This window comes from Streptomyces vulcanius (assembly GCF_042653945.1).
In the GTDB taxonomy this organism is placed as follows: domain Bacteria; phylum Actinomycetota; class Actinomycetes; order Streptomycetales; family Streptomycetaceae; genus Streptomyces; species Streptomyces mangrovi.
Genome location: NZ_JBHSFK010000001.1, coordinates 452,603 through 510,273, shown reverse-complemented (window position 1 = coordinate 510,273; position 57,671 = coordinate 452,603). Strand labels below are relative to the sequence as shown.

The following is a 57,671-nucleotide window of genomic DNA, read 5'->3' as shown; positions in this document are numbered from 1 at the left end:
CCGTACTCATGGCGGGGATCGGTGAAGGACCCCGACTGGCCGCCTTGTTCGCAGTCCGCCACCGGGAGGCCCCGGAACGCCTGCGCGGCCAGATCTTCACCACCGGCGCCAGCTTGAAAATCACCGGATTCGCCCTGGGTGCAGCGGTTGCCGGACCGGTCGTGGCCCGGTCCCTTCCAGGCGCCCTGGCCCTCGCGGCGAGTGTGGCCGTCCTGGCGGCAGTGGCCTTCTTCGCGATCCCGGCGGTACGTCCTCGACCCCCGGACGACCGGCCCTGAACGATCGCTCACCCTTCGCTGCGAGAGATCTGCCCGGGCCCGGGCATGACCATCCTGCCCCCATGTACTAGAGTTATCTCGACATCGAGATATCTGCCGAGGCACACCACAGCCGCACACCATCAGCAGTCTGGCAGTAAGGGTTACCTAACTTAGCCTGACCTCAGCGGATCGGCCAAGCCCGCGTGACGGCAGGATGCGGTGGTACGCGCACATCAATGAAGGAGACCGTCGTGTCGGCGAACAGCTTCGACGCCCGCAGCACGCTGCAGGTGGGCGACGAGTCGTACGAGATCTTCCGCCTGGACAAGGTGGAGGGCTCGGCCCGACTCCCCTACAGCCTCAAGGTCCTGCTGGAGAACCTGCTCCGCACGGAGGACGGCGCGAACATCACCGCCGACCACATCCGCGCCCTCGGCGGCTGGGACTCGCAGGCCCAGCCCAGCCAGGAGATCCAGTTCACGCCGGCCCGCGTCATCATGCAGGACTTCACCGGCGTCCCCTGTGTCGTCGACCTCGCCACCATGCGTGAGGCCGTCAAGGAGCTCGGCGGTGACCCGGCGAAGATCAACCCGCTGGCCCCGGCCGAGCTGGTCATCGACCACTCCGTCATCGCCGACAAGTTCGGCACCAACGACGCCTTCGCGCAGAACGTCGAGCTGGAGTACGGCCGCAACAAGGAGCGCTACCAGTTCCTGCGCTGGGGCCAGACCGCGTTCGACGAGTTCAAGGTCGTCCCGCCCGGCACCGGCATCGTCCACCAGGTGAACATCGAGCACCTGGCGCGCACGGTCATGGTCCGAGGCGGCCAGGCCTACCCCGACACCCTGGTCGGCACCGACTCGCACACCACCATGGTCAACGGCCTCGGCGTCCTCGGCTGGGGCGTCGGCGGCATCGAGGCCGAGGCCGCGATGCTGGGCCAGCCGGTCTCGATGCTCATCCCGCGCGTCGTCGGCTTCAAGCTCACCGGTGAGCTGACCCCCGGCACCACCGCCACCGACCTCGTGCTCACGATCACCGAGATGCTCCGCAAGCACGGTGTCGTCGGCAAGTTCGTCGAGTTCTACGGCGAGGGCGTGGCCGCCACCTCCCTCGCGAACCGCGCCACCATCGGCAACATGTCGCCGGAGTTCGGCTCCACCGCCGCGATCTTCCCGATCGACGGCGAGACCATCAAGTACCTGAAGCTGACGGGTCGCGACGCCCAGCAGCTCGCGCTCGTCGAGGCGTACGCCAAGGAGCAGGGCCTCTGGCTCGACCCGGCCGCCGAGCCCGACTTCTCCGAGAAGCTGGAGCTGGACCTCTCGACCGTAGTCCCGTCGATCGCCGGTCCGAAGCGCCCGCAGGACCGTATCGTCCTCGCGAACGCCGCCGAGCAGTTCAAGTCCGACGTACGCAACTACGTCGCCGACGACGACGAGGCGGGCAAGGAGTCCTTCCCGGCCTCCGACTCCCCGGCCGCCAGCAACGGTGTGCCGACCAACCCGGTCACCGTGACCGCCGCCGACGGCTCGACCTACGAGATCGACCACGGCGCGGTGACGGTCGCGGCCATCACCTCCTGCACCAACACCTCGAACCCGTACGTCATGGTCGCCGCCGCGCTCGTCGCGAAGAAGGCCGTCGAGAAGGGCCTGACCCGCAAGCCCTGGGTCAAGACCACCCTCGCGCCCGGCTCCAAGGTCGTCACCGACTACTTCGACAAGGCGGGGCTCACCCCCTACCTCGACAAGGTCGGCTTCAACCTCGTCGGCTACGGCTGCACCACCTGCATCGGCAACTCCGGCCCGCTGCCGGAGGAGGTCTCCAAGGCCGTCAACGACCACGACCTCGCCGTGACCTCGGTGCTCTCCGGCAACCGGAACTTCGAGGGCCGGATCAACCCCGACGTCAAGATGAACTACCTGGCGTCCCCGCCGCTGGTCGTCGCGTACGCCCTCGCCGGTTCCATGAAGGTCGACATCACGCGCGACGCGCTGGGTGTGGACCAGGAGGGCAAGCCGGTCTTCCTGGCCGACATCTGGCCCTCCGAGGCCGAGGTCAACGACGTCGTGGCGAACGCCATCGGCGAGGACATGTTCAACAAGTCCTACCAGGACGTCTTCGCGGGCGACGCCCAGTGGCAGGCGCTGCCGATCCCGAGCGGCAACACCTTCGAGTGGGACGCGGAGTCGACGTACGTCCGCAAGCCCCCGTACTTCGAGGGCATGACGATGGAGACCACCCCGGTCTCGGACATCGCCGGCGCCCGCGTCCTCGCCAAGCTCGGCGACTCGGTCACCACCGACCACATCTCCCCGGCCGGTGCGATCAAGGCCGACACCCCCGGTGGCAAGTACCTCACCGAGCACGGTGTCGAGCGTCGTGACTTCAACAGCTACGGCTCGCGCCGTGGCAACCACGAGGTCATGATCCGCGGTACGTTCGCCAACATCCGGCTGCGCAACCAGATCGCGCCGGGCACCGAGGGCGGCTACACCCGCGACTTCACCGTCGACGGCGGGCCGGTCTCCTTCATCTACGACGCCTCGCGCAACTACATCGAGCAGGGCGTCCCGCTGGTCATCCTGGCCGGCAAGGAGTACGGCTCCGGCTCGTCCCGTGACTGGGCCGCCAAGGGCACCGCGCTCCTCGGCGTCAAGGCCGTCGTCGCCGAGTCGTACGAGCGCATCCACCGCTCGAACCTCATCGGCATGGGCGTCATCCCGCTCCAGTACCCGGCGGGCCAGTCCGCCGAGTCCCTCGGGCTGACCGGCGAGGAGACCTTCTCCATCAGCGGCATCACCGAGCTGAACGACGGCACCACCCCCGCCACGGTCAAGGTCACCACCGACACCGGTGTGGAGTTCGACGCGGTCGTCCGCATCGACACCCCCGGTGAGGCCGACTACTACCGCAACGGCGGCATCCTGCAGTACGTGCTGCGCAGCCTGATCACCAAGTAGGCGATCCGGTACGGCAGTTGGGCCGCACTCCCGGTGACGGGGGTGCGGCCCCTCGCGTACTCCTACAGCCAGCCCCGCTGTGCCGCCCGCACCCCCAGCTGGAACCGGCTCGCCGCCCCCAGCCGGTCCTGCAGCTCGCTCACGCGGCGCCGCAGGGTCCGGAGGCTCACCCCCAGATGGCGGGCCACCGCCTCGTCCTTCATCCCGGCCGCCAGCAGCCGCGTCAACGTCCGCTCGCCCTCGGAGAGTTCACCGTCACCGGTCGGCTGGCCGAGCGGAGTGGCCTGCTGCCAGGCCAGTTCGAAGAGCTTCTGCAGCGCCTCGGTCACCGCCGAGTGCCGTACGACCGCCGCGCAGTAGCCGCCCGCGTCGGACGAGGTCAGCGGAAGCATCGCCCGACGCCCGTCGACCAGCAGCAACTTGACCGGCACCGCGGGCAACACCCGGGCCTGCTCGCCGAGTTCGACCATCTTCCAGGCGTGGTAGAGGACGTCCGGGTCCTCCAGGGCGGTCGCCGCGTAGACCGTGCGATAGACGATCCCACGGCTGAGCAGATCCGACTGGAGGTCCAACTGCGGGGTGCGCGGGGCCAGATACGGGGGAGTGTCGAAGACACACACCTCGTGCTCGGCGCGTGCGTACAGCTCTTCCAGCCGTGCGGCGTTGGCGCCCTCCCCGGAGACCACCTCGACCAGCCGGGACGGCTCCTCGCGCAGCAGCCCCGCCTCGTACGCCGTCGCCATCTCCTCGGCGGTGGCGGCGAGCAGCTCGGACTCCGTCTCACGCCGCCGGATCAGCGCACGGATCGCCACGCGGGGGTCGACCGCGCGTAACCCGCCCATGGAGTCCGGCGGTTGCAGCAGACCGAGCGCGAGCAGCCGGTTGCAGGACTCGCGGACCCGGGCCGGAGTGGCACCGGTCAGCAGCGCCCAGCCGGCCGCGCCCGCGTCGGGCTGGTGGAGGATCGACTGGTACACCAGCTCGTCGAAGGCGGAGACCCCCACCGCGGACCAAGGGCTCGCGGCAGGGGCCTGTCGTGCCGTGTCGTATGCCGTGTTCACCATGTCCCGGCACGGTAGACGATCTTTGTTAAGGCTGTGCGCCGAGAATGGAGTACAGGCGGCTTCAGGCCATCTACTTCAGGCCGAACGCCCGCAGCACGGTCTGGTCGATCGCGTTGCCGTCGCGGTCGGTGGCCCGCACACGCAGCGACACCGACTCGGCGCCCTTCGCGGGCTTGAACCTCGCCTTGCCGCTCTTGACCTTCACTTCCTTCCAGGACGTGCCGTCGTCGTAGGAGACCCAGGCCTTCAGGCTGCTCGCCTTCACGCTCCCCAGCTGGTTCGCGACCGGCAGGTCGACCTTCAGCTCCTTGCCGCTCTTGGCCCGGTTGAGGAGGTCGAGGTCCTTCGGGGCGATACCGACGGTGAGGATCGGCAGCGCCGTCGAGGTGCCGGTGTGCGCCGAGGCGAAGGTCCACTCGGTGTGCGTGCTCGTGGAGTACTTGGCCCAGGCCGCCCGGCGCTGCACGTCCAGATCGAAGCGGTACGAGGCCTTGTCCGCCGACACGTCGAAGACGCCGTACCCGCCGAACGTCGAGTCACCGACCAGCTTTCCGTCCGCGTAGAGCTTGCCCTTCGCGGTGTTGTCGGTGCCGTCGATGTACCCGTAGTGACCCGGCGTGGAGTCGGTCAGCTCCGCCACCGAGAGGGTGAGCTTGTCGCCGGTGCGCTCGGAGAGACCGTACTCCTCGCTGGTTCCCGGGCGGACGACCTGGCGCAGCCAGTTCTCGGTGGGCTCTGTGCCCGGCTTGCTGAAGGTCCGCAGCGGGCTCCACTGGCCCCTGTACGCATCCCAGTTCGGATAGACGACGTGCCAGGTACGGGTGTCGGGGTCGGCGTAGTAGTACTCGTCGCGGTCCGTGCCCAGCTCCATGTAGTCGCTGTTCTCGATGGCGAAGAGCTGCCAGGGGCGGTAGGTGTACACGGTGTCCGCGCCGATCTCGCCGGCCGTGGCGCCGTAGTAACGGGCCTTTTGCTTCACCGTGTTGGAACGGTCCAGGCGGTACGTCTGGTTCGCGGTGATGGCGCCGCTCCGCGCGGCCAGCAGGGTGTAGACATACGGACTGACCGGCGTGCCGCCCAGCTTCAGCTTGACCTTCTTGCCGGTCTTCAGCAGGTCGGTGAGCTTGGCACCCTCCTCGCCGGTGGCGATCATCAGCGGGACCGTGGTCGCGTGGTCCACGGCCTCGATCCAGAAACCGGGTGTCTTGCGGTACGCGATGAGGTAACCCGCGCCGGCCTTGGTCGCGTTGTCCAGAGCGTTCTGTGCCCGCTCCGTGGCGCCGAGCGCGACCACCGCCACCTTGCCCTTGACGTCGAGCCCCGCGAAGTCGGCCTCGGTACCGCCGCCCGCGTCCACCGCCTGGACCTTGTGGTCACCGCTGATCTTCAACGGGAAGTCCTCGTAGGTCTGGCAGTAGTAGAGCGAGGACAGCTCGGTCTTCTCCGGGCTGGTGACGCTCGCCGTCAGCTCCTTCTCGTACAGCCGGAACTTGGCGGAGAACTCCAGGGTTCCCTGGGTGACCTGCTTGGTCGGCGCGACATAGACGTGGTCGGTCCAGAAGCCCTGGCTGTAGGTGAGCCCCCAGGAGCTGCCCGGCCCCTCGCGGTGCCAGTTGGTGCTGAAGCCCTGGAACTCGGAGTTCTCCTTCGTCTCCGGCTTGATCTCCACAGCCTTGCGGGCGTCGAGGACGATCTCGGTGTCCCCGTCGACCTTGATCTCGGGGTTGCCGACGATCGAGGTGCCGACGGCCGTTCCGCCCCCGTCCCGGTCCGCGATCCAGGTCGCGATGGAGTACGTTCCGGCCGGCACCTGCCAGGTCCCGCCGGTGCCGATGAAGCCGGACTCCTTGGGGTAGGCGTCGTTCAGTTCGTGAAACGAGTAGAGCGACCCCGAGGTGGGCGCCTTGCCGTCGCGGCCCAGGAGCGAGACCTTGAGGTCGTAGGTCTTCGGAGCCTTCTCGAAGCCGACGCCCGTGGTGACCTGGATGCCGTCGGCGGTCGCCGTGATGTGGCCTGTGTACCGGCCCTGGGCCTCCTGCGCGGGGTCGACGCCGACCGGGACCGACGCGGTGCCCCGCGCGGGCACGGTCAGCGTGCTGTCGCCCAGGGTGACGTCGGCGAGTGACGACGAGATCTTCAACTCCACAGCTTTGTCAGTGGTGTTGGTGTACGTGATGTCCTTGGTGGCGATGTCGGTGTCGCCGTCCTCGAACTTGCCGAAGCTCAGTGTCGGGGTCGCGAAGACGTTCTGCCCGACGGCCCGCACGGCGTCGACCCGGCCGTCGCCCTGCTCGAACACGGAGTTGTCGGCATTCGTCTTCGCCGTGCTGGCCAGGGCCTCCTTGATCTGCTCGCCCGTCCAGTCCGGATGCGCCTGAGCGACCAGCGCCGCGGCGCCCGCGACATGCGGGGTCGCCATCGACGTACCGTTCGCCGTCGTGTAGTTCTCGTCGACCGGCGTGCCCATGGTGGTGCCGGCGGCACGGGCCGCCGTGATGCTCACACCCGGCGCGGTGATCTCCGGCTTGACCGCGAAGTCGCCGGGGCGCGGGCCGCGGCTGGAGAACGACGCCAGCTGGTCCGACTTGTCGACCGCGCCCACGGTCAGCGCCGAGTCGGCGATGCCCGGGGTGCCCACGGTCTGCTCGCCCGGGCCCGCGTTGCCCGACGCGATCACGAAGAGGGTGCCGGTGGACGCGGACAGGTCGTCGACGGTCTCACTGAGCACGTCGGAGGGGCCGGTCGCCGTACCGCCCAGCGACATGGAGACGATCTTCGCACCGGAGTGCGCCGCCCACTCCATGCCGTTCAGGATCCAGGAGGTCTGGCCACGACCGTCGTTGCCCAGCACCTTGCCGATCAGCAGCTGCGCGCCCGGAGCGACACCCTTGCGCTTGCCGTCCGAGGCGGCGCCCGAGCCGACGATCGTGGACGCGACGTGGGTGCCGTGGCCGTGGCCGTCCTGCACCGTCTGGTCCGGTACGAAGCTCTGCGACTCGGCGATCTTCCCGGCCAGGTCCGGGTGCCCGGTGTCCACGCCGGTGTCCAGGACCGCGACCTTCACGCCCGTGCCGTCGTAGCCCGCCTGCCACACCTCGGGCGCGCCGATCTGCGGCACACTCACATCGAGGGACGCCTTCACCTTGGCGTCCAGCCAGATCTTCTCGAGGCCGTCGCCGAGCTGCTCCGCGGCCTTCGCGGTGGGCTCGGTGCCGAGCGCCGGGGCGATGTCCGCCCAGAAGTCGGTGGACTTCCTCGCGCTCAGCGCGGCGCCGTCGATCCCGGGCAGCACCAGGGTCCGGCGCGCGCCCTCGGGGGTCTCGGCGCCCTTGCGGAACGTCGCGATGACCGGGGTGCTGCCGGTCTTCGCGTCCGTGTACCCCTGCTCGACCAGCTGGGTGACGTTGAACAGGGCCGGGTCGAGACGGCCTGCCTGGATCAGCGGGATGGCGTCCGCCGGAAGGACGCTGATCTCGCCGTCCTTCTCACTGGACAGGAAGGTGGCGGCCTCGCGGCCCTTGCCCCGCCGGACGTCGACGGCGTTCTTGCCGTCAGGTCCGACGGTGAGCGACACGGTGTCGCCGGTGATGAGGGTGACGATCTGCGGTGGAGTGGTGCTGCGCGGGTCCGTGAGGGATGTGACCGGTGTGGTGTCCGGTGATCCGGGAGCGGCTGTCGCGGGCGTGATCGCCCCCGCGAGCAGTCCGGCCGCTCCTGCCACGGCCCACAGGGCGTGGAGTCTTCGCATGGGTGGACGTCCTCCCCTGAACGCGGAAACGCTTCCGCTCGGTAAGCGGAAGCCGAGATCAGAGTGAGTGCCGGGGCTACGGCGACTCAAGGGCATCCAGTGGCCGGAGGGTGCCAATGCCGCCTTCGGCCAAGGAAGTTGGCCGATGCCCACCGGGCGTCCGGCGGCCCGGGAAACACGGTCGCAGCCGATTGCGCACGCTTTGCACGGCTCCGGCTCAGTCGGAGCACAGCATTCCCCCAGCCAACCGGGACAGGATCAGGACATGGCTGGCATCTCCGGTACCCGAAGCGGACGGGTCCGCGTCCTGATCGTCGATGACGAACCCGCGCTCACCGAAGTGCTGTCCGTGGCCGTCGCGGAGGCGGGCTGGCGCCCCTACCCGGCGCCCGACGGGCAGAGCGCGCTGCGCGAGGCGCGCCGCTGCGCCCCGCACGCCGTCGTCCTCGACGGCATGCTGCCCGACCTGGACGGCATCCAGGTGCTGCGCCGGCTGCGCTACGAGAAGCCCGAGCTGCCCGTCCTCATGCTCACCGCCCGCGACACCGTGGAACACCGCCTCGACGGACTGGAGAACGGCGCCGACGACTACGTCACGAAACCGTTCTCACTCCAGGAGGTCGTCCTGCGGCTGCGCGGACTGCTGCGCCGCTCAGGTGCCGAACGCACCCGCACCGACGACGCCGTACGCGTCCTCGGCGGCCTGATGATGACCGCGGAGTCCCGCGAGGTGCACCGCGACGGCGCCCCGGTCACGCTCACCGCCAAGGAGTTCGACCTGCTCAGCCTGCTGATGGAACACCCCCGTCAGGTACTGAGCAAGGCGCAGATCCTCGAGCGCGTCTGGAGCACCTCCTTCGACGGCGGCGGAAACCTCGTCGAGGTGTACATCTCCAGCCTGCGCCGCAAGATCGACCGGGGCCGGGCGCCGATGATCCACACCGTGCGCGGGCTGGGGTACGCCATCAGGCCGGTGGAGGACGGGAGATGAGCATCCGCGAGGCCCGGGGCCACTCCCCGCGCGGCAACCGCAGCCGTTTCGGCGGCCGTTCCCTGCGCACCCGCCTCCTGCTGTTCATCACCGTCGTCCTGGTCGCCGTATGCGCCGCGATGGCCGTCACCACCGTCTTCGCCCAGCGCGCCTACCTGCTGGGCAACCTGGACGACCGGGTCACCAACGCGGCCGAGCGCAGCCTGGGCGGAGCCTCGCTCCACCCGGAACTCGGCGGCGACCTGACCTTCCTCAACGAGAACGGGCACCCCGCCGGAATGCTCGCCGCCCGCCTCGACGCCGACGGCAAGGTGGTCGCCGCGGCCACGGTCGGCCAGGACGCCCCGCCGCGGTCCCTCGGCAAGGCCCAGACCGCGGCTCTGTCGGGCATCGGCACCGACGGCTCCTTCCACACCAGGACCGTCCCGGGCCTGGGCGTCTACCGCATCACCACCCTCGACAACAACGGTGTCCGGGTCCTCACCGGCCTTCCGATGGGCGACGTCCAGGACATGATCAGCGGCCTGGTGGTCGTCGAGGCGGCCGTCGCGGCGGCGGGCCTGGCAGTCGCCGGCTGTGTCTGCGCGGTGGTCATACGACGGCAGCTGCGCCCCCTCGGCCGGGTCGCCGCCACCGCCGTCGAGGTCTCCCACGCGCCGCTGTGCCGCGGCGAGGTCACCGCTCTCACCCGTGTTCCCGAGCGCGACACCGACCCCGGCAGCGAGGCCGGACAGGTCGGCGCCGCCCTCAACCGCATGATCGACCACGTCGAGTCCTCACTCGCCGAACGCCAGCGCGGTGAGGAGCGGGTGCGGCGCAGCGAGGAGCGCATGCGCCGCTTCCTCGCCGACGCCAGCCACGAACTGCGCACACCGCTCGCCTCGATCGCCGGCTACGCGGAGCTGATGAACCGCGGCACCGACCGCATCGAACCCGGCCTGGCCTGGCGCCGGGTCACCGCCGAGTCCACCCGGATGACCGGCCTGGTCGAGGACCTCCTGCTGCTGGCCCGCCTGGACGAGGGACGCCCGTTGCAGTCCGCCGAGGTCGATCTGGCCGCGCTGGTCGCCGAGGCGGTGTGGGACGCGCGCGCCGCGGGCAGCGGTCACGACTGGCAGCTCGAACTCCTCCTGGACGACCTGCCGTTGGTTCTCGGCGACGAGGCCCGGCTGCACCAGGTGGTCGCCAACCTGCTGGCCAACGCGCGTGTGCACACACCCCCGGGCACGAGCGTCGTCGCCGTCGTGGAGGCCCGGCACGGTCTGGGCACGATCCGCGTCCGCGACGACGGCCCCGGCATCCCGCCCGACCTGCTCCCCACGGTCTTCGAACGCTTCACCCGGGCCGACACCTCCCGCGCCCGCGCCACCGCAGGGACCGGCTCCGGCCTGGGCCTCGCCATCGTCTCCGCGATCACCGCGGCCCACGGCGGCCGGATCGACGTACACAGCGCACCGGGCCGCACGGAGTTCACGGTCGAACTGCCCCTGGCGGGCGACCTGGGGGCGGATACCCTGACCTGGAGCCCCCGCGCGTCACTGCTGTGAGCGGGCGGCGAAGGGGGCGGAGAGGGGCTCGGGGGCATGACGACGATCGCGGTGACCGGGCACATCAACCTGTCCGCCGACAGCGTTCCGCTGGTCCGCGCCGCCCTGGACACCCTGCTGACGCGGTACGCGGACGACGGCGGACTCGTCGGGGTCTCCTGCCTCGCCGAGGGCGCCGACGCGGTCTTCGCCGAGGCAGTCCTCGCCGCCGGTGGACGCCTCACCGCGGTCGTTCCCTCCCGGCACTACCGTCGCGACGCGGTCGGCCCCGCCCACGCCCCGGTCTTCGACCGCCTCCTGGAATCCGCCGAGGAGGTCCTCGTCCTCCCGCACGAGACGGCGGACCGCCGGGCCTACGAGGCCGCCAACTCCGTACTGATCGAACGCGCCGACCGCCTGGTCGCCGTATGGAACGGCACACCCCCGAGCGGCAACGGCGGCGGCACCGCGGACACCGTTCTCGAAGCCCGAGCGGCCGGAGTCCCGGTGGACGTGGTCTGGCCGCCCGGCGCGGCACGCGGCAGTTGAGCCGCTTCGATCCCAACAGCCTTGCCTGCGTGACCCGTTCGGATAGGGTCCGGATCATGGAGTGGACAGCCCTGACGAGCACGGTCGCCGGCGCGGCGATCGCCACCGGTTCCGCGCTGTTACTCGACGGCCGACGCTCGCGCCGGGACCGGGTGGACCGTGATCTGCAGATCCGGCGCAGCCTGTACGGCGACTACCTGGCCTGTCTCTCCGAGGCCCGCCACACCTGCGGAAACGTCGCTCGGGATCCGGAACTGCCCCTCGCGACCCGCCGCAGCACGGCACGCGAGTCGTTCGGCCCGTGCATCGGCCTTCGCTACCAGATGACCATCACGGCGCCCGACGACGTCGTGGCGGCATCCGAACACGCCTTCCGCTGCCTGCGCGATCTCCGCGACCACGTGATGGAGGGTGTCCTCACCACCGACGAGGTCTATCTGGCGGGACGCCTCGGCTACGACGACGCCCTCACCGCCCTCCGGGCCTGCATGCGGCGGGACCTGGGCGCGGCGGGGACGTGAGGGCGGGAAAATCGTGAGTGCCCCGGTGGACAGAGGTGGTAAACCCTGTAGCCGGTCCACACCGTTGTGGGCGCTGACGAGCAGGCGGAGAGGCAACTGATGCGGGAAACAGGCGACTTCATCGCGGACACCTATGCGCTCGGCAGCGGACCGTGGGTGATGACGCCCGTCACCCGTGGGGCGCTGGGGCAGATCTGGAAACTGTCCGGAAGCGATTCGGCATGGGCGGTGAAGGAGCTCATCTTCAGCCGCGACGAACCGGTGGTCGACCAGGAAGCCGCCCTCCGCGACACCGCCGAGGGACTGGGAGTCTCCGCGCCCCGCCTGATGCCCAATCGCACGGGAGCACACGTCTCCCGGCTCCCCGCCGCCCTGGGCGGCTCCTATCTGAAGCTGTACGACTGGGTCGACGGGACCCCGGCGGACCCCTCCGACCCGGAACTCCTCGACTGGTGCGGCCGGACCCTGGCCCTGCTGCACCGCGCGGGGGAGGGCGCGAGCGAGCCACCGGTCGCCTGGTACGAGGAGTGCTACCCGCGGGCCGACTGGACGGAGCTGCACGAGAGGGTGCGCCGGGCCGGCCTGCCGTGGGCCGAGGAACTGGGCCGGTGCATCGCCGTCCCGCTGCCGGAACTGACCCGCTCCGTCACTCCCTCCGACCCCCGTGACCTGGTCGTCTCCCATCGCGACGTACAGCCGCAGAACGTTCTCCTCGGCCCGGCCGGCCCCGTGCTCCTCGACTGGGACAACGCCGGACCCGTCTCGGCGGAGCGCGAACTCGCGTACGTCGTCTACGTGTGGTCGGGCGGAAACAGCTTCCGCGCCGAATCCGCACGCCGGCTCGTTCGCGGATACCTGGCGGCCGGCGGCCGCGCCGCCCTCCACGACCTGGGCGCCTTCTCGCTGCTCTTCGTGACGGCCCTCAACTACGTGTACGTACAGGCCGACTGCGCGGCCGACCCGAACGCGACCCCGGAGCAACGCGAGTTCGCGAGCGGCCAGGTCGTCGCCACCCTGCGCGCCCTGCCGGACCCGGCCGCGGTCTCCCGCCTCCTGGAGGCTCTGAAGACCGAGTGGTGAGCGAACGGGACCGGAACCGGGCCCGGCCGCCGCAAGAGCGCCGTACGCAACCGTTTACAAGCGGGCCGTACGGCGCTACCTTCCGCCACAGGTGAGGTGGGAGCGCTCCCATATGACGGCCCCCCGGCGGACCGGAACCCGCCGGGACCGGGCGCCGGGAGTACTCCCGCCTCGCGCACCCGCATCGATCGACCCCTCCATCCGCGCACGGTCCGTACACGGAAGGACGGACTTCGTCATGTCGTCTGTCATGATCATGGCAAAACCGAGGTCGCGCTTACGCACGCGAGCCCTTCTCCTCGTCCTCCTGGCCCTGTTGGCCACCGTCCCCGCCCTCGGTCTGATCGTCACGGCCGGTGGCCGGGCCGAGGCGCACGGCACCCCCATGAAGCCCGGCAGCCGCACCTTCCTGTGCTGGCAGGACGGCCTGACCGACACCGGTGAGATCAAACCGGTCAACCCGGCCTGCAAGAACGCCCAACAGGTGAGCGGTACCACGCCGTTCTACAACTGGTTCTCGGTACTGCGCTCCGACGGCGCCGGCCGCACCCGCGGCTTCGTCCCGGACGGCCAGCTGTGCAGCGGCGGAAACACCAACTTCACCGGCTTCAACGCCCCGCGCAGCGACTGGCCGTTGACCCATCTCACCTCGGGCGCGACCGTCGACTTCTCCTACAACGCCTGGGCCGCGCACCCGGGTTGGTTCTACGTCTACGTCACCAAGGACGGCTTCGACCCGACGCGCACGCTCACCTGGGACGACATGGAGGCCCAGCCCTTCCTCAGCGTCGACCACCCGCCGCTCAACGGCTCCCCGGGCACGGTCGAGGCCAACTACTCCTGGACCGGGCAGCTTCCGGCCAACAAGTCGGGCCGCCACATCATCTACATGGTCTGGCAGCGCTCCGACAGCCAGGAGACGTTCTACTCCTGCTCCGACATCGTCTTCGACGGCGGGAACGGCGAGGTGACCGGTATCCACGAGCCGGGCAACCCGGGCGAGCCCGTCCCCGGCACCTGCACCGCCACCCGCCGGACGACCAACAGCTGGAGCGGCGGCTACCAGTCCGAGGTCACCGTCACCAACTCCGGTGACGTCCCGATGCTCGGCTGGATGGTCGACTGGACACTGCCGGCCGGCCAGTCGGTGGCCAGCCTCTGGAGCGGAAACGCCACCTACAACGGCCAGGCGGTGATGGTCCACAACGCCGACTGGAACGGATCGCTGAGTCCGGGGCAGAGCACGACCTTCGGGTACGTCGTCTCGGGCAGCGGTGGAGACAGCGCTACGAGCCTTCCCTGCCGGGTGGGCTGAACAGCAGAGTTGCTCCGGGCGGCGCGGTGGGGACCGCGCCGCCCGGGTGCTGGTGCTGGTGCTGGTGCTGGTGCGTGGCTTGGGGCGACGTACGGGTGTGCGACAACGCTGTCTGTTTGGTCTGTACATGACTCTACCGCCGGTGCCGACAACGATGTCAAGCGCGTCGCGAAACCCGCCCGCGCTCTTCCGTGGTACGGCTGGCGCACGTTACTGTCCCTGCGGCTTGTGCGACCCGTGGTGCGCGACCCGTCCGAAGGAGGAGGGGCCGCGTCATGCGTTTCCGTCCGATGTCCCTGCTGCTGGCCGCGGTACTCGCGGTCACCGGTGCCACCCCCGCCCTCGCGGCGTCCGCCGCCCCGCCCGGTCTCGTCGACGACCCCACCCCCTACGTCGATCCGCTCATCGGCACCAGGAACGGCGGCAACGTCTTTCCCGGCGCCGTGACCCCCTTCGGCATGTTCTCCTTCAGCCCGGAGAACACCAGGGGTGACGCCACCCGCACCGCCGCACCCGGCGGCTACCAGTACGACGCCACCCGCATCCGCGGCTTCAGCCTCACCCATATGTCCGGCACGGGCTGTGCGGGCGGCAGCGGCGACATCCCGTTCTTCCCGTACGCGGGCGAGGTCGTCTCGTCGCCCGCGAGCGACACCAAGGACGCCGTCTACGCCTCCGACTTCAGCCATGCCGACGAGAGCGCCGAGCCCGGTCACTACAGGGTCGGCCTCGCCTCCGGAGTCACCGCCGACCTCACGGCGACGGCCCGCACGGGCTCGGCCCGCTTCACCTACCCGGACGGCAAGCCCGCCTCCCTGCTGATCCGCACCGCCAACTCCGAGGTGGGCTCGACCGATTCGGCGGTCACCATCGACCCGGTGACCCGCACGGTCTCCGGCTCGGTCACCTCCGGCAACTTCTGCGGCTACCTCGACCCCGAAGGCCAACGCGCCTACTACACCCTCTACTTCACCGCCCACTTCGACCGCGCCTTCAAGGCCACCGGCACCTGGCAGGACGGCACGCTGAGCCCGGGTTCGACCTCGGCGAGCGGCGGCACCGGCGGATTCTCCAGCGGCGGGCGGCCCGTCGCGGGCAAGGGGGCCGGCGGCTACGTCGAGTTCGAGCCGGGGTCCGGTCCGGTGAACGTCAAGGTCGGTATCTCGTACGTGAGTCAGGCGGGCGCAGCCGCCAACCTCGCCGCGGAGAACCCCTCCCACCGCTCCTTCGACGCGGTCAAGGACGCCGCCCGCCGCGCCTGGCGGGAGCGGCTGGCCGCGATCCGGGTCGGTGGCGGCACGGACGACGAACGCACCACCTTCTACACCGCGCTCTACCACGCGCTCCTGCACCCGAACGTGATCAGCGACGCCGACCGCAGATACCGCGGCGGCGACGGCAGGGTCCACACCGTCTCGCGCGGCCACCAGGCCCAGTACGGCACCTTCTCCGGCTGGGACGTGTACCGGGACCAGGTGCAGCTGCTGACCCTGCTCAACCCGCGTACGGGGTCGGACATCGCGCAGTCCCTGTACGAGCTCGCCCGGCAGAACGGCGGTGTCTGGGACCGCTGGCTGCACGGCGCGAGCGGCACGCACGTCATGAACGGCGACCCCTCCCCGGCCGCGCTGGCCGGCATCCGCGCCTTCGGCGGCACGGACTTCGACCTGAAGGGCGCGCTCGCCTCACTCGTGAAGGCCGCCACCGTACCCACCGAACAGGACCTGTCGTCGGCCGGGAAGCCGGTGCTCTCCGTCGGTCAACGACCTTCCCTCGACAAGTACGTGGATCAGCACTACATGCCGTCCGTCTCCAACGCCTGGGGCGGGGCGGCCGAGACGCTGGAGATGTCCGGCGCCGACTTCGCCCTCTCCCAACTCGCCACGGCGGCCGGGGAGAAGGGGACCGCAGCCGACTTCGCCCGCCGCTCCCAGTGGTGGCAGAACAACTTCAACATCGCCGCCGACCCCGGCGGCGGGTACATCGCCAACCGCAAGGCCGACGGCAGCTGGGTCACCGGCTTCACCCCGGCCACCGGCAACGGATTCGTCGAGGGCTCGGCCGCCCAGTACACCTGGATGGTGCAGCACAACCCCGCCGGTCTGTTCGCCGCGATGGGCGGCAAGGACAAGGCGCTCGCCCGCCTCGACACCTTCTTCCACGACGCCGACGGCGACTGGGCCTTCACCGGCAGCGGCGGCGACAAGTCCGAGCTGGACAACGAGCCGTCGATCAACGTCCCCTACCTGTACGACTACGCAGGCGCTCCCTACCGGACACAGGAGACGGTCCGCGCCGCGATGAGCCGGCTGTGGTCGACGGCGCCCGGCGGCATCCCCGGCAACGACGACCTCGGCGCGATGTCGTCCTGGTACGTCTTCTCGGCGCTCGGCATGTATCCGCAGGTGCCGTCCCGAGCCGAACTCACCCTCGCCTCACCGCTGTTCCCCCGCATCGAGATCGACCGGCCGCACGGCAACGACATCTCCGTCCGCGCGCGGGGCGCCGGCGCCGACGCGCCGTACATCCACTCCCTGAAGGTCAACGGCCGTACCAGTGAGCGTCCTTGGCTCCCGGCTTCCCTCGTGCGGGACGGCGGCAGGCTCGACTTCACGCTCTCCGGCACGCCCGACAAGGCCTGGGGGAGCGACCCGTCCGACGCCCCGCCGTCCTTCCGCGAGGGCGAGCAGCCCTACCAGATCGGTGTCGGTCCGACGACGGCGACTCTCGCGCCGGGCGAGAGCGCGAAGGTCGACATCCGCGCCCTGTCGCTCAGCGGCGGCACGGGGCCCGAGGTGCGGTTCCGGGTGGAGACACCGGACGGTGTCACGGCGACTCCCGCCGAGGGAACCGTCGTCGACGGCGCGCAGCAGATCACCCTCGGCGCCGCCGAGGACATCCGGCAGGGCTTCTACGACGCGAAGGTCACGGTGACCTCGGGCGACACCTCGTACACGCAGCCCGTCGCGCTGACCGTGGCTGCCCCCGGCACCCTGCTCGCGGCCTACAACAACACCGGTGTCTCGGACGACGCGGGCGACCACGACGAGGCCGACTACGACGGCGGCGGCTGGAGCTACTCCCGCCAGGCCCTCGCGGCAGCCGGTCTCACACCCGGCGGACAGGGCACGGTGGACGGGCTGAACTTCACCTGGCCCGCCTCGCCGAACGCACGGCCCGACAACGCCTCGGCCACCGGCCAGACCATCGAACTCCCCAGCCCCGCAGGGAAGTTGTCCTTCATCGGTAGCGCGGTCAACGGCAACCAGCAGACCACGGCCACGGTCACCTACACCGACGGCACCACGGGCACGACCGACCTCTCCTTCACCGACTGGACGGTCGGCGGGGGAGGCGGCACCGTCCAGTACGGCAACGCCGTCGTCGCCAGGAGCGCGTACCGGAATGTCGCCGGGGCCGACCAGGACCCGGTGGCGACCTATGTGTTCGCCACCAAGCCGTTCACGGCCCCCGACGGCAAGGAGATCGCGAGCGTGGAGCTGCCCGACAACGCGGATCTGCACGTGTTCACCCTCGCGACCGACTGACCTCCAACACCTCGGGCAGCCAGTCGAGTTGGCGGCGCACATGCACGGCGTCGCCGCCCTCGTGCCCGTTGAACGGGTAGGCGTGGATCTCCTTGCGGGGGTCCGCGCCGCTCGATTCCCCGTAGTGGTTGAACGCCGCGTACGCCCCGCTCGGCGGGCACACGGTGTCGCGCAGTCCGGTCCCGAAATGGGCCGGGGCGTGGGCCCGGCGGGCGAAGGAGATGCCCTCTATATAGGACAGCGTCCGGTACGCGGCCTCCTCGGCGCCCCGGTGGACGGCGAGGTAGGCGGCGATCTCCCCGTACGGGCCGGCGTCCGTGAGGTCCAGGGCGCGGCGGACACCGCACAGCAGCGGGGCGGTGACCAGGACGGCCGCCAGGTCGGGCACCAGTCCTGACACCGCGAGGGCGAGGCCGCCGCCCTGGCTGTTGCCGACGGCCGCGGTCCGGGTGGCGTCCACCCCGGGCAGTGCGCGCACCGCCGTCACCGCCCGGACGGCGTCCGTGATCAGACGGCGGTAGTGACAGTCGGCGGGCGACTGTATGCCGCGTACAGCCGGGCCGGGGCCGCCGGGCGCGGTGGCGTGCGGGTCGGGGGTGGCGCCGCCGTTGCCGTACTGGTCGCCCTGGCCGCGGTTGTCCATCAGCAGATGCGCGTATCCCGCGTTCACCCAGGTCAGCCGCTCATGGGGGAGCCCGCGGCCGCGACCGTATCCGGCGTACTCGACGACGGCCGGAAGCGGTTCCCGGCCGGTTCCGGCCGGGCGGCTGAACCAGGCCCGGACCGGGTCCCCGGCGAAGCCCCGGAACGTCACGTCCCAGGTCTCCGTGAGCCGCAGTCCCGTCGCGACCGGGTGGACCGACACGAGCGGGTCGCGCTGTCCGGCCTCCTTCAGCGTGTCCTGCCAGAACGCGTCGAAGTCGGCGGGCTCGTCGGGGCCGGGGCGATGGCGTTCCAGCTCGGGCAGGGGCAGGTCGAACGCGGGCACGGGACACCTCGCAGGAATCGGTTGAACCAAGGAAACTTGCGGAGACTGCGATGCCGACTTCCCGGATCTACCCCGTCCGCAGCGGATTCCAACGCTTCACCGCTGCCTCGGACTTCGCTGCGAGACCCATTGACAGCGCTTTCGAGGCCCTTTAAGTTGCCGCGAAGTTACCGGTAAAAGCTCGAAAGTTTCGGTTCCACTTCTCCGTCATGGGAGGACCGAGCATGAGCACCTCCACCACGTCGGCCTCTCCACCCGGCACCCGGGACCCGTCGGAGCCGCCTCCCCGACCCGGCCGTCCGACCGCGCGCCGCGGCCGGCGGCGTCCGCTGCGCCGGGACTGGCAGTTGTACTCACTTGCCGTGCTGCCGCTGCTGTTCTTCCTGGTCTTCCGCTATCTGCCGATGATCGGCAACGTGATCGCCTTCCGCCGCTTCGAGCCGGGCGGTTCGATCCTGGGCGAGGACTGGGTGGGGCTGCGCTATGTGCGGATGTTCCTGACCGACCCCACCTTCTGGCAGGTCTTCCGCAACACCCTCTGGCTGGGCACGCTGACGCTGGTCTTCTGTTTCCCGATCCCGATCGTGCTCGCGCTGCTGCTCAACGAGGTGCGCCGGCGCTCACTGAAACGGTTCGTCCAGTCGGTCTCGTACCTCCCGCACTTCCTGTCGATCGTGATCGTCGCCGGAATCACCCTGCAGATCCTCGCCACGGACGGGCCCGTCAACCACGTGCTGGGCTGGTTCGGGCACGACCCGATCCGGTTCATCCAGGAACCGGGCTGGTTCCGGACCATCTACGTCGGCTCGGAGATCTGGCAGACCGCGGGCTGGGGCACGATCCTCTACCTCGCCGCCCTCACCACCATCGACGAGGACCTCTACGAGGCCGCCCGTATCGACGGCGCGAACCGCTGGCAACAGATCTGGCACGTCACCCTGCCCGGTATCCGCCCCACCATGATCACGCTGCTGATCCTCAACATCGGCACCTTCATGGCGGTCGGCTTCGAGAAGATCCTGCTGCTGTACAACGCGCTGACCTATCCGACGGCCGACGTGGTCTCCACCTACCTCTACCGGGCCGGTGTCGAGTCCAACAGCTTCAGCTACGCCGCCGCGATCGGACTGTTCGAGGCGGTCATCGGCCTGGTGCTGATCACCACCGCGAACCAGTTGTCGCGCCGCACGGTGGGGACGAGCCTGTGGTGAGGCCGAGCCGTTCCTACCGGGTCTTCCAGGGCGTCAACGGAGTGATCCTGACGCTGGTCGTGCTCGTGACCCTGTACCCGTTCGTCAACATCGTCGCGAGGTCCTTCAGCGGGGAACGCCAGATCCGCGCCGGCGAAGTGACCCTGTGGCCCAAGGGGTTCAACCTCACCACGTACGACATCGTGCTCCACGACTCGATGTTCTGGCGCAACTACGGGAACACCGTGCTCTACACGGTCGTGTCGACCGTCGTCGCCATGGTCCTGACGACCTGTTACGCCTACGTCCTGTCGAAGAAGGACCTCAGAGGGCGCGGCGTCCTGGTCGGGGTCGCGGTGTTCACCATGTTCTTCTCCGGCGGGCTGATCCCCCACTACGTCCTGGTCACCAGCCTGGGCCTGAAGAACTCCGTCTGGGCGATCGCCCTGCCCAACGCGATCAGCGTCTTCAACCTGCTCGTGATGAAAGCTTTCTTCGAGAGCCTCCCCGGCGAACTGGAGGAGGCCGCCGAGATCGACGGACTGAACACCTACGGCATCCTGCGCAGGATCGTGCTGCCGCTGTCCAAGGCGGTCATCGCGACGATGGTGCTCTTCTACTCGGTCTCCTTCTGGAACTCCTGGTTCTCGGCGTACCTCTACATGGACCGGACCGACCTCATGCCGGCCACCGTCTATCTGCGCAATCTCATCGCGGGCGCCACCACGGGCGGCAACGCCGGCGCCGCCACCGAACAGCTCAGCCAGGTCGGGGCGAACATCCAGTCGGTCACGATCGTGCTCACCGCGCTGCCCATCCTCTGCGTGTACCCGTTCGTCCAGCGCTACTTCGTCTCCGGCGTGATGCTCGGCGCGGTCAAGGGCTGAGAGCCGGACCCCAACAAGGGAGTGTCCGTGAAGAACGCAGGTCAGCTGTCACGACGTCAGATCCTCTCCGCGGCGGGCTTCATCGGACTCGCCACGCTCACCGGCTGCGGCAGCGGCGACGACGGAGGGGACTCCAAGGACCTCTCCAGGAAACAGAACGGCGCGATGAAGGAGTACCGCGTCGGCGAGCAGTTCAGGGCCGCGAAGCCGCTGTCGTTCTCGATCCTGCACAACGACAACCCGGTCTACCCGCCGAAGAGCGGCTGGCTGTTCTGGAAGGAACTCACCCGGCGCACCGGCATCACCCTGAAACCGGTCTCGGTCCCCCTGAGCGACTACGAGAAGAAGCGCAGCGTCCTCATCGGGGCGGGCGACGCCCCCCTCCTGATCCCCAAGACCTACCACCCCTCGGAGGTCGCCTTCGTGTCCTCGGGCGCGATCCTCCCGGTCAGCGAGTACGTGCACCTGATGCCCAACTACCGGGACAAGGTCAAGCGGTGGAAGCTGGAGCCGGAACTCGACTCCATCCGCCAGTCCGACGGCGACTACTACCTCCTCCCCGGTCTGCACGAGAAGGCCAAGTCCGGCTACTCGCTGTCGCTGCGCACCGACGTCCTCGACAGACTCGGCCTGGCACTGCCCACCACCTGGGACGAGGTGCACGAGGTCTTCACCGCGATCCGGGCCGAGTACCCCGACCGCTACCCGTTCTCCGACCGCTGGAGCATCAACACCCCATACCCCGCAGCCGCGTTGTTCAGCTATCTGGGCCAGGCGTACGGAGTGCGCGCGGGCTGGTCGTACGACAACATCAGCTACGACCGGTCGGCGGACGAGTTCGTCTTCACCGGCGCCACGGACGGCTACCGCACTGTCGTCGAGTACCTGAGGAAACTGGTCGCCGAGAAGCTGGTGGACCCCGAGAGCTTCACCCAGACCGACGACGACGCCGTACAGAAACTCCTCGGCGAGAAGTCCTTCGCGATCAGCGCCAACCCGCAGGAGCTGGTCCAGAACTACCGCTACAACCTGGAGAAGCAGGTCAGGGGCTCGAAGATCGAGATGGTACCGGTGCCGCTCGGCCCGGCCGGCCCGGTGGTGCTGGGCGGCCTTCGGCTGGAGAACGGCGTCATGATCTCCACCAAGGCCCTCAAGAGCGACACCTTCGTGGCGATGATGCAGTTCGTGGACTGGCTCTGGTACTCGGACGAGGGCCAGCGCTTCGCCAAGTGGGGCGTGCAGGGCACCACTTACACCTACTCCGGCAGCACGTACCGACTGAAGCCGGGCATCAGCCTCATGGGCTCCGACCCGGACGCCCCGAAGGACCTCCAGAAGGACTTCGGCTTCTTCAACGGCGTGTTCACCTACGGCGGCAGCTGGGCGCTCGTCTCCTCGTCCTTCGGCCCGGACGAGAAGAAGTTCCAGGACGCCATGGCCCAGCGCGAGCAACTGCCCATCGGCCCGGCCCATCCCCTCCAGTCAGTGGAACAGGAACAGGCCACTCTCTGGGACACCCCGCTCCGCGACCACGTCACCCAGAACACCCTCAAGTTCGTCCTCGGCAGGCGCCCGCTGTCCGAATGGGACTCCTACGTCGCCGAGTTGAAGGCCAAGAACATGGACCGGCTCGTCGACCTGCACAACAAGGCCCGCGCACGCTTCCAGAAGGAGAACGGGTGATCCGGGTCCCCGCCGAGCCGGTCGGCCGGGTCTCCGACGCCTGGCGCCAGTGCGTCGGCACCGGCCGGATCGAACTCGCCCTGCGCCGCGACTACCAGGACTCCCTCGCCCTCCTCCAGCGCGAGATCGGCTTCCGGTACATCCGGGGCCACGGCCTGCTCAGCGACGGCATGGGCGTCCACCGCCCCTACGACCAAGGGTGCTTCCGCTTCGTCCACCACTCCTTCACCTACGTCGACCAGGTCGTCGACGCGTATCTGGAACTCGGCATCCGGCCGTTCCTCGAACTCGGCTTCATGCCCGAGGATCTGGCGTCCGGGGACGAGACGGTCTTCTGGTGGCGCGGCAATGTCACCCCACCCCACTCCTACCCGGAATGGGCCGACCTGGTCCGGGCGACCCTGCGCCACCTCGTCGACCGCTACGGCCTCGACGAGGTGCGCACCTGGCCGATCGAGGTGTGGAACGAGCCCAACCTCCCCGACTTCTGGCAGGACGCGGACGAAGCGGCCTACCACCGGCTCTACGAGGTGACGGCGCGGACCGTGAAGGAGGTCGACGCGGAACTGCGGGTCGGCGGCCCCGCGATCTCACCGGGCGCCGACGACTGGCTGGAGCGGTTCGCCGAGTTCGCCGAACACCGCGATGTGCCCGTCGACTTCGTCTCGAAGCACGCCTACACCTCCGGACCCGCCCAGCACGTGCCGTTCGGCGTCCACCAGACCCTCGCCCCGGCGCACGAGCTGCTCGACCAGTTCGCCACGCCCCGGGACCTGCTCAAGGGCACCCGGCTGGCCGGACTCCCCGTGCACATCACGGAGTTCAACTCCTCCTACCGCCCCGACAACGCCATCCACGACACCGCCTTCCACGCCGCCTACCTGGCGCCGGTGCTGGCGGGCGGCGGTGACGTCGCCGACTCGTTCTCCTACTGGACGTTCAGCGACATGTTCGAGGAGGCCGGGGTCCCCACCGCCCTCTTCCACGGCGGCTTCGGGCTGCTGACCCATCGACAGGTGCGGAAACCGACGTACCACCTGTACGCCTTCATGGCGCGCATGGGCCCCGAGTTGCTGGCCCGCGGCGAGGACCACCTCGTCACCCGGCATCCCGACGGCCGGGTCACCGTGCTGGCCTGGGCGCCCGTCGACCCGACCGGCGAGACACCCGGCCCCGACCGGCACCCCCTGCGCCTGTCGCTGCCGACCGGCGGCGGGTATGAGGTATTCGTTCGCCGGTCGACCGTCGACGAGGAACACGGAAACGCATACACGGCCTGGCGGCACATGGGCAGCCCACGCTCCCCGAAACCCGGACAGCTGGACATCCTGCACGAGGCCGCCGAGCCCGCCCGCGCCCACCGCCGCCTGCCCGTCCGGGACGGCCGCACCGATCTGGACCTGACCCTGGCCCGCCACGAGATCACCCTCGTCGAGCTCACCCCCGTCGACGACGAGACCCCGCCCTGGTGGGACGAGGGACGCCTGCTCGGCAGGGAACCGTCATGAGCAGCACCGCGAGCGACTTCGGCACCGGCGTCCTGTCCCGGGCCGCCGCCCTCGTCCACACCCTCCTCACCGTCGAGGCGCTGCTCCTCGCCGCCGCCTCACCCGGGCTCGCCGCGCTGTTCCTCCTCGGCCCCGACCCGGCCAACCTGCCCCTCGCCGCCCTCTGTCTGCTGCCGCTCGGCCCGGCCGTCTCCGCCGCCCTGTACGCCCTGCACCACCGCAGCCACGACCTCACCGACCTGCACCCGGCCCGCGGCTACGCACGAGGCTGGCGCCTCAACGCCGTACCCGTCCTGAAGCTCTGGACACCGCTGCTGGCCTGGCTCACGGTCATCGCCTTCACCCTCACCCACTTCCACGCCACCGGCCTGCCCGGCTGGTGGGCGGGGCTGCTCGGACTCATCGGCACGGGCTCCCTCCTCTGGGGCGCCCACGCCCTCGTCCTCACCTCGCTGTTCACCTTCCGCGCCCGCGACACCGCCCGGCTCGCCGCCCACTTCCTCGTCCGGCACCGGCACGCCACCCTCACCGCCGCCTCATTGCTCGTCCTGACCGCCACCGGCACGGCCCTGTTCACCGAGGCGCTCCCCGCCCTGCTGGCCGCCCCGCTGCTGCTGTGCCTGCTGCACGGCAGCCGCATGGTGATCGCCGAGACCCAGGAGGACTACACGGCATGACACGCAGAATCCCCTACGGCGGCGACTACAACCCCGAGCAGTGGCCCGAGGAGGTATGGGACGAGGACCACCGTCTGTTCACCCGGGCCGGCATCGACACCCTCACCGTCGGCGTCTTCTCCTGGTCGCTCACCCAACCCGCCGAGGACGTCTACGAGTTCACCGTCCTCGACCGGATCCTCGACCGCGCCGCGGCCGAGGGCCGCCAGATCTGCCTGGCCACCGGCACCGCCGCCCTCCCGCCCTGGCTGGCGAAGAAGTACCCCGAGGTCAACCGCACCGACTTCGAGGGCCGCAGGCACCGCTACGGCCAGCGCCACAACTTCTGCCCCAGCGCCCCCGCCTACCGCCGACCGGCCACCGCCATGGCCGAACACCTCGCCGAACGCTACGCGCACCACCCGGCGTTGCTCGCCTGGCACGTCAACAACGAGTACGGCGGCGCCTGTTACTGCGACCTGTGCGCCGAGGCCTTCCGCGACTGGCTGCGCCACCGGCACGGCACCCTCGACGCCCTCAACGACGCCTGGTGGACCACCTTCTGGTCGCACCGCTACACCGACTGGGACCAGATCGAGCCGCCCAGCGCCCTCACCGAGCACTGGCGCGGCCCCGACCACACCGCCTTCCAGGGCATCACCCTCGACTACCAGCGCTTCATGACCGACGCCCTGCTCGGCTGCTTCACCGCCGAGAAGGAGGCCATCCGCACCCATGACCCGGACACCCCCGTCACCACCAACTTCATGGGCGCCTACCGCCCCCTCGACTACCACCGCTGGTCGCCGCACCTCGACTTCGCCTCCTGGGACAACTACCCGCCCCTGGACGCCCCACCGACCCGTCCGGCCCTCGCCCACGACCTGATGCGCGGTGTCAAGGACGGCGCCCCGTTCTGGCTGATGGAGCAGACCCCGTCCACCACCGCCTGCCGCGACGTCAACCCCCTGCGTCGGCCGGGCGAGTTGCGTCTGGCCACCTTCCAGGCCATCGCCCACGGCGCCGACGCCGCCCTCTACTTCCAGCTGCGTGCCTCGCGCGGCGCCTGCGAGAAGTACCACGGCGCGGTGATCGGCCACGCGGGCCGTGACGACACCCGCGTCTTCCGCGAAGTCGCCGACCTGGGACGGGAGTTGGAACTCCTCGGCGAAATCTCCCTCGGCGCCCGGACCCCCGCCCGCACCGCCCTCCTCTTCGACTGGGACAGCTGGTGGGCCCTGGAGATCTCCGACGGCCCCTCCCGGCTCGTCCGGTACCTGGACGTCGTCCACGCCTACTACCGCGCCGCCCGCGAGGCCGGCGCCGACCTGGACGTCATCCCGGTCACCGCCGACCTCAGCCCCTACGACGTCGTCCTCGCCCCCGTCCTCCACCTGGTCAAGGGCGACCTGGCCGAACGCCTGGAGGAACTGGCCCGGCGCGGCGGAACGGTTCTCGCGACCTTCCTCACCGCCCGTTCCGACGAACACGACCGCGCCTTCCTCACCGACATACCCGGCCCCCTGGCCCCCCTTCTCGGGATCCGCGTCGACGAATGGGACGCCCGGCCCGAGGACGTCGTACAGCCCGTGCGGATGGGGGAGTTCAGCACCGAGGCCCGCCTCGTCTTCGAGATCGTGCGGCTGCGGGGCGCCGAGCCCGTCGCGACGTACGGCGCGGACTTCTACGCCGGCACCCCGGCCGTGACCCGCCACCGCTTCGGCGCCGGGGAGGGCTGGTACGTGGCGACGGCCCTCGACCAGCCCGGCGTCGACCACGTCGTCCGCCGCGTCCTCGCCCGTCACGACCTGATCGGCCCCCACGCGGACCAGCCCGGCGTCGAGACGGCCACCCGCGTCACACCCGACGGCACCGTCCTGCGGTTCCTCCTCAACCACACCGCGCAACCGGTCCGCCTGGCCGCGCACGCGACCGCCACGGACCTCCTCACCGGAAAGCGGTGCGAACAGGGCGAGTCCCTGACCCTCGACCCGCTCGGAGTCGCGATCCTGCGCGTTCAGTGAATGAGACGGCCGTGGGCGTCCGGCACCCCGGACTTGCGCAGGAAATAGCTGTTCACCTGGTCCCGCCACTCCCGTGCGCCGCGCACCTGCTCCTCGAACCGCTCCGCCACGCGCGCGTGCCACGCCGGTTCCACCAGGTCCACGAGGCCCGCCCACACCCGGCGGGCCTTCTCGGCCTCCGCGACGCCGTCGAAACGGGTGTCGTAAATGTGCTGGATCACGGTTCTCCCGCTGCTCAGCACATGCCCGTACGGCACATGGTGGAAGAACAGCAGCAGCTCGTCGGGGCAGGTGCCGGCCGACTCGTACACCCCGGACCACGGCTCGGCGTACTGCGCCGCGTACCCCGTGCCGGTCGCCGCGCTCCGGTCGACGCCGATGCCGTCCCGGTCGGCGAAGTGGTACGTCCCCCACGGGCTGTACTCGTAGCCGTCCACGCTCGGCCCGTAGTGGTGCCCGGACTGCACCATGAACCCCACCCCGAGCGGGGCGGTGTACTTCTCGTACGTCCGCCAGGAGCCGTCCAGCACCGCGTGCAGGCCCTCGACCAGCCGGGCGGGGGCGGACGGGAAGGTGAGGCCGATCCACTCGTCCAGGACCCGGTACGGATCGGCGTCCGGCCGCCAGGCCAGCCGCCCGAAGGTGTAGAGGTTCGCCTGGGCCAGCGGGTGCCCGGTCCAGAACGGGTCGTCGCCCGCGTTGGACACGGCGACCAGTTCACGCGCCAACTCCCCGACGCTCGGCCCGGATTCGCCCTCCGGCCGGAACCCCAGCACCTCGCTCCACATCGGACCGAGCCAGCACACGTGCCGCTGCTGCCCGGTGTACTCCTGCGTGGCCTGCACCTCCACCGCCAGCCGGGTGCGCGGCATCGCCCCGAGCACCGGTGAGACCGGCTCACGCACCTGGAAGTCCATCGGCCCGTGCTTCACCTGGAGCACCGCGCCCGCGGCGAACTCCCCGTCCAGCGGCGCGAAGTGGTCGTACGCCGCCCGCGCCCGGTCCGTCGTGCGGTCCCGCCAGTCCTGCCGGTGGTCGTAGACGAAGGCCCGCCAGTGGACCGTACCGCCGTGCGGGGCGAGCGCGGCGGCCAGCATGTTCGCGCCGTCCGCGTGACTGCGCCCGTACGTGAACGGGCCCGGCTGTCCCTCCGAGTCCGCCTTCACCACGAACCCGCCGAAGTCCGGGACCGCCGCGTACACGGTCCGCGCGGCCGCCGCCCACCACTCGCGCACCGCCGGCTCCAGCGGGTCCGCGGTGGACAGCCCGCCGAGCACGACCGGCGCCGCGAAGGTCACCGCCAGATGTGTCCGGACGCCGTAGGGCCGCAACACGTCGGCGATGGCGGCGACTTCACCGATCCGGTCGGTCAGCAGACGTGCCTCGACGGCGTGCACATTGACGTTGTTGACGCACACGGCGTTGATCCCGCAGGCCGCGAGCAGCCTGCCGTACGCCCGGACGCGCGCGAAGTCCTCCCGCGCCCTCCCCTCCCGCCAGAACAGCGAGCCGCCCGCGTACCCGCGCTCCACCTGGCCCATGACCGGATGCACGGCCACGTTGTCCCAGTGGTCGAGCATCCGCAGCTCCGTCGCCGGACGGTGGACCTCACGCGGCCAACCGCCCGTGAACGCCTGCGCGCCGAGCCGCACGACGTGGAACAGGCCGTACAGCAGGCCGTGCCCGTTGGAAGCGGTGACCGTCGTCGTGCCGCCCTCCCGGGCGCAGGTGAACTCCTCCGCGCCGAGCCCGCCGTCGGTCACCTCGAGAAGGAGGTCGTACGAGCCGTCCCGCACGACCTCCCCGCCGAACCGCTCGCAGGCCCGCGCCACCTCGTCGCGGACGGTGCCGACCAGGGGACCGGACCCCCGGATCAGGGTGCGCCGGGCCCCCAGAGGCCCGAAGGCCTCCGGGGGCAGCCAGGCGGTGTCGAACCCGTTCAGGAAAGCAACTCCACTTCGGACAACTGCACTTGACCATCGAAGACCAGGCGGTACTTGGCATAGGTACCCGCCGAGCCGACGGTGAACGCCCGCGTCTGCAGATCCCATGCGAAGCTCTGTCCGGTGCGCCGGTCCAGTGTCTTCCACGTCGTCCCGTCGGACGACCCCTCCAGCCGCCAACTCGTGGGCGCCTTCGCGTGCTCGGAGGAGGTCAGGGTGTACTGCACCGCCAACGCGTCGCCGCCGACCGGCAGGTCGACCGCGTCCGACACCGTCGCGTCCGTGTCCGACGTGTTGTCGAAGAGCGCGCCACCGGCCGTCGTCACGTCCTTCCGGGGCGTCGGCACCTTGCCGTCCTGCGTGATCGACGCGGGTGCCGCGTTCTTCCCGCTGCCCCATGCCGACGGCCGCGGCCCCATGTCGAACTCCAGGACCCCGCCCTTCGCGAGCAGCGTGTGGGGAAGCGAAGTCGACGTCCACGCACGCCCGTTGACCTTCAGGCCCTGCACGTAGACGTTCCGCGTGCTGTTCCTGGGCGCCTTGACCACCAGGTCCTTGCCGTTCTCCAGGTGCACGGTCGCCTTCTTGAACAGCGGGGAGCCGACCGCGTACTCGCCGCTGCCCATGACCAGCGGGTAGAAGCCGAGCGCGGAGAACAGGTACCAGGCCGACTGCTCGCCGTTGTCCTCGTCGCCGTGATAGCCCTGCCCGATCGAGCTGCCGGTGTACAGGCGCGACAGCACCTCACGGACCTTCGCCTGCGTCTTCCAGGGCTGTCCCGCCGCGTCGTACATGTAGGCCACGTGGTGGGCCACCTGGTTGGAGTGCCCGTACATGCCCATCCGGACATCCCGGGCCTCCGTCATCTCGTGGATGACCCCGCCGTACGAGCCCACGAACGCGGGGGAGGCGGTCTCCGCAGTGGCGAAGTAGGTGTCGAGCTTCCCCGCCAGGCCGCTGCGGCCGCCGTAGAGGTTGGCCAGACCCCTGCTGTCCTGCGGGGCGGTGAAGGCGTAGCCCCAGCCGTTGGTCTCGGTGTAGTCGTAGCCCCACACACGCGGGTCGTAACTGCCCGACGGCACCCGCCAGTCGCCCTTCGCGTCCTTGCCCTGGAAGAAGCCGGCCGTCTTGTCGAAGAGGTTCACGTACCCCTGGGCGCGGTTGAGGAAGTACGCGGACTCCTCCTGGTAGCGCTTCTCGCCCGTCTTCCGGTACAGGGCCTGGCCCATCCGGGCGATGCCGTAGTCGTTGAGATAGCCCTCCAGCGCCCACGACAGGCCCTCGTGGGTGTCCGTGCTCGTGTAGCCGAGGAAGGGGGAGGTCGTCATGCCCTTGCGGCCCACGCCCGAGGACGGGGGCACCGCCGTCGCGTTCTTCAGCGCCGCCTCGTAGGCCGCCTTCGCGTCGAAGCGGACGCCCTTGACGTAGGCGTCGGCGAAGGCGACGTCCGACGAGGTGCCGGTCATCAGGTCCGCGTACCCGGGGGAGGACCAGCGTGAGGTCCAGCCGCCGTCCTTGTACTGCTGCACGAACCCGTCGGTCAGCTCTCCCGCCTGAGTGGGCGTCAGGAAGGAGTACGCCGGCCAGGTCGTCCGATAGGTGTCCCAGAAGCCGTTGTTGACGTACACCTTGCCGTCCACGATCTTCGCGCCGGTGTGCGTCGGGGTGTCCTGGCTCTCCATCGGCGAGAACGGCGAGGCGTACTGGTACTTCGAACCGACCTTCTCGAAGCCGGAGTTGGGGTACAGGTACAGCCGGTAGAGGCTGGAGTAGAGGGTCGTCAGCTGGTCCTGGGTCGCGCCCTCGACCTCGACCTTGCCGAGGAGCTTGTCCCACTGCCGCTGGGCCCGCGACCTGACGGTCTCGAAGTCCGTGTCCGCGGGGATCTCCTGGCGCAGGTTGTCCTTCGCCTGGTCCAGGCTGATCAGCGAGGTCGCCAGGCGCAGGGTCACCGTCCGGTCGGCACCCGCGTCGAAGCGCACATACCCCTTGACCCCGCTCGACGACGCGTCCGTCACCGGCGCGTCGAACTCGCCGTACACGAAGAGCCGGGTCGCACCCGTCGACAGCCCGGACTTCACGTCCGAGTAGCCGGTCACCACGCCGTTGTCACGGTCGAGGGTCAGCCCCGCCTGGTCGGTGACGTTGTCGAAGAGAACGCTCGCGTCCGCGCCCGGGTAGGTGAAGCGCAGGGCCGCCGCGTGGTCGGTCGGGGCCATCTCGGCCTTGACGCCGTTCTCGAACCGCACCCCGTAGTAGTACGGCCGCGCGGTCTCGTTCTCGTGCCGGAACGCCAGCGCCCGCGCCGTCCGCCCGGTGTCCGGCACCCCGGACGCGGCCGACGGCATCAGCTGGAACGTCTGCCGGTCACCCATCCACGGGCTCGGCTCATGGCTCGCGCTGAACGCCTGGATCGTGGGCAGATTGTCCGCGTTGTTCCCTCGGGCGTAGTCGTAGAGCCAGCTCAGCGAGCCCGCGTTCGTCACCGGGGTCCAGAAGTTGAACCCGTGCGGCACCGCCGTCGCCGGGAAGTTGTTGCCCCGCGAGAAGCTCCCGCTGGAGTTCGTGCCGCGGGTGGTCAGCGCGTAGTCCGACAGATGCGCCTTCGGCACCTCGGGCGCCGCCGTGCGCAGCGCGATGTCGTCCACCCAGCCCCGGAACCGCGCGGGCCCGCCGGGGGAGTCGTAGGCCACCAGGATCCTGTCGACCGTCTTCCCGGCCGCCACTGTCCCGATGCCCGACACCACGTCGTTCCACTGGTTGACGTACAGCACCTTCGCCGCGCCCTGTCCGCGCGGCGACAGCGGGAAGCCGTGCTGGTCGGTCGCCCCGAGCGCGCTCAGATACGTTCCGTCCGTGAACGCCAGGTCCACGGAGACGTTCGTCGCCGCGTAGTCCAGCTCGCCGTCGGCCAGCTGGGGGAAGATCCGGTACCCGAGCTCGGTGCGCGAGCCGACCCGGACGTTCACGTCGAAGACCTTGTTGTACGAGTACGCCCGCCCGTCGGCGGTGTGGCGCCCGGCGTAGCGCAGGGCGCGCACGCCGGTGAAGCCGGCCCGGGCCTTCGCGGTCGGCGAGCCGCTCGGGCCGCGGTCGGCCACGGTCTGCATGTCCGGCGGCACCGGCCCGTCGCTCCCGCCGGTGCCGAACCGCACGTCGGCGAGCTGGAGGATGCCGGCGCCGTGGTTCGCGGTGACGTCCAGCCGGAAGTGCCGGTACTCGGCCGGCGCGGCGAGGGTGTACGTCCTGGTCTGGAAACGCTCGGCGAACGACTCCCCGGAGCGGGTGTCGACGGTCGTCCACGTCGTGCCGTCCGCCGAGCCCTGGAGCGTCCAGTCGGCCGGGTCGCGCTCGGCGAAGTCGTTGGCGGAGGTGAGCGCGTAGGCGGTGACGGCGGCCGGTTGGGCCAGGTCGAACTCGACCCACCCGGTGGGTGCGAAAGTCAGCCACTTGCTGCTCGGCTCACCGTCGACGAGGTTCTCCTTCACCTCGCCGGATGCCGTGTTCTCCGCGCTCGCCCGGACATCCGTGACCCGGTCGGTCACATCGCCGGGCAGCCCCCCGGTGGCGTAGCCGCCGTCGACCCCCGAGGCCCGCTTGCCGCCGCCCGGGGTGGTCTCGACGGTGCTCACCCAGGCCGGGGCGGGCTGGTCCGCCTCGAAGGAGGAGGCGAAGGACCGCGCGGGCACCGCGCCCGCCGTGGCCGGCAGCGCGACCGCCACACCGGGAGACCCGACCGTCAGCGCGAGTACGGCGGTGACCACGAGTGTCCGTAACCTTCCGGACCGTATCCGCCCCGTTCGTACCGTTCTCGTCCCGTACAGCCCGAACCGCTGCATGCGTGAGCACCCTCCCCGCCCGGCCGGGAACCGACCCCGGACAACGTTGTCCTACTTCTCGCGCAGGAATCAGTAGGTGGTCAAGTGACGGGCGATGTCAAGGATGTTGATTGCGCCAGGCGGGGTTGATGTCAGGGAATTTTCCGGCAAGGTACCTGCGGACGGGTCATATTTCCGTCAGGTCTCAACTCGGGAAAGACCGACCGCTTACCCTGCATTCGATCTTGCCCCGCCGGTGGGGAGTGGACTATACCTGTCGGCGATTCAAGCGATCCGCACGACCCTGTTCGACCTGACCGCGGTGCCGGGAGGATCCGGTTCACCGCCTGAGTCCTGGAGAAGGCGAGGACTTGAGCATGGGATCCATCTCCGAGAGCAAAGTTTCCGCGGGCATCGGCCGCCGTGATCTGATCAGAAGATCTGCGGCACTCGGTCTGATCTCCGTCCCCACGATGAGCTTTCTGGCCGCGTGCGCCAGCAGTGGCGGCGGCGAAGAGGACAAGGCCAAGGCCGGAAAGAAGACGGCGAAGAACCCGCTCGCGGTCAACGAGACCGCACAGCTGGAATTCGTCCTCTTCGACGGCGGTTTCGGCAAGGAGTACGCCGAGGACGCGGTGAAGATCTACGAGACGAACTTCCCGAAGGCGAAGGTGAAGTTCTCGGCCACCCAGAAGATCCAGTCCACGCTCCAGCCCCGCTTCAACCAGGGCACCCCGCCCGACCTCATCGACAACTCCGGCGCCGAGCAGATGGACATGGGCGTCCTCGTCGGCAAGAAGCAGCTCGCCGACCTCACCCCGCTGCTCGACGCCCCGTCGTACGACGACCCGGCCAAGAAGGTCCGCGACACCCTGCGGCCGGGCATCGTGGAGATGGGCCAGTTCGACGGCGACCCGGTGTGGATCATGTACTACGCCTACACCGTCTACGGCGTCTGGTACTCGCAGAAGGCGCTGGACTCGCTGGACGCGGCCTACCCGGAGACCTGGGACGAGATGCTCGCGGTCTGCGAGAAGGCCAAGAAGAAGAACATCGCCGGCTGGACGTACGCGGGCAAGTACCCGTACTACCTCCCCTTCTCGCTCTACCCGATGATCGGCAAGGTCGGCGGCCGTGAGGTCCTGGACGCCATCGACAACCTGGAGCCGAACGCCTGGAAGCACCCGGCGGTCAAGGCCTGTTTCGAGGCGTACTACGAGCTCTACAAGAAGGGGTACGTCCTCAAGGGCACCCCTGGCCTGGACCACATCCAGTCACAGACCGCCTGGGCCCAGGGCAAGGCCCTGTTCATCCCCAACGGCTCCTGGGTGGAGAACGAGTCGGCCAACGTCATCCCCGCGGACTTCGACCTCGCCGTGTCCGCGCCCACCGGTATCGACTCCTCCGACAAGATGCCCTTCGGCACGATCTGGGCCTCGGGCGGCGAGCCGTTCGTCGTGCCGGCCAAGGCGAAGAACGCCTCCGGCGGCATGGAACAGCTGCGGATCATGCTCAGCGAGGCGTCGTCCAAGAACTTCACGGCCAAGGTCAAGTCGCTCACCGCCTTCAACGGCGGCACCGACGGCATCACCCTCACCCCGGGCCTGAAGTCGGGCGTCGCCGCGTTGGAGAAGGCCGGTGACAACGTCGTCAACCCGCGGATGCAGGACTGGTACGTCCAGCTGCAGAAGGAGCAGATCGGGGTCGGCGGACTCGGCGAGATGATGGCCGGGCGGCTCACCCCGGCGGAGGCCATCAGCAAGATCCAGGGTTACGCCGACGCCGCCGCCAAGGACAGCTCGATCAAGCACTACAAGCACCAGTAATCCGCAGGTACACGCATTCCCGACGGCACCGGAGTGGCGATGCAGCACGGCAAGTACCGGTTCATCGTGGGGTTCCTGGCGCTCCCCCTCGGACTGTACGCGCTCTTCGTGGTCTGGCCGTTCATCCAGTCCATCTACTACTCGTTCACGGACTGGACCGGCCTGAGCCCCGAATTCAAGATGGTCGGCCTGGACAATTACCGCAGGATGCTCGACGACGACATCTTCTGGAAGTCGTTGTGGCACAGCCTGCTGTTCGCACTCCTGGTGCCGCTGGTGACACTCGGCCTGGCATTGTTCCTCTCCTTCATGATCAATGTCGGAGGGCGCAGAAGGAAGGGCGGACCGGCCGTTTCCGGCGTCCGTGGCTCGTCCTTCTACAAGATCGTGTATTTCTTTCCGCAGGTGCTGTCGATCGCCATCGTCGCGCTGCTGTTCGCCTTCGCGTACAACCCGGACAGCGGCGCGATCAACGCGTTTCTGCGGGGCATCGGACTGGGCGGCATCCAGCCCCTCTGGCTCGGCGATCCGGATCTCGCGCTGTGGTGCGTGATGGCGGTCCTGGTCTGGTCCACGGTCGGTTTCTTCGTGGTCCTGTTCTCGGCCGGCATGGCGTCCATCCCGGCCGATCTCTACGAGGCCGCCCTCCTCGACGGGGCCGGGCGCGCCGCCACGTTCTTCCGCATCACCCTGCCGCTGCTCTGGGACACCGTGCAGTCCGGCTGGGTCTACATGGGCATCCTCGCCCTCGGCGCCGAGTCCTTCGCGGTCGTACAGATCATGACGACCGGACCCGGCGGCCCCGACTACTCGACCACCGTCATGGTCCTGTACGTGTACCAGAAGGCGTTCCGTGACGGTCAGGCCGCCTACGCCACCACCATCGGGGTCGCCCTCCTCGTCGTGACGCTGGCCTTCGCGGCCCTCGTGATGCGGCTGGGGCGGCGCGAGCGGCTGGAGTACTGAGAATGAAGACGACCGAACCCCCCGCTCCCGTGTCCGTCACCAAGACCGACCTCCCGGCCGGAAGGCCGCCCGCCGCGCCGAAGAGCGAAGGCCGGGTCCTGAACGTCTTCTCGCACGGTGTCCTGGTGATCTGGGCGATCATGGTGGTACTGCCGCTGCTGTGGGCGGTGATGACGTCCTTCAAGGACGACGGCGCCATCTTCGGCTCCCCGTGGTCGCTGCCGGACAAACTGCACTTCGACAACTGGTCACGGGCCTGGACCGAGGCCAATATGGGCGACTACTTCCTCAACACCGTTCTGGTGGTGGGCGGTTCGCTGATCGGCACCCTGGCCCTCGGCTCGATGGCGGCCTATGTCCTGGCCCGCTTCGACTTCCCCGGAAACCGGTTCATCTACTTCCTCTTCGTCGGCGGCATGAGCTTCCCGATCATGCTGGCGCTGGTCCCGCTGTTCTATGTGGTGAACAACATGGGGCTGCTCAACACCATCCACGGGCTGATCCTGGTCTACATCGCCTACTCGCTGCCGTTCACGGTGTTCTTCCTGACGGCGTTCTTCCGTACGCTGCCGACCTCGGTGGCGGAGGCGGCCTTCGTCGACGGCGCCTCGCACACCCGGACCTTCCTCCAGGTCATGCTGCCGATGGCCAAACCCGGCCTGATCAGCGTGGGTATCTTCAACTTTCTGGGCCAGTGGAACCAGTACATGCTGCCCACGGTCCTCAACACCGATCCGGACAAACGGGTTCTCACCCAGGGGCTGGTCCAACTGGCCGTCAGCCAGGGCTACAAGGGTGACTGGTCCGGACTCTTCGCCGGCCTGGTCATGGCCATGCTCCCGGTACTTGCGGCATACATCGTCTTCCAGCGGCAGGTGGTTCAGGGGTTGACGGCGGGGGCCCTGAAGTAAACCCCTGTCTTCACTCGGCGTACACGGACTCCCGGCGCACAGGGTGTCCGTGTACGCCGTTTTTGATGTTGTCCCGACCGTTTTCAGGCCCGCGCCAAGCGGTCTACACCACTTCGGAACCCCACTCTCCGTAACGCCCCGCAGCCACCCCCGCACACCCCGCAACCCTCCGTCGCGCGGCGCCGGGCGTCTGGGGTCGGCCGCGCGGATAGTGTTCAACCTCTTGACGGGACGGGACCCGAACGGCTCAGCTTAGAGTTCACTAGTTGGACATAGACGGGGCCTCGCCGAAGCGGTCCCGCGCGCGGGAGGTCGTCGTGGAGACTCCGGGGTCGCAGTCGTCACTGCATCGGGCCAACCTGGAGCGGGTCGTGCGTGCCGTGCGTCTGGCCGGGTCACTCACACAGGCGGAGATCGCCCGCACGACCGGACTGTCGGCCGCGACCGTCTCCAACATCGTGCGCGAGCTCAAGGACGGCGGGACCGTCGAGGTCACGCCCACTTCGGCGGGCGGACGCAGGGCGCGCAGCGTATCCCTCAGCGGCGACGCCGGCATTGTCATCGGAGTGGATTTCGGCCACACCCATCTGCGGGTCGCCCTCGGCAACCTCGCCCACCAGGTGCTCGCGGAGGAGTCCGAGCCGCTGGACGTGGACGCCTCCTCGGCGCAGGGCTTCGACCGGGCGGAGCAGCTGGTCACCCGGTTGGTCGAGGCCGCCGGGGTGGACAGCGCGAAGATCGCCGGGATCGGTGTCGGCGTGCCCGGTCCGATCGATCTGGAGTCCGGCACGCTGGGCTCCTCCGCGATCCTGCCGGGGTGGATCGGCACCAGACCCGCCGAGGAGCTCAGAGGCCGCCTCGGCGTGCCCGTGCACGTGGACAACGACGCCAACCTCGGCGCCCTCGGCGAGCTGGTCTGGGGCAGCGGCCGGGGCGTACGTGATCTTGCTTACATCAAGGTCGCGAGCGGTGTCGGCGCCGGTCTGGTGATCGAGGGGAAGATCTACCGGGGCCCCGGTGGCACTGCGGGGGAAATCGGACATATTACACTCGATGAATCCGGCCCGGTCTGCCGCTGCGGAAACCGGGGCTGCCTGGAGACCTTCGCCGCCGCGCGCTATGTGCTGCCGCTCCTCCAGTCCAGTCACGGTACGGATCTGACGATGGAAGGCGTGGTGCGGCTGGCCAGGGAAGGAGACCCGGGCTGCCGTCGGGTGATCGCCGACGTCGGCCGCCATGTCGGCAGTGGAGTCGCCAATCTCTGTAACCTTCTGAACCCGAGCAGAGTGGTCCTCGGAGGCGATCTCGCCGAGGCCGGTGAACTGGTGCTCGGGCCGATAAGAGAATCCGTCGGCCGCTATGCGATCCCCAGTGCGGCGCGTCAATTGTCCGTTCTCCCGGGGGCTCTTGGAGGTCGTGCCGAGGTACTCGGAGCGCTCGCTCTCGCACTCAGCGAGATGGGCGATTCGACCCTTTTGGACGGCACTCTGACCGCCGCCACACCTGCCTTCACTTAGAGAACGAATGACGCCGTTGCCATCTCGTTAAGTATTTACTTCTTGACGTCGAACTTGCGGCCGAGTTGACTTCGAGCCACCTCGGCCGCAGCGTTGCGGCCCTGTCAGGGAGGCACAACCCAATGAACGCAACGATGCGTAGAGTCGTGATCGGCGCCACCGCCGTGTCCATGGCGCTGTCGATTGCCGCGTGCGGCAAGGCCGGCGACGACAAGGACAGCGACTCCGGCAGCAGCAGCTCGGGCGGCAAGTCCATCGGCCTGCTGCTTCCCGACAGCGTCACCGCGCGGTACGAGAAGTTCGACAAGCCGTACTTCGACGCCAAGGTCAAGGAGCTCTGCTCCGACTGCAAGGTCGAGTACGCGAACGCCGGGGCCGACGCGGCCAAGCAGGCCCAGCAGGTCAGCAGCATGGTGACCAAGGGCGTGAAGGTCATCGCGATCTCCGCCCAGGACTCCGCCGCGATCAAGTCCTCCATCCAGGCCGCGGTGAACAAGGGCGTCAAGGTCGTCGCGTACGACCGCCTCGCCCAGGGCCCGGTCAGCGGCTTCGTCACCTTCGACAACGTCAAGGTCGGCGAGCTCCAGGGCCAGGCGCTGCTCGCCGCCCTCGGCGCCAAGGCCACGCCCAAGGCGAAGGTCGTCATGATCAACGGTGACGACGCCGACCCGAACGCCGCCCAGTTCAAGCAGGGCGCCCACGAGGCCCTCGACGGCAAGGTCGACATCGCCTACGAGCAGTCCGGCCTGTGGAAGGACACCGTCGCCGCGCAGAAGATGTCCGCGGCCATCACCCAGCTGGGTGCCAAGAACATCGCGGGCGTCTACGCCGCCAACGACGGCATGGCCGGTGGCATCGCCAACACCCTCAAGGGCGCGAAGATCAGCAGCATCCCGCTGACCGGCCAGGACGCGGAGCTCGCCGCCATCCAGCGCATCGTCGCCGGCACGCAGTCCGCGACCATCTTCAAGAACTACAAGACCGAGGCCGAGACCGCCGCCGAGATGGCCGTCGACCTGCTGGAGGGCAAGGACATCAAGTCCCTGGCCACCTCCACGCAGACCAGCGGCTCCGGCGACAAGGTGCCCTCGACGCTGCTGACCCCGGTGTCGGTCACCAAGACCAACATCAAGGACACGGTCGTCAAGGAAGGCCTGTGGACGGTCGCGGACATCTGCACCGCCGAGTTCAAGGCCGCCTGCACGTCCGCCGGTCTCGAGTAGTCACGCCGTCGCGCGCAGCCCGCGCGATCCTCCGCCCGGGTCCCGTGAGGGACTCGGGCCAGACCGCCCGGCGGTCCCGCGAAGCCCCTCCGACGCCCGCCCCACCTTCACACCCCGCTGCGGGGCGGGCGTCGGAGAGAACCGTTGCCAAGCGCAGCGGATTCGCGCATGTTCGTCCTGTAAACCTCGTGCCGGCCGCCACAGGCGTGCCGCACGTCCCTCCGCGCCTACCCCAAGCGCGGCATCCCCGCCGGTCAGGCGGCGAAGGAGATGGTTCACGTGTCCGCTACGCCCGTGCTGGCGTTGCGCGGAGTCTCCAAGCGATTCGGTGCGGTGCAGGCACTCACCGACGTCGAGCTGGAGGTCCACGCCGGAGAAGTGGTCGCCCTGGTGGGCGACAACGGCGCAGGTAAGTCGACCCTGGTCAAGACGATCGCGGGTGTCCACCCCATCGATGAGGGCGTCATCGAGTGGGAGGGCAACCCGGTCAGCATCACCAAGCCGCACGACGCCCAGGGACTCGGCGTCGCGACCGTCTACCAGGACCTCGCGCTCTGCGACAACCTCGACGTGGTGGGCAACCTCTACCTCGGCCGCGAACTGCTGCGCCGGGGCGTCATCGACGAGGTGACGATGGAGAAGAACTCCCGCGAGCTGCTGTCCACGCTCTCCATCCGCATCCCGAGCGTGCGCATCCCGATCGCGAGCCTCTCCGGCGGTCAGCGCCAGGTCGTCGCCATCGCCCGCGCGCTCATCGGCGACCCCAAGGTCGTCATCCTCGACGAGCCCACCGCCGCCCTCGGCGTCGAGCAGACCGCACAGGTCCTCGACCTGGTCGAGCGGCTGCGCGAGCGTGACCTCGGCGTCATCCTCATCAGCCACAACATGGCCGACGTCAAGGCGGTCGCCGACACCGTCGCCGTCCTGCGCCTGGGCAAGAACAACGGCTCCTTCCCGGTGAAGGACACCAGCCACGAAGAGATCATCGCCGCGATCACCGGTGCCACGGACAACGCCGTGACCCGTCGCGCGGGGCGCACCGCGGAGGCGGCAAAGTGAGCGACACCTCGAAGACCGTGAAGAGCGATTCTCCCCAGCCCGAGGGCTTCGCCGAGGATCAGCAGACCGTCGCGCCCGCCGACGACCCCACGGCCGCGGCGGTGTCCGTCGTCGACCCGCGCCTGCTGGTCCGCGAGGAGGGCCTCAAGGGCTACCTCACGGAGTTCAAGCGCAAGGTCAAGGGCGGCGAGCTGGGCCAGATCCCGGTCGTCCTCGGCCTGATCGTCATCTGGACGATCTTCCAGCTGAAGAACGACCGCTTCCTGAGCGCCGACAACCTCTCCAACATCAGCTACTTCCTGTCGGCCACCGGCATGCTCGCCATCGGCCTGGTGTTCGTGCTGCTGCTCGGTGAGATCGACCTGTCGGTCGGGTCCGTCAGCGGTCTGGCGTCCGCGCTGTTCGCCGTGTTCGTGGTGGACCACGGTATGGGCGCGTGGCTGGCGCTCCTCCTGACCATCGTCACCGGCATCGGCATCGGCGCCCTGCACGGATGGTTCTTCGCGAGGATCGGTGTACCGGCCTTCGTGGTCACCCTGGCCGGCTTCCTGGGCTGGAACGGTCTGATGCTGTGGCTGCTCGGCTCCAGCGGCACGATCAACCTCCCGTCGGACTCCGGCCCGGTCCACCTGCTCGGCCAGAACTCCTTCTTCATGGACCAGGCCATCATCGGCGCCTACGTCCTGGCCGGACTCGCGGTCGTGCTGTCCGCGGTCGGCAACTTCGGTGAGCAGCGCCGCCGTCGGGCGGCGGGCGTGCCGTTCCGTGCCACCGGCGAGATCCTCCTGCGCGTGGGCCTGCTCGCCGTCGCGGCGTTCGTCTCCGCCGCGGTGCTGAACAACGCCTCCGGTGTCTCCAACGCGCTGGTGATCTTCCTGGCGGCGCTGGTGATCGTGGACTTCGTGCTGCGTCGCACGACGTACGGCCGCAAGGTGTTCGCGGTCGGCGGCGGCATCGAGGCCGCCCGCCGTGCCGGTATCAACGTGCCGATGGTCCGCATCACCGTGTTCGCCATCTCCGGCGGCTTCGCGGCGGTCGGCGGCATGTTCTTCGCGGGCCAGACCGCGGGTGCGTCGCTGTCCGCCGGTGGCGGCAACACGCTGATGCTCGCCATCGCGGCGGCCGTCATCGGTGGTACGAGCCTCTTCGGCGGGCGCGGCACCGTGTGGTCCGCCCTCCTGGGCATGCTGGTCATCCAGTCCATCCAGACCGGCCTTGACCTGCTGAACATGAGCACGTCGATCCAGTACATGATCACCGGTGGCGTTCTGCTCGGTGCGGTTGTCATCGACTCCGTCTCGCGCAGGAGCCAGAAGGCGGCCGGCCGCGGCTGATCCGCGACGGCGACCAGAACTGTGCCCGGTACTTCAACAGTGCCGGGCACAGCCGTGTCATAGGCACGGGCGATCGTGGGTACTGCCGTTCGCGTGACCTATGACCCATGGGCCGGAGCCCGGCCGCTCGGGCGGAACATTAGACTCGACACGCCCGGCAACAGCTCGAACAGCTTTTACTGCAAGGAGGCACGGGTGCCGCTGCTGACCCGCATCAGGGGACCGCGCGATCTGGACCGGCTCAGCCTGGAGGACCTGGACCGGCTGGCAGAGGAGATCCGGAACTTCCTCGTCGACGCCGTCTCCAAGACCGGCGGCCATCTCGGCCCCAACCTCGGCGTGGTCGAGCTCACCATCGCCCTGCACCGCGTCTTCGAGTCGCCGAAGGACAAGGTGCTCTGGGACACCGGCCACCAGTCCTACGTGCACAAGCTGCTGACCGGCCGTCAGGACTTCTCGAAGCTGAAGATGAAGGGCGGCCTGTCCGGCTACCCCTCGCAGGCCGAGTCCGAGCACGACGTCATCGAGAACAGCCACGCCTCCACGGTGCTCGGCTGGGCCGACGGCATCGCCAAGGCCAACGAGATCCTTCGGCGCGACAGCCATGTCGTGGCGGTCATCGGCGACGGCGCCCTCACCGGCGGCATGGCCTGGGAGGCGCTCAACAACATCGCCGACGCCAAGGACCGCCCGCTGGTCATCGTCGTCAACGACAACGAGCGGTCGTACGCGCCGACGATCGGCGGCCTCGCCAACCACCTCGCCACCCTGCGCACGACCGACGGGTACGAGCGGTTCCTGGCCCGCGGCAAGGACCTCCTGGAGCGCACGCCGGTCGTCGGCAAGCCCCTCTTCGACACCCTGCACGGCGCCAAGAAGGGCCTGAAGGACTTCATCGCCCCCCAGGGCATGTTCGAGGACCTCGGCCTGAAGTACGTCGGCCCGATCGACGGCCACGACATCGAGGCCCTGGAGTCCGCGCTGGCCCGCGCCAAGCGCTTCGGCGGCCCGGTGATCGTGCACTGCCTCACCGAGAAGGGCCGCGGCTACCAGCCCGCCCTCCAGGACGAGGCCGACCGCTTCCACGCCGTGGGCAGGATCCACCCCGACACGGGCCTGCCCATCGCCTCCTCCGGCGCCGACTGGACCTCCGTCTTCGGCGAGGAGATGGTCAAACTCGGCGAGGAGCGCGAGGACGTCGTCGCGATCACCGCGGCCATGCTCCAGCCCGTCGGCCTCGACAGGTTCGCCAAGCGCTTCCCGGAGCGGGTCTACGACGTCGGCATCGCGGAGCAGCACGGCGCCGTCTCCGCCGCTGGCCTCGCCCACGCCGGAGTGCACCCCGTCTTCGCCGTCTACGCCACCTTCCTCAATCGTGCCTTCGACCAGGTCCTCATGGACGTGGCCCTCCACAAGTGCGGTGTGACCTTCGTACTGGACCGGGCGGGCGTCACCGGCACCGACGGCGCCTCCCACAACGGCATGTGGGACATGTCGATCCTCCAGGTCGTCCCCGGACTGCGCCTCGCCGCCCCGCGCGACGCCGACCAGGTCCGCGCCCAGCTCCGCGAGGCCGTCGCGGTCGACGACGCGCCGACCGTCGTACGGTTCTCCAAGGGCGCCGTCGGCCCCGCTGTCCCCGCCGTGGGACGCGTCGGCGGCATGGACGTCCTGCGCGAGCCCGGCACCCACACCCCGGACGTCCTCCTTGTCTCCGTGGGCGCGCTGGCCCCGATGTGCCTGGAGATCGCCGGCCTCCTGGAGAAACAGGGCATCACCACCACTGTCGTCGACCCGCGTTGGGTCAAGCCCGTCGACGAGGCCATGGCCCCGCTCGCCGAGCGGCACCGCGTCGTCGTCACCGTCGAGGACAACAGCCGCGTCGGCGGCGTCGGATCGGCGGTGGCCCAGGCGCTGCGCGACGCGGGCGTGGACGTCCCGCTGCGCGACTTCGGCATCCCGCCGCGCTTCCTCGACCACGCCTCCCGCGCCGAGGTCATGGCGGAGATCGGCCTGACCGCTCCCGACATCGCCCGCCAGGTCACCGGCCTGGTCGCCAAGCTGGACGGCAAGTACGGCAGCGCGGCCGAGGTCGACTCGGTGCAGCCCGCCCGCGACTGACGCCGTACGACACGCCCGGATGGGCCGGTTTCACCACCCTTGACGGTGGTGAAACCGGCCCATTCGCGTGAAGACACCCGCGCCGGGGCATACGCAGTAGGGCCTGCCCGGCGGATCATGTCGGAGGAAAGCCGCGGCGCCAGATCGGTGCAGGCGAGCGGGGTTCGGTGCGTGCAGCTGCAAGGCGGAGGAGGGAGTCGACGCGGAGCGTCGGGGACCGACGACAACGCCGCAGATGTGCGTGCCGAACCCCGCGTCCCCGACAGGATCCGCCGGGCAGGCCCTGAAGCCCCCTCTCGATCATGTCGAGGACGACGCAGCGTGGGAGGTAGTCCGTGAGCAGCACCTTCTTCAGGACGAAGAACGTAGAGCAGTCCATCCAGGACACCGAGGAACCGGAGCACTCGCTCAAGAAATCCCTGTCCGCGCTGGATCTGACCGTCTTCGGTGTCGGTGTCATCATCGGCACCGGCATCTTCGTCCTCACCGGCACGGTCGCCAAGAACAACGCCGGTCCCGCCGTCGCGCTGGCCTTCGTCGCGGCCGGGGTCGCCTGTGCGCTCGCCGCGCTCTGCTATGCCGAGTTCGCCTCCACCGTCCCCGTGGCCGGCTCCGCGTACACGTTCTCGTACGCGTCCCTCGGTGAACTGCCCGCCTGGATCATCGGCTGGGACCTGGTGCTGGAGTTCGCGCTCGGCACCGCGGTGGTCGCCGTCGGCTGGTCCGGCTACATCGCCTCCCTCCTCGACAACGCGGGCTGGCATCTTCCCGCGGCGCTCAGCGGCCGGGAGGGAGCCGACGGCTTCGGGTTCGACATCCTCGCCGCCGCCCTCGTCCTGGTGCTGACCGTCATCCTCGTCATCGGCACGAAGCTCTCCGCGCGGGTCACCACCGTTGTCGTCGCCATCAAGGTGACCGTCGTCCTCACCGTGATCATCGCGGGCGCCTTCCTCGTCGAAGGCAAGAACTACGACCCGTTCGTCCCGAAGGCGCAGCCTGTGCCGGCCGGCGACAGTCTCCAGTCGCCGCTGATCCAGCTGATGTTCGGCTGGGCGCCCTCCAACTTCGGCGTGATGGGCATCTTCACCGCGGCCTCCGTCGTCTTCTTCGCCTTCATCGGCTTCGACGTGGTCGCCACCGCCGCCGAGGAGACCAGGAACCCGCAGCGCGACATGCCCCGCGGCATCATCGGCTCCCTGATCATCTGCACGGTCCTGTACGTCGCCGTGTCCATCGTCGTCACCGGTATGCAGCACTACACCCGGCTGTCCGTGAGCGCGCCGCTCGCCGACGCCTTCAAGGCCACCGGGCACCCCTGGTTCGCGGGCTTCATCAGCTTCGGCGCCGCCGTCGGCCTGACCACCGTCTGCATGATCCTGCTCCTCGGCCAGACCCGGGTCTTCTTCGCGATGAGCCGCGACGGACTGCTGCCGCGCTTCTTCTCCCACGTCCACCCGCGCTTCAAGACCCCGCACCGGCCGACCATCCTGCTCGGTGTGCTCATCGCGATCCTGGCCGGCTTCACCAGCCTCAGCGAACTCGCCGAGCTGGTGAACATCGGCACCCTCTTCGCGTTCGTCGTCGTCGCGATCGGCGTGATCGTCCTGCGCAACACCCGCCCCGACCTGCCGCGCGCCTTCCGCACCCCCTGGGTGCCGGTCCTGCCGATCCTGTCGGTGTGCGCCTCGCTCTGGCTGATGCTCAACCTGCCCGCCGAGACCTGGCTCCGCTTCGGCATCTGGATGGTCGTCGGCTTCGCCGTGTACTTCCTCTACGGCCGCTCCCACAGCCGCCTCGCCCCGGGCAGGGACACCCCGACCGGGACGACGACGGACCAGGCCTAGGCGTTCGGCGCGCGTACCGCCCTCGGTCCCGTCACCCCCGCGCCCAGTTCCGTCACCCGGCGGCGCAGCTCGCGGTCGGCGGTGACGACCAGCCTGGGGCGGCCGTCGGCCCGGGCGACCAGGGCGACGATGTGGTCGTCCCCGCTGCCCGGCGCAGACTCCACCCGTACGCCCGGCACCGGTTCCACCCCGCGGGCCGCGCCCTCGACGACGAGGACAAGTTCCACGGGCCCGGAGTGCCCCGGCAGCCCGTCCGCGGCCAGCCGGTCGCGCAGCCGCTCCGCAGCGCCGCGCCGGTCCCGCCACCACCCGTCGGGCACCGACCCGACCACGTTCGCGGCGTCGACGATCACGAGGAGGGCGGGGCTCACGTCCATGCGGCCAGGGTCCCACGGACGGCGCGGGGACGGGCCCGCCGCGAGTGGCCCTGGGGAGGCCGCCTTACAGTGAACGGGTGAACGGCGACTGGCTCATACGAGGCCGCGACGGGCGGCTCAGTGTCTATCTGACGTCGGACGACGCTGTCCTGTGCCGGACGGAGCGCGCCCCGGGCGGCCCCTGGGACGGTCCGCGCAGGGTCGGCGGCGACCAGCGGGTGCATCCGGTGCTCGCCGTCGGCCAGGGCGCGGACGGCTACGCCCATCTGACGTCCTGGCGGCCCACGGTGAAGGGCGAGTCGGGCCTGGTGCACTCCACCCACTTCCGGCCCCTCCTGGCCCCGCTCGACTGGACGCCCGTCGGCCACCCGAACAAGAAGGGCGGGCTCACCGGCCCGCCCGCCGTCGCCGTGGACGCCGAGGGCCGCGCGTACGTCTTCGTCCGCAACGCCGGCACCGGGCTCAGCATGGCCGCCCAGAAGGAGAAGGGCGGCTGGGAACCGTGGCGTGACCTGAAGGGCAAGGGCGTCGAGGGACCGCCCGTCGCGGTGACGGGGGAGTCGGGGCGGGTCGAGGCGTACGCCGCCGTCGCCGACGGGATCCTGTACTGGCGGCAGGACGAGCCGGGCGCCCAGCCGGTGCTGGAGGAGGCCGTGGAGACACCGGTCCGCCCCGGCACCCTGCGGGCGCTGGCCACCTCGCCGCAGCACACCACGCTCTTCTACACCGACGAGTCCGGCGACGTCCGGGCCTGGCGCCCCGGCAGCAAACCGGCCTCCGTGCTGACCGCCGCGGGTCCCGGTCCGGTCGCCGCGATCCGCTGTGAACTCGACGGCCACGACTGCACGTTGCTCGCCCAGCGCGCCGCCGGCGGCCGGGTCGCCTTCGCCGCCTACCCGACGGAGCAGGAGTCGTCCGGCGCCTGGTGGACCGAGTCCGGCCCACCGCTCCCGGACGACGCGGAGGTGGCGCTCGCCGTCGACCACGAGGACCGCGTGGTCGCCGCCACCCTCTCCCTGTCGACCGGCGCCCTGCACCTCACCCGCCGCAAGGACGAACCGGGCCTGGCCCTGGAGGCATGGCGGAAGGCCTGACCCACGGCCCCGGGGGCAGCCGGGTTCGGACCGTGGGTGAGCACAGGCCGACCGCGGACGTGAGAGAGGGCCTCCGCCCGCCGGCGGAGGCCCTCTTCACCTGCGTACGACCGTGGTTACGCCGGTACCGACGCCACGCCCGCGGCCAGGAACCGCTTCCCGTTCACCCGCTCGGAGACACCCTCACGGTCCAGGTACGGCGTGATGCCGCCCAGGTGGAAGGGCCAGCCGGCGCCGGTGATCAGGCAGAGGTCGATGTCCTGGGCCTCGGCGACGACGCCCTCGTCGAGCATGAGCCCGATCTCCTGCGCCACCGCCTCCAGCACCCGCGCCCGCACCTGCTCCTCGGTCAGCACCGAGTCGCCCTGCTTCAGCAGCGCGGCGACCTCGGGGTCCAGCTCGGGCTTGCCGCTGTCGTAGACGTAGAAGCCGCGCTTGCCGGCCTCGACGACCGCCTTGAGGTTCTGGGAGACCGTGAAGCGGTCCGGGAACGCCCGGTTGAGCGTCTCCGAGACATGCAGACCGATCGCGGGGCCGACCAGTTCGAGGAGGACCAGCGGGGACATCGGCAGGCCGAGCGGTTCCACCGCCTTCTCCGCGACCTCGACCGGGGTGCCCTCGTCGATGACGTTCTGCACCTCGCCCATGAACCGGGTCAGGATGCGGTTCACGACGAACGCCGGGGCGTCCTTCACCAGGACCGCGGTCTTCTTCAGCTTCTTGGCGACGGCGAAGGCGGTGGCGAGCGACGCGTCGTCGGTCTGCTCGCCGCGCACGATCTCAAGCAGCGGCAGGATCGCGACCGGGTTGAAGAAGTGGAAGCCCACGACCCGCTCGGGGTTCTTCAGCTTCGACGCCATCTCCGACACGGAGAGCGAGGAGGTGTTGGTGGCGAGGATCGCGTGCGCCGGGGCCACCGCCTCGACCTCCGCGAACACCTGCTGCTTGACGCCGATCTCCTCGAACACGGCCTCGATGACGAAGTCCGCGTCCGCGAAGCCCTCGGCCTTGTCCAGGACACCGCTCACCAGGGCCTTGAGGCGGTTGGCCTTGTCCTGGTTGATACGGCCCTTGCCCAGCAGCTTCTCGATCTCCGCGTGGACGTAGCCCACGCCCTTGTCGACGCGCGCCTGGTCGATGTCCGTCAGGACGACGGGCACCTCCAGACGGCGCAGGAAGAGCAGGGCGAGCTGCGAGGCCATCAGACCGGCGCCGACGACGCCGACCTTGGTGACCGGGCGGGCCAGGTTCCTGTCCGGGGCGCCGGCCGGGCGCTTGCCGCGCTTCTGCACCAGGTTGAACGCGTAGATGCCGGCGCGCAGTTCACCACCCATGATCAGGTCGGCGAGCGCCTTGTCCTCGGCGTCGTAGCCCTGCTGGAGGTCGCCGTTCTTGGCGGCGGCGACGATGTCCAGCGCGCGGTAGGCGGCCGGGGCCGCGCCGTGCACCTTGGAGTCGGCGACGAACCGGCCGCGCGCGACGGCCTGGTCCCAGGCCTCGCCGCGGTCGATCACCGGGCGCTCGACCTTGACGTCACCCTTGAGGACCTGAGCCGTCCAGAGCAGCGACTGCTCCAGGAAGTCCGCGCCCTCGAAGAGCGCGTCGGCGATCCCGAGCTCGAAGACCTGCTCGCCCTTGAGCTGCTTGTTCTGGTTGAGGCTGTTCTCGACGATCACCGAGACGGCCTTGTCGGCGCCGATCAGGTTCGGCAGCAGCGTGCAGCCGCCCCAGCCGGGGACCAGACCGAGGAAGACCTCGGGCAGGGAGAACGCCGGGAGCGCCTTCGACACGGTGCGGTAGCCGCAGTGCAGACCGACCTCGACGCCGCCGCCCATGGCCGCGCCGTTGTAGTACGCGAAGGTCGGCACGGCCAGCGTCGCGAGGCGCTTGAAGACCTCGTGGCCGCCCTTGCCGATGGCGAGCGCGTGGTCGTACTCCTTGAGGAGCTCGACGCCCTTGAGGTCCGCGCCGACGGCGAAGATGAACGGCTTGCCGGTGATGCCCGCGCCGACGATCTCGCCTGCCGCGGCCTCCTTCTCCACCTGGTCGATCGCGGCGTCGAGCTTCGCGAGCGAGGCGGGGCCGAAGGTGGTCGGCTTGGTGTGGTCGAGACCGTTGTCGAGCGTAATCAGCGCGAAACGGCCCGCGTTGTACGGCAGGTCGAGGTGGCGGACGTGGGCGCTGGTGACGACCTCGTCCGGGAACAGCTCGGCCGCACCCTTCAGCAGCTCAGCGGTGGTGCTCACTTGTCCCCCTCGAAGTGCGGGTTCTCCCAGATGACCGTCGCGCCCATGCCGAAGCCGACGCACATGGTGGTCAGGCCGTAGCGGACGTTCGGCTGCTCCTCGAACTGGCGGGCCAGCTGCGTCATCAGACGCACGCCCGACGAGGCCAGCGGGTGGCCGAAGGCGATGGCGCCGCCGTACTGGTTGACGCGCTCGTCGTCGTCCGCGATGCCGTAGTGGTCGAGGAAGGCCAGCACCTGGACGGCGAAGGCCTCGTTGATCTCGAACAGACCGATGTCGGAGATCGACAGACCCGCCTGGGCGAGGGCCTTCTCCGTGGCCGGGATCGGGCCGTAGCCCATGACCTCCGGCTCGACACCCGCGAAGGAGTACGCGACGAGGCGCATCTTCACCGGCAGGTTGTTCTCGCGGGCGAAGTCCTCGGACGCGATCAGGGAAGCGGTCGCACCGTCGTTCAGGCCGGCCGCGTTGCCGGCGGTGACCCGGCCGTGCACCCGGAACGGGGTCTTCAGCCCGGAGAGGTTCTCCAGGGTCGTGCCCGGACGCATCGGCTCGTCGGCGGTGACCAGGCCCCAGCCCGTCTCGCCCGCCGAGCCCGCGGCGGAGCCGCTATCGACTGCAGCGGTGCGGCGTACGGAGATCGGCACCAGGTCGGCCTGGATCTTGCCGTTGGCGTACGCCTTGGCGGCCTTCTCCTGGGAGCGCACCGCGTACTCGTCCGCGCGCAGCTTGGTGATCTGCGGGTAGCGGTCGTGCAGGTTCTCCGCGGTCATGCCCATGAACAGCGCGGACTCGTCGACCAGCTTCTCGCTGACGAACCGAGGGTTGGGGTCCACGCCCTCGCCCATCGGGTGCCGGCCCATGTGCTCGACACCGCCGGCCACGGCGATGTCGTACGCGCCGAAGGCGACGGAGCCGGCCACCGTGGTGACGGCGGTCAGGGCGCCCGCGCACATCCGGTCGATGGAGTAGCCGGGGACCGAGGTCGGCAGCCCGGCCAGGATGCCGGCGGTGCGGCCGATGGTGAGGCCCTGGTCGCCGATCTGCGTGGTCGCGGCGATGGCGACCTCGTCGATCTTCTTCGGGTCGAGACCGGGGTTGCGGCGCAGCAGCTCCCGGATCGCCTTCACGACGAGGTCGTCGGCCCGGGTCTCGTGGTAGATGCCCTTCGGGCCCGCCTTGCCGAACGGGGTACGGACGCCGTCTACGAAGACGACATCCCTGACGGTACGAGGCACGATGGCTCTCCTCCAGGGTGCGGGATGGCACTGCTGCGATGCGCTGAGCGCGCGCTCAGGAACCATGCTACTTATCGGTAACGTGGCTGCACAGTCCCGCAGGTCCAAGCGGCGAAGGTCACACCTTCGGGGGAGCCGTCGACCCCCGCGGAGTCAGCACCGGCGTCGGCACCGGATGGGATCCCGGCCCCTGGCCCATGATCACACCGAACAGCGTACGGGCCGCCTCGGCGCCGAAACCGTGCACGTCATGGCTCATCGCGGACAGCGTCGGATGGGTCAGGCGGCACAGCTGGGAGTCGTCCCAGGCGAGCAGGGACACGTCCCGGGGCACACCCAGCCCCATCTCGGCCGCCACCGCGAGCCCGGCCACCGCCATGATGTCGTTGTCGTAGACGATCGCCGTCGGCCGGTCCTGCGGGGCCGCGGTCAGCATCGACCGGGTGGCCCGCGCGCCCGCCTCCCCCGAGTAGTCCGTGGCGACCTGCCACGCCCCGGCCAGCCCCGCGCTCCGCGACGCCGCGTCGAACGCGGCCGTCCGCATCACCGTGTGCCCGAGCGCCGCCGCGCCCCCGATCCGGGCGACACGGCGGTGCCCCAGCGCGGCCAGATACCGCACCGCCTCCGTGACCGCCGTCGCGTCATCGGTCCACACCGAGGTCAGCCGCCCGGTCAGCGTCGGATGTCCCACGGCCACCACCGGCATCCCCAGCCGTTCGGCCGCCGCCACCCGGGGGTCGTCGGCCCGGAAGTCCACCAGGATCGCCCCGCCGATCTGCCGCCCCCGCCACCACGACTCGAGCAGTCCCGCCTCCTCCTCCACGGTCTTTACCAGCCGCAGCAGCAGCGAGCAGGAGTGCTCGGTCAGCACGCTCTCCACCCCGGACACGAACTCCATGTAGAACGGCTCCAGGCCCAGCATCCGGGCCGGCCGGCAGATCGCGAGACCCACCACGTCCACCCGCGAGCTCGACAGCGACCGCGCGGTGAGGTTCGGCTCCCAGCCCAGCTCCCGCGCCGCCGCGAAGATCCGCTCCCGGGTCGTCTCCGACAGCCCCGGCTTGTGGTTGAAGGCCAGCGACACCGCTCCCTTGGACACACCGGCGCGCGCGGCGACGTCCTTGATCGTGACGCGGGGCGGCGGAGACGTCATCGAGCGGGCTCCTGGCAGTACAGCGCGGCCCGGGCGGCGGCGGCATCCGGAGTCTCCCAGCCCTCGACCCCGATGGTCACCCGTTCCCCGGGAAGCAGGGTGACCAGGCCCCGGTCGGCGCGTACGTCCGGCCCCAGCCGGTCGGCCTGGAGCAGCAGGTCGCGCACGAGTGTACGGGCCGTGACGGTGACCGACCCGCTTCCGGCGACCACTTCGAACTCGGGGCGGGGGTAGGGGATTTCACGGTCGGGCACCGGGAAGTACAGGGCGCGCAGACCCTCGCTGTCGACCACCAGGAACTCCTTCGCGCCGTCCGGTACCAGCCCGTCGGGCACCGGCAGCTCGGCCACCGCCCGTGCCCGCGCGGCGAGTTCGAGACGCACGGCCCCGATCACCTCCCCCGCCACCGACATCCGCCGCAGCTCCAGGGCCGCCGTCCACGGCCCGGCCGCCTGGTTGACGGCCGCCAACACCAGCCCCTCGCCCCGGACCCGCAGTGTGAGCAACCGGTCCGCGTACAGCCGCCGCAACTCGTGGTACAGCGGTTTCTCCCGGCCGTCCCCGTCGATCGCCGACCACGACGTCACCGGCCAGCAGTCGTTGAGCTGCCAGACGACCGTCCCCGCGCACTCCGGCCAGTGAGCGCGCCAGTGCTCGATCCCGGCGGCCACCGCCCGCGCCTGGTTGACCTGGGTCAGATAGTGCCAGCGGTCGAAGTCCCCCTCCGGCAGGGCGAAATGGCGGGCGAGCCCGCGCGCCAGCTTGCCGTTGCCGTCCTCCGCCTTCTGGTGGTGCAGCATCCCGGGGGAGTCCGCGGCGAGCTCCTCGCCCGGCAGTGCCCGCCGCAGCGTGGCGTACGCGGGCGGTGCCTGCCACCCGAACTCCGCGACGAACCGCGGCACTTCACTCCGGTACTCGGCGTAGTCCGCCCGGTTCCACACCTCCCAGGAGTGGTGCGTGCCGTGCGCCGGGTCGTTCGGATGGTGCGCCCACGAACCCGACCAGGGACTGCCCGCCGTGTAGACCCGCGTCGGATCCAACTCGGCCACCACCCGAGGCAGTACACCCAGGTAGTACCCCTCCCCCCAGGAGTCCCCGGCCAGCCGCCCCTCCCAGCCCCAGTCCCGGAACCCCCACAGGTTCTCGTTGTTGCCGTTCCACAGCACCAGCGACGGATGCGGCATCAGCCGTACGACGTTCTCCCTGGCCTCCGCCTCCACCTCGCCCCGCAGCGGCTGCTCCTCCGGGTAGGCGGCGCAGGCGAACGGGAAGTCCTGCCACACCAGCAGTCCCAGCTCGTCGCAGGCGTCGTAGAAGTCCTCGCTCTCGTAGATCCCGCCGCCCCACACCCGCACCAGGTCCACCCCGGCGTCCGCCGCCTGCCCGAGCCGCCTCCGGTACCGCTCCCGGGTCACCCGGGACGGAAAGACGTCGTCCGGGATCCAGTTGACGCCCCGCGCGAAGAGCCGCTCGCCGTTGACGACGAGGGTGAATCCGGTTCCGCGCCCGTCGGCGGAGGTGTCCAGCTCCACGCTGCGGAAGCCGACCCGCCGCCGCCACACGTCCAGCACCACGCTGTCGTGACACAACGTCAACTCGACATCATGGAGCGACTGTTCGCCGTATCCCCGCGGCCACCACAGCTCGGCGTCCGGCACCTCCACCCGTACGACACCCCGTGTGCCCGTCACTTCGCCCCGCGCCCGTACGCCACCCACCCGGGCCTCCAGGGTGAGTTCGGCCTCCACCCGGGTGCGCTCCACCTCGATGTGCAACTCGACGACACCCACGCCCTGTTGGACCGTCACGACCGGTCGCACCCGGGCGAGCCGGGCCGTCGACCAGCGCTCCAGCCGGACCGGCCGCCAGATCCCGGCCGTCACCAGCGTCGGCCCCCAGTCCCAGCCGAAGGAGCAGGCCATCTTGCGGAGGTACTGGTAGGGCTCCGCGTAGGCGGCGGGCCGGTCGCCCACCTTCCCGCGCACGGCCTCCGCCTCGGCGTAGGCGGAGGCGAACCGCACGGACAGCCGCCCCCCGAGACCGGTCACGTCGAAGCGGTACCCGCGGTGCATGTTCCTTGTCCGGCCCAGGAGCTGCCCGTCGAGCAGCACCTCGGCGACGGTGTCCAGACCGTCGAAGACCAGATCGGTCTGCTCGTGCCCGGACCCGGTCGGCAGGTCCGTCTCATATGTCCAGTCCCGCCGGCCCACCCACGCCACCTCGGCCTCGTTCCTGCCGAGGAAGGGGTCCGGGATCACCCCCGCCGCCAGCAGGTCGGTGTGCACACAGCCCGGCACCACGGCCGGGAGACCAACCCCCTCGTGACACAGGACCCATCCCTCGGTGAGCGGTGTCGCCTCCAGCATGCGCACTCCCTAAACCGTTTCAGTCCAGCAAGCGGTCCCATTGCTCCAGCCTTGGCGAAATAGGGACTTTACCGGTTAAGAAAGCGCTGTCAGAGTGCCGAATCAGCCAACCCACTCGCGTACGACCAACCCGCTCGTGCTCATCCGTCCCAGGAACGGAAGTGACGCACATGAACCGCCGTACAGTTCTCGCGATGGTCGCCGGAGTCGCCCTGCTTCTGCCGGGGTGTACCGGGACAGGAGGAAGCGCCGAGGGCGCGGACGCCGAGGCGCCCGACGATCCGTCGAAGGTGAGCGGGACCATCACGGTCCTCACCGTGCGCACCGATCTGGTGCAGGACGGCACGCTGAAGAAGTACGCCGCCGAGTTCAACAGGACGTACCCCAAGGTGAAGGTCGAGTTCCAGGCCCTCACCAACTACGAGGCCGAGATCAAGATCCGGATGAACACCGAGGACTACGGCGACGTCCTGCTGATCCCCGGGGTCATCAAGAAGAGCGACTACCCGAAGTTCTTCGCCTCCCTGGGCACCGAGGCCGAACGCGGCAAGAAGTACCGCTTCACCGACTACACGACCGTCGACGGCAAGGTCTACGGCCAGACCTCCAACGGCGTGATGCCCGGCTTCGTCTACAACAAGCGGATCTGGAAGGAGGCGGGCGTCACCGACTGGCCCACCACCCCCGCCGGGTTCCTCGCCGGCCTGAAGGCGATCAAGGCGAAGACCGACGCGGTCCCCTACTACACCAACTTCGCCGCCCAGTGGCCGCTGACCTCGTGGACCTTCGTCAACGGCGCCGTCTCCTGCGACCCGCAGGCCACCACGAAACTCGCCGAGGGCGACCCGTGGGCGAAGGGCAGCGACCTGCGCGTCGGGGACACGCTGCTCTACGACATCGTCAAGGACGGCCTCGCCGAGAAGGACCCCACGACCAGCAACTGGGAGGAGTCCAAGCCGCGCACGGCCAAGGGCGAGATCGCCACGCAGTGGCTCGGCACCTGGGCGATCATCCAGTTCCAGGACGCGGCCCGCAAGGCCGGGGTGAACCCCGACGACATCGGTTTCATGCCGTTCCCCGCCCAGGCGGACGGCACGTTCTGCGCGACCGTCGGCCCCGACTACCACCAGGCCGTCAACGTCCACTCCAAGCACAAGGAGGCGGCCCGCGCCTGGATCGACTGGTTCACCGACAAGTCCGGCTACGACCGGGACAACCTCGCCATCTCCCCGCTGAAGGACGCCCCGATGCCGGACGTCCTCAAGTCCTACGAGGACGCGGGTGTGAAGCTGATCGAACTCGACGACTCGGCCGGCGCCAAGGTGAAACTGATCGACGACGAGTCCGAGGTCGGCATCAACAAGCCCGAATACCGCCAGGACCTCGTGGACCTCGCCCGGGGCGCCAGGAAGGGCAGCCTGGACGACTTCCTCGCGGACCTCGGCGACAAGTGGACCGAGACACAGCAGAACGTGGGTGACTGATGACCCACGCGCGCGTCCGGCGGCTGCTCACCCCCTGGCTGTTCCTGCTCGCCCCGCTCGCCCTGCTGCTCACCTTCACCTACGCGCCGATCGCCAACATGGTCGCGTACAGCTTCACCGACTGGGACGGCGTCAGCCCCGAACTGCACTACACGGGCGCCGAGAACTACGCGGAGATCTTCACCCGTGAGGATCTCCTCCAGGTGTTCTGGGTGAGCGGCTACTACCTGGCCGCCTCGGTGCTCCAGATCGTCGCCGCGCTCTACTTCGCGACGATCCTCAGCTTCGACCTCCGTTTCCGGAACTTCTTCAAGGGCGTGCTCTTCTTCCCGTCCCTGGTCAACGGGGTGGCCATCGGCTTCGTCTTCCTCTACTTCTTCCAGGACGGCGGCACCTTCGACACGGTCCTCGGCCTCTTCGGCCACCACACCGACCACGCCTGGCTGGGCACCCCCGTCTCGGCGAACGTGTCCCTCGCCGGGGTCTCGGTCTGGCGCTACCTGGGCATGAACTTCGTCCTGTTCCTCGGCGCGATCCAGTCCATCCCGGGTGAGCTGTACGAGGCGTCGGAGCTGGACGGCGCGAACCGCTGGAACCAGTTCCGCCACATCATCCTGCCCGGCATCAAACCGGTGCTGACCCTGACGGTGATCCTCTCCGTCTCCGGCTCGCTGTCCGCCTTCGAGATCCCGTACATCATGACCGGCGGCGCGACCGGCACCGAGACCTTCGTGATCCAGACCGTGAAGCTGGCCTTCCAGTTCAACAAGACGGGCCTCGCCTCCGCCGCGGCCGTCGTGCTGCTGCTGATCGTGCTGCTGGTGACCTGGGTGCAGCGGCGCATCGTCCCCGACGAGAGGGTGGATCTCGTATGACCCGCCGGGCCGTTCTCCGCACCCTCGTGTACCTGTCGCTGATCGCCGCGGCGCTGATCGTGCTGCTCCCGCTGGGCGTCGTCTTCCTGACGTCCCTGAAGACCGAGCACGAGACGGCGAACGACGGCGGGGCCCTCACGCTCCCGCGCGACCCGCTCAACCTCCACAACTACGTGACGGCGTTCCAGGACGGCGGCATGCTCACGGCGTTCGGGAACACCGCCTTCATCCTGGTGATCTCCGTCGGCGGAACGGTGCTCATCGGCTCGATGACGGCATACGCGATCGACCGTTTCACGTTCCGTTTCCGGAAACTGGTGGTCGCCCTGTTTCTGGTGGCGGCGCTGGTTCCCGGTGTCACCACCCAGGTGGCCACTTTCCAGATCGTGCACAGCCTCGGCATGTTCGACACCCGCTGGGCGCCGATCGCCCTCTACATGGGCACCGACATCGTCTCGATCTACATCTTCCTGCAGTTCGTCCGCTCGATACCGGTCTCCCTGGACGAGGCGGCCCGGCTGGACGGCGCCAACGCGTTCACGATCTACCGGAAGATCATTTTCCCGTTGCTGAAACCGGCGGTCGCGACGGTCGTGATCGTGAAGGGGATCGCCGTCTACAACGACTTCTACATCCCCTTCCTCTACATGCCATCACAAGATCTTGGCGTGATCTCGACGTCGCTGTTCCGGTTCAAGGGCCCCTACGCCGCCCACTGGGAAACGATCTCGGCAGGAGCGGTGCTGGTGATCCTGCCGACTCTGATCGTGTTCCTGGCGCTGCAGAAATACATCTACAACGGTTTCATGCGGGGCGCGTCGCGATGAACACCCCGCGGATCAGGCGGGCAGCGCCGCGACGAGCACCGGCGCGACCTGCTCCACCTGCCACGGCCGGGCGCCCAGCCCGGCCAGCGCGTCCGCGACCGACTCCGCGTCGGCCGGCGCCGGCGGCTCCCAGCAGACCCGCCGCACTGTGTCCGGGGCGATGAGGTTCTCCTGGGGCATGTTCAGCCGCTCCGCCAGCGCGGACACGGCGGTGCGGGCCGCGGACAGCCGTGCGGCGGCCTCCGGATCCTTGTCGGCCCAGGCCCGCGGCGGCGGGGGGCCGGCGACCGGCTGCCCGGGCTGCGGCAGCTGCGCCTCGGTCAGCTCCTTCGCGCGGTCGACCGCGGCCTGCCACTGTTCCAGCTGGCGCCGTCCCATGCGGTGCCCGAAGCCGTTCAGCGCGGCCAGGGCGTGCACATTGACGGGGAGGGCGAGCGCGGCCTCCACGATGGCCGCGTCCGGCAGCACCTTGCCCGGCGACACGTCCCGGCGCTGCGCGATCCGGTCCCGGGTCTGCCACAGCTCGCGCACCACGCCGAGCTGCCGCCTGCGGCGCACCTTGTGCATGCCGGACGTACGGCGCCACGGGTCCTTGCGGGGCTCGGGCGGCGGGGCGGAGGCGATGGCGTCGAACTCCTGGTGCGCCCACTCCAGCTTGCCCTGCCGGTCCAGCTCCTTCTCCAGCGCGTCGCGCAGGTCGACGAGGAGCTCGACGTCCAGGGCGGCGTACCGCAGCCAGGGCTCGGGCAGCGGGCGGGTCGACCAGTCGACCGCGGAGTGCCCCTTCTCCAGCACGAAACCGAGAACGCTTTCCACCATCGCGCCGAGGCCGACCCGCGGGAATCCGGCGAGCCGTCCGGCCAGCTCGGTGTCGAACAGCCGCGTCGGCACCATGCCTATCTCGCGCAGACAGGGCAGGTCCTGGGTGGCGGCGTGCAGGACCCA

39 protein-coding genes (2 of these 39 running past the window's edge) are annotated in these 57,671 nt (G+C 69.7%); 28 read left to right on the top strand and 11 right to left on the bottom strand.

Features of this window, described 5'->3' with window-relative positions; all coding sequences use genetic code 11:
• Both ACFPIH_RS02170 and acnA read left to right on the top strand, forming a co-directional pair.
• Positions 1-278, top strand: partial view of an MFS transporter gene (locus ACFPIH_RS02170; RefSeq protein ID WP_381166646.1) — the 3' portion only. The gene continues 916 nt to the left of window position 1, outside the view; the window shows 278 of its 1,194 coding nt (coding positions 917-1,194); its start codon lies beyond the left edge, outside the window; its stop codon occupies positions 276-278.
• Between the two features lie 233 nt (positions 279-511).
• Positions 512-3,226, top strand: a complete 2,715-nt coding sequence (gene acnA, locus ACFPIH_RS02165; RefSeq protein ID WP_381166644.1) for an aconitate hydratase AcnA — start codon at positions 512-514, stop codon at positions 3,224-3,226.
• A gap of 62 nt (positions 3,227-3,288) precedes the next feature.
• Here the strand turns inward: acnA and ACFPIH_RS02160 are convergent, their stop codons facing one another.
• Positions 3,289-4,290, bottom strand: a complete 1,002-nt coding sequence (locus ACFPIH_RS02160; protein WP_381166642.1) for a helix-turn-helix transcriptional regulator — start codon at positions 4,288-4,290, stop codon at positions 3,289-3,291.
• A gap of 70 nt (positions 4,291-4,360) precedes the next feature.
• Entirely contained in the window at positions 4,361-8,038 is a 3,678-nt protein-coding gene (locus ACFPIH_RS02155; protein ID WP_381166640.1) for a S8 family serine peptidase, read from the bottom strand.
• A gap of 265 nt (positions 8,039-8,303) precedes the next feature.
• On the opposite strand from ACFPIH_RS02155, the gene ACFPIH_RS02150 reads away from it, so the two are divergent.
• From ACFPIH_RS02150 to ACFPIH_RS02120, 7 genes are all read left to right on the top strand, one after another.
• Positions 8,304-9,029, top strand: coding sequence for a response regulator transcription factor (locus ACFPIH_RS02150; RefSeq protein ID WP_381166638.1), 726 nt, complete (start codon positions 8,304-8,306; stop codon positions 9,027-9,029).
• Positions 9,026-10,576, top strand: a complete 1,551-nt coding sequence (locus tag ACFPIH_RS02145; RefSeq protein ID WP_381166636.1) for a sensor histidine kinase — start codon at positions 9,026-9,028, stop codon at positions 10,574-10,576. The genes ACFPIH_RS02150 and ACFPIH_RS02145 overlap by 4 nt, the downstream gene beginning before the upstream one ends.
• Before the next feature lie 36 nt (positions 10,577-10,612).
• Entirely contained in the window at positions 10,613-11,104 is a 492-nt protein-coding gene (locus tag ACFPIH_RS02140; RefSeq protein WP_381166634.1) for a hypothetical protein, read from the top strand.
• Between the two features lie 56 nt (positions 11,105-11,160).
• Positions 11,161-11,625 carry a hypothetical protein gene (locus ACFPIH_RS02135; RefSeq protein ID WP_381166632.1) on the top strand — a complete coding sequence of 155 codons (465 nt, stop codon included), beginning with the start codon at positions 11,161-11,163 and terminating at the stop codon, positions 11,623-11,625.
• Positions 11,626-11,724: 99 nt separating this feature from the next.
• A complete protein-coding gene (locus ACFPIH_RS02130; RefSeq protein WP_381166630.1) occupies positions 11,725-12,705 on the top strand; it encodes a phosphotransferase enzyme family protein in 981 nt (326 codons plus the stop codon).
• A gap of 238 nt (positions 12,706-12,943) precedes the next feature.
• Positions 12,944-14,020 carry a lytic polysaccharide monooxygenase auxiliary activity family 9 protein gene (locus tag ACFPIH_RS02125; RefSeq protein WP_381166628.1) on the top strand — a complete coding sequence of 359 codons (1,077 nt, stop codon included), beginning with the start codon at positions 12,944-12,946 and terminating at the stop codon, positions 14,018-14,020.
• A gap of 275 nt (positions 14,021-14,295) precedes the next feature.
• Complete coding sequence (locus tag ACFPIH_RS02120; RefSeq protein WP_381166626.1) at positions 14,296-17,568, top strand: GH92 family glycosyl hydrolase; 3,273 nt, start codon at positions 14,296-14,298, stop codon at positions 17,566-17,568.
• On the opposite strand, the gene ACFPIH_RS02115 is transcribed toward ACFPIH_RS02120, so the two are convergent.
• Entirely contained in the window at positions 17,549-18,556 is a 1,008-nt protein-coding gene (locus tag ACFPIH_RS02115; RefSeq protein WP_381166624.1) for an acetylxylan esterase, read from the bottom strand. The two genes, ACFPIH_RS02120 and ACFPIH_RS02115, sit on opposite strands and share 20 nt — an antisense overlap.
• 224 nt (positions 18,557-18,780) lie before the next feature.
• Between ACFPIH_RS02115 and ACFPIH_RS02110 the strand changes: the two genes are divergently transcribed.
• Genes ACFPIH_RS02110 through ACFPIH_RS02085 form a run of 6 tightly spaced genes read left to right on the top strand, consistent with a single transcriptional unit; the run spans position 18,781 to position 26,504 of the window.
• Entirely contained in the window at positions 18,781-19,767 is a 987-nt protein-coding gene (locus ACFPIH_RS02110; protein WP_381166622.1) for an ABC transporter permease, read from the top strand.
• On the top strand, positions 19,761-20,633 hold the full coding sequence (locus ACFPIH_RS02105) for a carbohydrate ABC transporter permease (RefSeq protein WP_381166620.1): 873 nt from the start codon (positions 19,761-19,763) through the stop codon (positions 20,631-20,633). Before ACFPIH_RS02110 ends, ACFPIH_RS02105 begins: the two co-directional genes overlap by 7 nt.
• A 27-nt stretch (positions 20,634-20,660) precedes the next feature.
• Complete coding sequence (locus tag ACFPIH_RS02100) at positions 20,661-22,316, top strand: ABC transporter substrate-binding protein (protein ID WP_381166618.1); 1,656 nt, start codon at positions 20,661-20,663, stop codon at positions 22,314-22,316.
• Positions 22,313-23,824: a GH39 family glycosyl hydrolase gene (locus tag ACFPIH_RS02095; protein WP_381166616.1), complete on the top strand. Its 1,512-nt coding sequence runs from the start codon at positions 22,313-22,315 to the stop codon at positions 23,822-23,824. Before ACFPIH_RS02100 ends, ACFPIH_RS02095 begins: the two co-directional genes overlap by 4 nt.
• Positions 23,821-24,501 carry a hypothetical protein gene (locus ACFPIH_RS02090; RefSeq protein ID WP_381166614.1) on the top strand — a complete coding sequence of 227 codons (681 nt, stop codon included), beginning with the start codon at positions 23,821-23,823 and terminating at the stop codon, positions 24,499-24,501. Before ACFPIH_RS02095 ends, ACFPIH_RS02090 begins: the two co-directional genes overlap by 4 nt.
• On the top strand, positions 24,498-26,504 hold the full coding sequence (locus ACFPIH_RS02085; protein WP_381166612.1) for a beta-galactosidase: 2,007 nt from the start codon (positions 24,498-24,500) through the stop codon (positions 26,502-26,504). Before ACFPIH_RS02090 ends, ACFPIH_RS02085 begins: the two co-directional genes overlap by 4 nt.
• Here the strand turns inward: ACFPIH_RS02085 and ACFPIH_RS02080 are convergent.
• Together ACFPIH_RS02080 and ACFPIH_RS02075 are read right to left on the bottom strand one after the other, a co-directional pair.
• Positions 26,498-28,447, bottom strand: a complete 1,950-nt coding sequence (locus ACFPIH_RS02080; protein WP_381166683.1) for an alpha-glucuronidase — start codon at positions 28,445-28,447, stop codon at positions 26,498-26,500. The genes ACFPIH_RS02085 and ACFPIH_RS02080 overlap by 7 nt on opposite strands.
• Positions 28,444-32,286 (bottom strand): GH92 family glycosyl hydrolase, encoded by a 3,843-nt coding sequence (locus tag ACFPIH_RS02075; protein WP_381166610.1) that lies wholly within the window; start codon positions 32,284-32,286, stop codon positions 28,444-28,446. Before ACFPIH_RS02075 ends, ACFPIH_RS02080 begins: the two co-directional genes overlap by 4 nt.
• A gap of 356 nt (positions 32,287-32,642) precedes the next feature.
• Here ACFPIH_RS02075 and ngcE point away from each other — a divergent pair, with 356 nt between their 5' ends.
• The 9 genes from ngcE (at position 32,643) to ACFPIH_RS02030 (ending at position 45,066) form a co-directional block, all read left to right on the top strand.
• A complete protein-coding gene (gene ngcE / locus ACFPIH_RS02070; protein ID WP_381166608.1) occupies positions 32,643-34,091 on the top strand; it encodes an N-acetylglucosamine/diacetylchitobiose ABC transporter substrate-binding protein in 1,449 nt (482 codons plus the stop codon).
• 39 nt (positions 34,092-34,130) lie between these two features.
• Positions 34,131-35,057 (top strand): carbohydrate ABC transporter permease, encoded by a 927-nt coding sequence (locus tag ACFPIH_RS02065; RefSeq protein ID WP_381166606.1) that lies wholly within the window; start codon positions 34,131-34,133, stop codon positions 35,055-35,057.
• Positions 35,058-35,059: 2 nt separating this feature from the next.
• Positions 35,060-35,968, top strand: coding sequence for a carbohydrate ABC transporter permease (locus ACFPIH_RS02060; protein ID WP_381166604.1), 909 nt, complete (start codon positions 35,060-35,062; stop codon positions 35,966-35,968).
• Between the two features lie 317 nt (positions 35,969-36,285).
• Positions 36,286-37,485 carry an ROK family transcriptional regulator gene (locus ACFPIH_RS02055; RefSeq protein ID WP_381166681.1) on the top strand — a complete coding sequence of 400 codons (1,200 nt, stop codon included), beginning with the start codon at positions 36,286-36,288 and terminating at the stop codon, positions 37,483-37,485.
• Positions 37,486-37,619: 134 nt separating this feature from the next.
• Positions 37,620-38,708 carry a sugar ABC transporter substrate-binding protein gene (locus ACFPIH_RS02050; protein WP_381166602.1) on the top strand — a complete coding sequence of 363 codons (1,089 nt, stop codon included), beginning with the start codon at positions 37,620-37,622 and terminating at the stop codon, positions 38,706-38,708.
• 270 nt (positions 38,709-38,978) lie between these two features.
• On the top strand, positions 38,979-39,767 hold the full coding sequence (locus tag ACFPIH_RS02045) for an ATP-binding cassette domain-containing protein (protein ID WP_381166600.1): 789 nt from the start codon (positions 38,979-38,981) through the stop codon (positions 39,765-39,767).
• Positions 39,764-41,101, top strand: a complete 1,338-nt coding sequence (locus ACFPIH_RS02040; protein ID WP_381166598.1) for a sugar ABC transporter permease — start codon at positions 39,764-39,766, stop codon at positions 41,099-41,101. Before ACFPIH_RS02045 ends, ACFPIH_RS02040 begins: the two co-directional genes overlap by 4 nt.
• Before the next feature lie 195 nt (positions 41,102-41,296).
• Positions 41,297-43,222: a 1-deoxy-D-xylulose-5-phosphate synthase gene (dxs, locus tag ACFPIH_RS02035; RefSeq protein WP_381166596.1), complete on the top strand. Its 1,926-nt coding sequence runs from the start codon at positions 41,297-41,299 to the stop codon at positions 43,220-43,222.
• Between the two features lie 335 nt (positions 43,223-43,557).
• Positions 43,558-45,066 (top strand): amino acid permease, encoded by a 1,509-nt coding sequence (locus tag ACFPIH_RS02030; RefSeq protein WP_381166594.1) that lies wholly within the window; start codon positions 43,558-43,560, stop codon positions 45,064-45,066.
• Here ACFPIH_RS02030 and ACFPIH_RS02025 read toward each other — a convergent pair.
• A complete protein-coding gene (locus tag ACFPIH_RS02025; RefSeq protein ID WP_381166592.1) occupies positions 45,063-45,443 on the bottom strand; it encodes a PIN domain-containing protein in 381 nt (126 codons plus the stop codon). The genes ACFPIH_RS02030 and ACFPIH_RS02025 overlap by 4 nt on opposite strands.
• Positions 45,444-45,520: 77 nt before the next feature.
• On the opposite strand from ACFPIH_RS02025, the gene ACFPIH_RS02020 reads away from it, so the two are divergent.
• On the top strand, positions 45,521-46,537 hold the full coding sequence (locus ACFPIH_RS02020) for a DUF8189 domain-containing protein (protein WP_381166591.1): 1,017 nt from the start codon (positions 45,521-45,523) through the stop codon (positions 46,535-46,537).
• Positions 46,538-46,653: 116 nt separating this feature from the next.
• Here ACFPIH_RS02020 and ACFPIH_RS02015 read toward each other — a convergent pair whose 3' ends face one another.
• The 4 genes from ACFPIH_RS02015 to ACFPIH_RS02000 form a co-directional block, all read right to left on the bottom strand.
• Positions 46,654-48,783: a 3-hydroxyacyl-CoA dehydrogenase NAD-binding domain-containing protein gene (locus tag ACFPIH_RS02015; RefSeq protein ID WP_381166589.1), complete on the bottom strand. Its 2,130-nt coding sequence runs from the start codon at positions 48,781-48,783 to the stop codon at positions 46,654-46,656.
• Positions 48,780-50,021: a thiolase family protein gene (locus ACFPIH_RS02010; protein ID WP_381166587.1), complete on the bottom strand. Its 1,242-nt coding sequence runs from the start codon at positions 50,019-50,021 to the stop codon at positions 48,780-48,782. Before ACFPIH_RS02010 ends, ACFPIH_RS02015 begins: the two co-directional genes overlap by 4 nt.
• A 118-nt stretch (positions 50,022-50,139) precedes the next feature.
• Positions 50,140-51,174 carry a LacI family DNA-binding transcriptional regulator gene (locus tag ACFPIH_RS02005; RefSeq protein WP_381166585.1) on the bottom strand — a complete coding sequence of 345 codons (1,035 nt, stop codon included), beginning with the start codon at positions 51,172-51,174 and terminating at the stop codon, positions 50,140-50,142.
• Positions 51,171-53,540: a glycoside hydrolase family 2 protein gene (locus tag ACFPIH_RS02000; protein WP_381166583.1), complete on the bottom strand. Its 2,370-nt coding sequence runs from the start codon at positions 53,538-53,540 to the stop codon at positions 51,171-51,173. Before ACFPIH_RS02000 ends, ACFPIH_RS02005 begins: the two co-directional genes overlap by 4 nt.
• A gap of 170 nt (positions 53,541-53,710) precedes the next feature.
• On the opposite strand from ACFPIH_RS02000, the gene ACFPIH_RS01995 reads away from it, so the two are divergent.
• Genes ACFPIH_RS01995 through ACFPIH_RS01985 form a run of 3 tightly spaced genes read left to right on the top strand, consistent with a single transcriptional unit; the run spans position 53,711 to position 56,726 of the window.
• On the top strand, positions 53,711-55,024 hold the full coding sequence (locus ACFPIH_RS01995) for an extracellular solute-binding protein (protein WP_381166581.1): 1,314 nt from the start codon (positions 53,711-53,713) through the stop codon (positions 55,022-55,024).
• Entirely contained in the window at positions 55,024-55,899 is an 876-nt protein-coding gene (locus ACFPIH_RS01990; RefSeq protein ID WP_381166579.1) for a carbohydrate ABC transporter permease, read from the top strand. Before ACFPIH_RS01995 ends, ACFPIH_RS01990 begins: the two co-directional genes overlap by 1 nt.
• Positions 55,896-56,726 (top strand): carbohydrate ABC transporter permease, encoded by an 831-nt coding sequence (locus ACFPIH_RS01985; RefSeq protein ID WP_381166577.1) that lies wholly within the window; start codon positions 55,896-55,898, stop codon positions 56,724-56,726. The genes ACFPIH_RS01990 and ACFPIH_RS01985 overlap by 4 nt, the downstream gene beginning before the upstream one ends.
• A 12-nt stretch (positions 56,727-56,738) precedes the next feature.
• Here the strand turns inward: ACFPIH_RS01985 and ACFPIH_RS01980 are convergent, their stop codons facing one another.
• On the bottom strand, positions 56,739-57,671 hold the 3' portion of the coding sequence (locus tag ACFPIH_RS01980) for a ribonuclease D (protein ID WP_381166575.1). The gene runs 399 nt beyond the window's last position; 933 of the gene's 1,332 nt are visible here — the last part of the coding sequence; its start codon lies beyond the right edge, outside the window; the stop codon is at positions 56,739-56,741.

Coding starts and splice junctions, on each gene's coding strand:
- ACFPIH_RS02085 (WP_381166612.1), top strand. CDS start 24,498: ATGACACGCAGAATCCCCTACGGCGGCGACTACAACCCCGAGCAGTGG.
- ACFPIH_RS01995 (WP_381166581.1), top strand. CDS start 53,711: ATGAACCGCCGTACAGTTCTCGCGATGGTCGCCGGAGTCGCCCTGCTT.
- ACFPIH_RS02125 (WP_381166628.1), top strand. CDS start 12,944: ATGTCGTCTGTCATGATCATGGCAAAACCGAGGTCGCGCTTACGCACG.
- ACFPIH_RS02120 (WP_381166626.1), top strand. CDS start 14,296: ATGCGTTTCCGTCCGATGTCCCTGCTGCTGGCCGCGGTACTCGCGGTC.
- ACFPIH_RS02045 (WP_381166600.1), top strand. CDS start 38,979: ATGGTTCACGTGTCCGCTACGCCCGTGCTGGCGTTGCGCGGAGTCTCC.
- ACFPIH_RS02135 (WP_381166632.1), top strand. CDS start 11,161: ATGGAGTGGACAGCCCTGACGAGCACGGTCGCCGGCGCGGCGATCGCC.
- ACFPIH_RS02050 (WP_381166602.1), top strand. CDS start 37,620: ATGCGTAGAGTCGTGATCGGCGCCACCGCCGTGTCCATGGCGCTGTCG.
- ACFPIH_RS02130 (WP_381166630.1), top strand. CDS start 11,725: ATGCGGGAAACAGGCGACTTCATCGCGGACACCTATGCGCTCGGCAGC.
- ACFPIH_RS02155 (WP_381166640.1), bottom strand. CDS start 8,038: ATGCGAAGACTCCACGCCCTGTGGGCCGTGGCAGGAGCGGCCGGACTG.
- ACFPIH_RS02075 (WP_381166610.1), bottom strand. CDS start 32,286: ATGCAGCGGTTCGGGCTGTACGGGACGAGAACGGTACGAACGGGGCGG.
- ACFPIH_RS02140 (WP_381166634.1), top strand. CDS start 10,613: ATGACGACGATCGCGGTGACCGGGCACATCAACCTGTCCGCCGACAGC.
- ACFPIH_RS01990 (WP_381166579.1), top strand. CDS start 55,024: ATGACCCACGCGCGCGTCCGGCGGCTGCTCACCCCCTGGCTGTTCCTG.
- ACFPIH_RS02025 (WP_381166592.1), bottom strand. CDS start 45,443: ATGGACGTGAGCCCCGCCCTCCTCGTGATCGTCGACGCCGCGAACGTG.
- ACFPIH_RS02065 (WP_381166606.1), top strand. CDS start 34,131: ATGCAGCACGGCAAGTACCGGTTCATCGTGGGGTTCCTGGCGCTCCCC.
- ACFPIH_RS02005 (WP_381166585.1), bottom strand. CDS start 51,174: ATGACGTCTCCGCCGCCCCGCGTCACGATCAAGGACGTCGCCGCGCGC.
- ACFPIH_RS02110 (WP_381166622.1), top strand. CDS start 18,781: ATGAGCACCTCCACCACGTCGGCCTCTCCACCCGGCACCCGGGACCCG.
- ACFPIH_RS02090 (WP_381166614.1), top strand. CDS start 23,821: ATGAGCAGCACCGCGAGCGACTTCGGCACCGGCGTCCTGTCCCGGGCC.
- ACFPIH_RS02000 (WP_381166583.1), bottom strand. CDS start 53,540: ATGCTGGAGGCGACACCGCTCACCGAGGGATGGGTCCTGTGTCACGAG.
- ngcE (WP_381166608.1), top strand. CDS start 32,643: ATGGGATCCATCTCCGAGAGCAAAGTTTCCGCGGGCATCGGCCGCCGT.
- ACFPIH_RS02145 (WP_381166636.1), top strand. CDS start 9,026: ATGAGCATCCGCGAGGCCCGGGGCCACTCCCCGCGCGGCAACCGCAGC.
- ACFPIH_RS02160 (WP_381166642.1), bottom strand. CDS start 4,290: ATGGTGAACACGGCATACGACACGGCACGACAGGCCCCTGCCGCGAGC.
- ACFPIH_RS01985 (WP_381166577.1), top strand. CDS start 55,896: ATGACCCGCCGGGCCGTTCTCCGCACCCTCGTGTACCTGTCGCTGATC.
- ACFPIH_RS02060 (WP_381166604.1), top strand. CDS start 35,060: ATGAAGACGACCGAACCCCCCGCTCCCGTGTCCGTCACCAAGACCGAC.
- ACFPIH_RS02150 (WP_381166638.1), top strand. CDS start 8,304: ATGGCTGGCATCTCCGGTACCCGAAGCGGACGGGTCCGCGTCCTGATC.